This is a genomic window from Paenibacillus sp. MER 99-2 (assembly GCF_023714095.1).
In the GTDB taxonomy this organism is placed as follows: domain Bacteria; phylum Bacillota; class Bacilli; order Paenibacillales; family Paenibacillaceae; genus Paenibacillus.
Genome location: NZ_JAMAUZ010000001.1, coordinates 2,306,859 through 2,364,529, shown reverse-complemented (window position 1 = coordinate 2,364,529; position 57,671 = coordinate 2,306,859). Strand labels below are relative to the sequence as shown.

The window sequence follows — 57,671 nt, the reverse complement described above, 5'->3', positions numbered from 1 at the left end:
CCGCTTGTATCTCTGTCAGATGACGAGAAACAACATGCCCATCCTTCTACATCCGAAGGGGACATCCATTACTGGGGCGTATGGCATAGTGTTGAACCTTTTGAAAACTACAACGTTCACGTTGGTCGCTTCATGAGTGAATACGGATTCCAATCCTTCCCAGAATATAAATCAGTGCGTACCTATGCCGAGGAAGAGGATCTGGCTCTTGAATCCGAAGTGATGCTGGCTCACCAGAAGAACGGTGCAGGCAATCGTCTGATTAAACAATACATGGATATGTACATGCATGAACCGAAGGATTTCCCATCCTTCCTGTATATGAGTCAAGTTCTTCAGGCAGAAGCGATGAAGACAGCTATTGAAGCGCATCGTCGCCGCAAACCGTACTGCATGGGTACGCTCTACTGGCAAATGAATGATTGTTGGCCTGTAGCTTCATGGGCAGGTATGGATTATCTCGGTCGTTGGAAAGCATTGCAGTACTACGCGAAACGCAGCTTCAGTGATGTCCTGATTTCAGTCGATGGTACCAAGGAAGCTACAACGGATATTTATCTCATCTCTGATCAACTGGAGGCTGTGAAAGGAACATTGCAACTACGGCTTATCGGATTTGATGGAACTGTACATCGTGAAGAAGAGCATCAGGTAACGCTTGGATCGAACTCCGGCCAACAAGTGCTATCCCTCAATCAGGCAGAGTGGTTACAAGAGCTTAGTCCAGCGACAACGTTACTACGACTTGATTTGAAGCAAGAAGGACAGGCGGATATTGTGCAAGAGCACTATTTTGCTCCATCGAAGGATATCGGCTTGAAGCAGGCTCAGATTCAGGTAAAAGAAGTTAAGGAGAACGATACGGTGTATCTCGAACTTGAAAGTGATGTTCTTGCAAAACAAGTATGGATTTCTTCTGAAGCAGAAGGCGTATTTTCGGATAATTTCTTCGATCTCATTCCAGGTATCCCGGTTAAGGTGAAGTTTACGTCGAGAGCCGGACTGCAAGATTCAAGTGCAGCATCGTCCGCGGGCTCCATTCAGGTTCGTTCGATGGCTGATTTTATTAAGCTATAATTCAACATATTCTGAGTTGAGAAATGGTCTGATGATTACAAGGCTGTTGACTCTCCCTTAGTGGGGGAGCAACGGCCTTTTTGGCTACTATATTATCGAAGGAGTAGCGTGTTCTTCAACTTGTACTTCAATTTGTGATGCAAATTCGTTATCATTGATAATTATTATCATTTGAACAAGGCTGTTATAGGGTTGGGTGAAGGTGATTTACATAAAGCTGGGAGAAAGGAAAACAACATGAGTATGCAAGATCATATTCAATTATGGGATCAGGTTCAGGTGCGTGTCTTAGATGTACGTTTCATGAGTTTCCAGAAGAGCGAGCAGATGCGACGATATGTTCTACCTACAAGTACGTTTGTTTTTATAAGCGGTCGGGGACAATTGTGGTTGAACCACGAGGTGTGGTCATCAAGCCGATTCCTACTATTGCATGGAGGTAAAGGCCGATATTTGACGATTGAGGCTACAGAGCCCATTGAAGTTTATTTTATATTTTATAAAGCTACGTTACCATCTAATGTACTTCGAGAGTACCATATGATGCTGCTTAACAGTAATCCTTTTGAGCAGAACTGGGCAGAGGAACCCGTACATCCACTGGAGCTGCGTGAGCTCTCTCAACATATTCATCGCTGCTGGAATGAACAGGATCATCTGGGCAAACTGCAAATCAAAGGCTACTTTTTTCATTTGGTTCAACTTGTGACCCGGCAGCGTTCAGAGAGACAGGGTGGCGAGCAGCTTCCTTCACTAACCGAACAGGTTTTGCGTTATATCTCGGGGCATTTTCGGGAACAGCTCTCGCTGGATACGTTGGCAGAGTCATTGAATTATAGCCCGCAATATCTATCCAGGAAGTTCAAAGAACAGACAGGGGTTACACCGACAGAATACATCATTCAGATGAGAATGAACGAAGCGCAGAATTTACTTGTCTCAACGGAAGCAACTTTAAATGAGATTGCTACCTATGTGGGGTACCCCGATCCCTTTTATTTCAACAGAGCTTTCAAGAAGGAAATGGGAACAACACCTGGTAAGTTTCGTATAGAGCATCGCAAACGAATGAATAGGGTTTCGAAAAATACAATAAATGAAACAAATGAGTCCATTGTAAGCAAGGAGACGGAACGTTATCCTTTAGTTGATGATGATAATCATTATCAATTTAATGGAGATGAGGAAACGGAAATGTTTAACAATCTTAAAGCAGCACTGATGTCACTTGTGCTGATCTTCACATTGAGTGCTTGTGGCACAGCCACGCAGAGTGCCGTATCGACTGATGCAGCGGCTGAAGAAGCCGAACAGCCTGCTGTTGTAGAGATGAAAACCGTGAAAACGGCATTTGGGGATGTAGAAATTCCTGCCCACCCGCAGCGAGTTGCCGCTATAGATTATCTGGGAACAGTACTTGCTCTTGGTGTTAAGCCCGTTGGTGGAGGGCAATTTCTGATGAACAGTCCATACTTAGAAGGTCACTTGGATGGTATTGAAGTCATTGGAGATTCCGTTGAGCAATTAATGGAGCTGCAGCCAGATTTCATTATCACATTGAATCCCGACAAAGCAGCTTATGAAAAATACAGTCAGATTGCACCAACCGTCTCGATTGCATCGATTACGTTCCCAGCGCTTAAGGATGAGGTGAGTTATTTCGGCGAGGTGCTCGGGAAAGAGGCAGAAGCACAGGAGTGGCTTGCTAACTTTGATCAAGAGATTGCTCAAATTAAGCAAAAGGTCAATGATGTTGTTCCAGCTGATACAACGTTTTCGGTCATGCAGGAATATGATCGTCAGGTCTTTATATTTGGTAATCAATCGGGGCGTGGAGGACGTAACATTTATGAGTTGCTTGGCCTACAAGCACCTGAAGTAATACCTGCCGAGTTAATGGAGGGTGCATATCATGAATTCTCCATTGAATTGCTCTCTAAATACGCAGGGGATTATCTCATTTTGACTAGCAAAGCACAGCTTAAGGAGCTTCAAGCAGATCCGGTGTGGGGCTCATTGCCTGCTGTTCAGAATGGACGTGTGTATTTATGGACTGAGGAAGAGTCTTGGTTCCGTGATCCGATTGCTCTGCTGAAGCAGACACAAGATCTGGCTGAATGGATCATTGATCTCAATTCAAAATAGTAAAATCACATGAAAATAAATCATTCAGCTTCAGTATTCAATGTTAAAACGTGCTGCTTCGTTTTTACCGGAGCAGCACGTTTTCTTATATGTAAGACTCATCGTGTGGGGGAGAGAAAGTATCATCTGTGAAAAAGAACAGTGGGAGGTTAAGAGAATACAAGCACGTGAGGTTATTTACTCTGTTCTTCACTTTGAATTTGGTTCAGTTGATCAAGGCTTAATGTAAGGTCATTTTCGGGATTCGCACTAACAATCACCGGAGATGAGGCCTGCTCTGTCGACTGGCTGGATTTGCTCGCCGGTTTGATCACATACAGACTTTGAATGGAGTTGAGGAGACTGGCGGGTGTGTCTTCGTAGGTTTCAAGGAAGAGCACATAATCCTTCGTAGGAATAAGCGAGACGTGGTCATCATTGATAATCTCTGTGTTATTCAGTTGTCCTCCCAGTTGTTTAACTTCAAGCGTATCCCCTGCTACGAATGCACCTTTGTAGGATTCAGCAACTTGAATCGTATGAATGGTGTAGATTTTGTCAAAAGCAAGCCCTTCATTACCCGTATTTAACTCAGCATTTTGAGCAATTCCCTGATCAGTTTCGGAAGCTTGTACCCTGTCATTTAATGCTTCTACACGAGTTTGGAGCACATTGCCTTTGATGATGGTATCCGCTCGATCCGAAAGGTCGTTGATGCTTGAATAGCTGGGAAAGTCTTCTGAAGCAATCACAGTGATCGGAGCCTGAGAAGTTGATGCCGTTTGTGTATTGACCGAAGAACAACCTAGTGCAAACAGAATGAAGATCGAAGAGGCAAACAGGGTTAATATTTGAATTTTTCTCATGAATATAATTCCTCCTTGAATGGGTTTAGTAGAGAGAGGTTTTAGAACGAGGCCTTAATATCTGGATCTAACATTGTTGATATCAAAGGTCTGCGGTTTGGTCATCGAATTACGGTTGCGGGTGTAGGACATGATGGAGGGGCTGGACGTGGTTGGGTTATCTCCAAGCCAAACGGAGTGGCCTAGTTCGTGCACGAATACGCTCTGAATGAAGTTGGATAAGTTGGTTGCGTCTGCTGATATGGTAGAAGCGTTGAGCTCGATGCGGAAGCTTACCACTTGACTGCCTGATACAGAAGCATAGTTGACGCCATAGGCAGTGTTATTGAAGTTTCCGGCGGTGATGGTATTAGGGGAGTTGTTTGATTTGGTGAACTGTACCTTGGCACCTGCGTTGTTCCAGTTGGCAATCGAGGCGTCCATCGGGGTTTGCCATGTAGAAGTGTAATTATAAGGACGAATAGGAATGGTGGAGCTGGGATAACCGTAATTCAAGAAGGTTGCGGCGTAGATTGTACTGCCAAACATTGCGAGGGCTGAGAATAACATGATGCTCATAATAATTTTCCTTTTCATACTTAAAACCTCCAATAAATGTATTATTTTACTCTATTAGAGTAACAGGGAATTGATCTATTGAAATGAGTCTGAAGTCATTGTTTTAAAGGATTAATCTCTCTTTTTTTCATAAAAATTAAGCATATTTCGTCTAAACAACTGGATTGCTGTCGAATCAAAACGGCTTAGGAACATGTCCAGGGACATGGGCTCCGTCATTATTAACAATGGATGTAAGCTAGAGTGCTAGAAGAAGCTTGTGAATAAGACAAGTATTTTTGTACCGTTCCACATGCATAATTTCCCTCCGAATACAAACAATACAAACAACTTAGAGAGGGAAAGGAAGTGCCTTAAGCATGTGCAACCGATTTTCATTGGCGGCAGATTTAGATGAGGTTAGAGATCATTTCAAGATACAGCGAGTGATGTATTATTACAAAAACCGTTATAATATCAGTCCCACCCAGCATACGCCAATCATTCTTCATCAGGATGGGGAGCGTGTATTGGATGAGTTTCGTTGGGGGTTCATTCCTTTCTGGGGACGTGATGCGGTGAATGCGAACCTGATGACCGTGCATGATAATCCTTCGTATTACAAATTGGTGGAAACCAAGCGGTGCATTATTCCATGTAATGGTCTCTTTTACTGGCGTCAAGAAGGTAAAAAAAGCTTTGCTGTTCGTGTCGTTATGCCTGATCGTGGTTTGTTCGGCATTGCCGGATTGTATGAGATTTGGAAAGACACACGGAAACAACCGCTTCGTACTTGCACGATGTTGATGACAGGCGCCAACATGGTTACCCGGGAGTTTGGTAGTAAGATGCCTGCGATTTTGTCGGAAACGGAGATTGATACGTGGCTTGACCCTGCTAATACTCGTGTAACGCAGCTTCTACCACTCTTGAAATCCTACAATAGTTCAGACATGCATCTGTACCCGGTGACACCAATGGTGGGGAATGATGAACATGATTGTTATGAATGCGTAGAAGAGGTAGAACAGAAGCTAGCGTATGTGCGCAGTTACTAAATCAGGTCAACCGATATAGATTCCAATGAAGGCGGAAAGTCTTAAGGCTTTCCGTCTTTTGTTGAGGTTTGAGAGGCTGAATTTCCGTTTAATGGAGAGGGTGCTCATGCTGCTGAGAAAAGAAAAGTTGAAATGTAATCGAATAGTAACTATAATAATTACAGTAAAAAGAAATACGTATTCATATATCTATTAAAAGAGATATTTAGTTTTAGGAGGGAAACCCTTAATGAATCCAAAATTCAACAAAATGTTTGAACAAGTCTCTCTACCCAACGGCATCGCTCTCAAAAACCGGATCGTACTGGCGCCAATGACACATATGTCTTCCAACGCTGATGGCACCGTATCCGACGCGGAGCTTGAATATTATGCACGTCGTACCGGCGGTGCGGGCATGTCTGTAACAGCTGTAACCTATGTAACGCCGAACGGTATCGGCTTCCCTGCACAATTTGCAGCTTATGATGATAGCTTCATTCCTGGATTGAAACGTCTGGCAGATACAATCAAACAACAGGGCTCCAAAGCTGTATTGCAAATCTTCCACGCAGGTCGATTGACTCCTGAACAAGCTGTTCCAGCAGGTCAAGTGGTGGCACCGAGTGCAGTTGCCAGTGAGCGTCCAGGCTCTCCATTGCCAAGAGAACTATCCGACGAAGAGATTACGTCAATCGTTAGGGATTTTGGTGAAGCGACACGTCGTGCCATTGAAGCTGGATTCGACGGTGTTGAGATCCACGGTGCGAACGGATACCTGATTCAGCAATTCTTCTCTCCGCATTCGAATCGTCGTGACGATCGCTGGGGTGGTAGTGTTGAAAAACGCCTGACGTTCCCAATTGCGGTGGTTGATGAGGTGCAAGAAGTGGTGGCGAAACATACTAAACTACCATTTATCGTTGGTTATCGTTTCTCACCAGAAGAACCGGAAACACCGGGTCTTACGATGGAAGAGACCTATGCGCTGATCGATGCATTGAAAGAGAAAAACTTGGATTATTTGCACGTATCCCTGAATGAATTCTGGTCTAAGCCAAGACGTGGTGAAGCTGATACACGCTCTAGAATGGAGTTTATCCTTGATCGTGTAGGCGGTAAATTGCCAGTCATCGGTGTAGGTTCAATCCATACAGCCGATCAAGCAGCTGAAGCGCTCGAGAGTGGTGTACCTTTGCTTGCCATTGGACGCGAGCTGATTATTGAACCGGATTGGGTTGAGAAGATTGAAAGTGGTCGGGAAGAAGATATTGAGACTATTCTCACGAAATCGGATCAGGAGCGTCTAGTTATTCCGGATGGTTTGTGGAACGCGATTGTCAACACACCAGGTTGGTTCCCAATGGCCGAAGACAAATAATAACTGATTTCAGTTGAATCATTCATGGCTAATTCTGATCAAGTAAGCAGGATACATGAAGGTTAGGGGGAGCAGAGGCTCCCTCTTTTTTGCCATGCTTTCGAAATTCTACTTCGGAGAGCACTGTGGTATGATGGATGAACAGAAATGTCTTGGATAATCAACGGTTTGGAGTGAAGGAATATGCTCGTTGCGGAACGGTATGAGAAAATAGTGGAATGGGTGGACGCACAAGGAAGCATGCGTGTTACAGAGTTAAGTGAACGCTGCGGTGTGACCGAAGAGACGATACGGCGAGATCTGGACAAGCTGGAGCAGGCGGGTAGACTCAGGCGGTCACATGGTGGAGCGGTCACGATTAAATATAAGGATGAGGGACAGCCGGAGATTCCGTATCCGGAGCGGGCTGTAACGCATGCGGATGAGAAACGTAGAATTGCGGATGAAGCAGTCAAACTGGTCGAGTCTGGCGATCGAATTGCCCTCGATGCGAGTACGACAGCTTGGTATATGGCGGCAGGATTACCGAATATCCCACTTACAGTTCTGACGAATTCGATTAAAGTGGCGGCAGAACTTAGCAATAAGGAACAGATTCGCGTGATCGCGACAGGCGGTCAATTGGCCTCAAAGTCACTGTCCTTTGTAGGGCCGCTGGCTGAGCGTTCTTTGGATGCGTATCATGTGGACAAGGTGTTTCTATCATGTAAAGGTGTGCATCTAACCAAGGGCATCAGCGAATCGAATGAACTGCAAGCCTTGGTGAAGCAAAAGATGATCAGTATTGCCGATGAGGTTATTTTGCTGGCAGATTCGAGCAAGTTCAATATACAGGCGTTCACGCGGGTCGCAGAGATCGAGAGTGTGTCTAAAGTGATCACGGATCATGGCCTGGATGAAGAGCAGGTTAGTATGCTTGAAGAACAAATGATTGAATTTACACGGGTCTAATCGTCGAATATAGATAATGTAATACGAAAGGAATGACTATATAATGAAGCATCCTTTTCACCTGAAAGCTGTATGGAATGGTGGACGCAATAGTGAGGGTCATATTGATGCTGGAGGACTGAAATCCGTCATCTCGATTCCACAGGAAATGGGCGGCCCGGGAACAGGCACGAATCCAGATGAAATGTTGCTCGGAGCAGCCGCTACCTGTTACGTCATTACGCTGGCAGCCATGTTAGAGCGTTCTGATATTACACCTTATGAATTGACGCTGGAATCAGAGGCAACGGTGGATGTAACGAATAACATTTTTACGTATGAGCGGATCGTGCATCGACCTAAAATAGTACTACAAGCAGATGCCACGGAGTCGGATGAAGTGAAGGCAGAGCGACTGGCTTACAAGGCAGAGGAATCTTGTATGATCTCGAGAGCTGTAGCAGGCAATGTAATCATTGAAACAGAGCCTGTAATTGTTAAGGCAAGTGTTGGCCCGATGTGACCAGCAGAAGTATAGACGGTAATAGCCGTCATTTTGGGTAAGATGAAGGGAAGTTCAGTATGAGCAATCAGAAAAGTAAAACCACCCGATTTGCACGTTTGCGACGTGCCATGAAGCTGAATTTCCTCAAATTGTTACGTGCTCCAGGTGGTGCTCACAAAGTATCGACGGGGTTCGCCATAGGCTTTGGACTGGAACTGATCGTTATTTCTACCGCATCGCTAATTTATCTGGTGTTCTACCCGATTGTTCGGCTATCAGGTGGGTCTTTGCCAGCCGCAATTGTAGGGAATGTTGTTGGCAAGCTTACATTCTTACCGATCATTCTGATGCCGCTTGCGAAGCAGATTGGTTCTTGGATTTTACCGGCACATAGCATGGGGAATGGGATTGTACATGAGAGTGCATGGATGGAGTTGTTCCGTGGGAATTGGTCAGCTCTGAGCGAGCTGTTGTTAGGTGGACTTGATATTCTGGCAGGCATGTCGATTTTTGGGGCAACGCTGGGGTTAATTTCTTATTTTGTCGTCAAATTCTTCTATGTAAGGGCGCTAAAGCGTCGGTATGAACGCCGATTGGAGAAACGCCATCAAGCGGCGTCATCTCCATCGACTGCTATGCTAATTAGGAAACCATCACAATCATAATAGGTAGTATGCCCATAGATGCAACGGTTGTCCACAAAATGCAGCGCGATACAAACTGAGGCGAGGCATTGAATTGTTCGGCAAGTATCACTGCATTTACTGCGGTTGGCATGGATGACAGGATCAGCAGAACACTGAATAACGTTCCCTCAACTTGAAGCGTGCGAAGGATCAAGTAGGAGAGTACTGGTGCTGCGGCTAGGCGCACGACAAGTCCTGTCCAAAAAGCGCGGTGAACATTTGGCAGCCATGGCTCCGTTGACCCACGTGGACGCAGCATCTGTGCTCCAAGAATGGCAAGTACAACGGGAGCATATCCTGTTGCAATCATCGAGATCCCTCCATCTAACGCTTCAGGCAAATGAAGATCGGATGAACGAAGGAGTATGGCGATGGTCGCTGCATAGATTGAAGGCATACGTAAGACGGACAACATGGCCTTTTGAACTGTGAATTCAGATCGCGCTGCAAAAAAGATACCGACCGTATTTACAATAATCATCTGTCCAATCACATAAACCGAAGCCTTATCTAGTCCAAGCTGGCCAAAGGCTAATAGTACAAGCGGGAGCCCGTAATTCACACAGTTCGTAAACGTGGAGACGAGGGTAAGTCCCGCTTTTTCGCTTGCTCCTAGCTTAAAGACTCGGCTTAGCAATTCGGCAAGTACCCAGAGGGCGACAAGATTAATAATCGAAAACCAGAGCGTACTTGTGACGTCTGTCCATGTAATTTCGGCGTGGAGCAATGTATCAAAGATAAGGGCTGGGCTCAAAATATAGAGGGAAAAAGTTGAAAGCGGCTTGGTATCCCAATTTTTGAATCTTTTGAGCAGAAGACCTGCAATGACAGGAAGTGAAATAGGGAGAAATACGTGATATAGCGTCAACATAAATGAGTGCAACAACGTTGTTCAGTCCTTTCTAGATGTCAAACCTCTCTCATCATATCAGAAATGCATCTTAGGATGAATAAATTGGCTATAATCCTGTGAATGTGGGTGCTGTAATACGGCTTGTCGGCAGCGTTTGGAGCGAGGGTGGATTGCTATTTTGATATGACAGATTTATTATAGAAGAGGTGCAACAAGATTACATACACATAGAGGAGGAAACTATAATGAGTGAAACTAAACGCTTGATCGTACTGACTGGCTCTTATGCCGAAGCTGAGAATGAGGGCATTTATGCATATGAATTGAATGAGGATACAGGAAGTCTGGCGAAGCTGGATGGCATCGCTGGGGTGAAAAACCCAACGTTTGTCAACGTTGATGCAGAAGGCAACAAGCTGTATGCGATTGGTGAAGCAACTTCTGCTGAAGGCAACAAGATGTCAGAAGCGGTAGCTCTGAGCATCGATCCTGCGACAGGCAAGTTGTCCTTGCTGAACCGCAAAAACTCCATTTCCGCTCCTCCTTGTCATATCCAGCGTGACCCATCCGGACGTTACTTGATTCTGTCGAGTTACCATGGTGGATTGGTTGGTCTGCAAGCTGTTACGGATAACGGTGAAATCGGTGAGCTATTGGATGAGAAGAAACATGAAGGTCAAGGCGCACATCCTGAACGTCAAGACAAACCACATGTACACTCCGCATTCTTCAGCCCTGATGGCAAATATATGATGGTACAAGATCTCGGTGCAGATAAAATTGCAATCTATTCCATTGATGCAGACAAGAATGAATTGGTACTGCACAGTGAAACGAAAACTCACGCGGGTGCAGGCCCACGTCACTTGGCGTTTCATCCAAACGGTCAATTCGCTTATGTAATCAATGAAGTGGATTCTTCAATTACTTCTTTCCGTTATGATGCGGCTGCGGGTACGTTGACAGAAGTATCTACGGTGTCTACATTGCCAGATGGATATGAAGGTAAGGAGAATACAACAGCTGAAATTACGGTTTCTAACGATGGACGTTTCGTTTATGGTTCCAACCGTGGTCATGACAGCATCGTTGTGTTTGCTGTGGATGCTGATGCAGGACATCTGAAACTGGTGGAGCATGTATCGGCAGAGGGTGAACATCCACGTCATTTCGCGTTGACTCCAAACGGCAAATTGCTAATTGCAGCTAACCGTGACACAAACAATATCGTAACGTTCACTGTAGATCAAGAGAGCGGACGTTTGAAATACACAGGACACAGCACAGGTGTATCCAAGCCAGTATGTGTGAAGCCTGTATATCTGTAAGTTTCCTGTAAGCTGATGATCCGAATTGAGGCATTGATGTGACTTATCATTTCGCATGCGTTGCTTTGTCATATCACAGGGTTGTCCAAGAGATCACTTCCTTTCAATAGAAAGGGGTGATCTTTTTGTGTTTTTTGACCCGACAGGTGAGTAGGAATATCCATTATAGTTCTTATAACAACATAAATGTATCAATAGTTTCGTGCAAGTAACTACCTCACTTCAAAGTGCGTACTTCCAGAATAGATAGTCAGGGTCTACAATAAACGAGTAGCCACAACCAAACATTGCATGCATTGAAGCAGATGGAATGGTGCAAGTTAAACATTTAGAGTCGATTTACAGGAAGTACGCCATACTCATATTTGAACAACAAAGGAGAAATAAATTATGAAATTACAACTCGCACTCGATCTCGTTAATATCCCTGATGGTATCGCACTGGTTAAAGAAGTTGAACAATATATTGATATCGTTGAAATTGGTACACCAATTGTAATCAACGAAGGATTACATGCTGTTAAAGCAATGAAAGAAGCTTTCCCTAACCTGCAAGTTCTGGCTGACCTGAAAATTATGGACGCAGGTGGTTACGAAATTATGAAAGCTGCTGAAGCGGGTGCAGATCTGGTAACTGTTCTTGGTGCAACCAACGACATGACGATCAAAGGCGCTGTTGAAGAAGCTAAAAAACAAAACAAACAAGTTCTGGTTGATATGATCAACGTACCTGACCTTGAAAAACGTGCTCGTGAAATTGATGCTCTTGGCGTTGACTACATCTGTGTACACACAGGTTATGACCAACAAGCAGCAGGACAAAGTCCATTTGAAGATCTGCAAACGATCAAACGTGCTGTAAAAAATGCAAAAACAGCTGTAGCGGGTGGAATCAAGCTCGACACGCTTCCAGAAGTAATCAAAGCACAACCGGATCTCGTAATCGTTGGTGGCGGAATTACAGGTCAGGATAACAAAGCAGCAGTTGCAGCTGAGATGCAACGTCTTGTTCGCCAAGGCTAAGCCTATGAGCACAAATCAATACGCAGCAGATATCCTGAAGGAGCTGGAGCGTACACTGAGCCAGATCGACGATGCAGAAATGCAGGTGATGGCTGAGCATATTCTGGCCGCTGAACAGATTTTTGTCGCAGGAGCAGGCAGATCAGGCCTGATGGGTAAAGCTTTTGCCATGAGATTGATGCAGATGGGTCTTCGGGTCTATGTGGTAGGCGAAACCGTTACACCGGGTATTAGTCCAAAAGATTTCCTGCTGTTATGCTCAGGCTCAGGGGAGACAGGCAGTCTAGCAGCGATGGCTCACAAGGCTAACAAAGCTGGAGCACCTGTCGGTCTGATCACCATTAAACCAGAGTCTACCATTGGACAAATCGCAGATTCGGTAGTACGCATCCCGGCTTCAGCCAAAGAGGATACCGCCACTGCTGGAGCGTCAGTCACGATTCAGCCAATGGGTTCCTTGTTCGAACAGGGATTGTTACTAGGCATGGATGCACTGGTTCTTACGTTGATGGAAATGAAGAGTATGACCGGAGCAGACATGTTTGGGCGCCACGCCAACCTAGAATAGAAGATTTGTTATTGTTCGATGAAATGTAATAATAGATCGATGGAAGACCGGAAACCTTTGATTGCAAAGGCTCCGGTCTTTTTCCATGGAAGTGACCAGCGGTCTGATTTTTCGTCTTACTTTGCATCTTGTCTCTGCTGTAGTAGAATTAATAACAAGCTTTGCTTATATAGGTTGTTCAAAACTCGGTACTGAAAACCACTTAATTGAACACTTATTTTATAGTATGTACTTATTATGATGTATGAAACGACGAGCGTACTCGTGTGCATTGTGCATGCGATAGGTGTTTGTTCGCGATATACGATTTGGAGATAGGGGGCTCGGTGAATGGCATCCGAAGTCAAGGAACGGATTAATCTGAAAGAGATTAACTGTGAGAAGGAACTAACGCTAGCTGTGATTGGCGGCAAATGGAAATTGATCATTCTGTGGCACTTAGGTTTGGAAGGTACCAAACGATTCAGTGAATTGAAACGACTCATCCCTCATATTACGCAGAAAATGCTGACGAACCAGCTGCGCGAACTAGAGGAAGATCAATTAATTGAGCGTAAGGTGTATGCTGAAGTACCTCCGCGTGTAGAATACACCCTGACAGACCACGGACAGAGTCTGATGCCAGTGCTACATGCGATGTATAACTGGGGTAAGAATTATGGTGAGAATGTCATCTGGAAGGCATAACTGCCTCCGTAAGCAATATCATCTGGGATCGCTCAATACTTACGTCGAATATATTTATGTTAGAAAATAGTATAGAAATTACTACAATCGCAGGTTATGGAGCACGTCCATAACCTGCGATTTTTTAACGTTCTGAACAAAATTTGAATCAAAAGTCTCAATTTAGGAGATGTCAGGTATACTCGCTCTTAATATGATAGGATGAGAGATATTGTAAATGTTAGGAGGATGAACAAGAACGATGGAAAAAATACGTACACGCGCTGAAGTCGCGGAGGAAACAACCTGGAATTTGCAAGATTTATTTGCCACCGATGCAGAATGGGAAGCAGAGCTTAGATCTCTCCCTGAAGCGGCTGCACATGTCGAAGCATTCAAAGGTCGCTTAGGTGAAGGTGCGGAACAGTTATTGGCTTGTCTCGATGCCTTAGAAGCACTTCAGGAACGGATCGTAAAGACCGCTTCGTATGCTCGACTGAAGCAGTCAGAAGACAGTACCAATCCTGTGAATATTGAAAATTCTGCGAAAGCAGGGGACATCCTCTCTCATTTGTCATCTTCGTTGTCCTTTGTTCATTCTGAGATTACAGATCTTCCTGAAGGTACAGTGGAACGATATATAGAGGAGCTTCCAGGGCTCCAGAATTATGCTCGCAGTTTGAAACGATTAATTAAAGACAAACAACATCGCTTATCCCCCGAGACCGAGAAGGTACTTGCTTCACTTGGAGAGGTCTTGGATTCACCGTACCGGATCTATCTGCGAGGTAAACTAGCGGATATGAAGTTTGATGATGCGCTCGATGAGGATGACAACAATCGTCCATTGTCTTGGTCTTTTTATGAGAATAATTATGAAATGTCTTCGGATACGAAGCTACGTCGCTCAGCCTATGCGGCATTCAGTGCCAAGCTGAACGATTACAAAAATACGTTTGCTGAAGGTTATGCCGCAGAAGTGAAGAAACAGGTCGTGATGTCCCGGTTAAGGGGTTATGACGATGTGACGGACATGCTCCTTAATTCACAACAAGTGAGCAAAGAAATGTACAATAACGTGCTGGATATTATCCAGAAGGAACTTGCACCACATATGCGAAGACTTGCTGCGCTTAAGAAAAGAGAACTCGGCTTGGATAAGTTAATGTTCTGTGATCTGAAGGCTCCTCTTGATCCAGAATTCAGTCCAGCGATAACCTATGAAGAAGCATGTAAGTTAATTCAAGAAGCACTTGCTGTGCTTGGACCAGAATATGGTGAGATTGTAGAGCGGGCATTCAATGATCGCTGGGTGGACTATGCGGATAATGCAGGTAAATCTACTGGAGCGTTCTGTTCCTCGATCTACGGTGCACACTCTTATATTCTCATCTCTTGGGCAAATAACATGCGCGGAGCATTTACACTTGCTCATGAAGTGGGACATGCTGGACATTTCATGCTTGCTGGGCGCTACCAGAGTCTGACCAATACCAGACCCTCGTTATATTTCATAGAAGCGCCTTCGACAATGAATGAAATGTTGCTCGCAGACCATCTACTTCAAAAATCCGATAATCCGAGAATGCGCCGCTGGGTTATTTTACAGCTTCTCAATACGTATTATCATAACTTTGTTACGCATCTATTAGAAGGTGAACTGCAGCGTCGTGTCTACGCTCTGGCAACCAAGGATCAACCGATTACAGCCCAAACCTTGAGCCAGCTCAAAGGTGATATCCTCTCCGAGTTCTGGGGGCCGGATCTGGTCATTGACGAAGGTGCGAAGCTGACCTGGATGAGACAACCACATTATTACATGGGATTATATCCATACACATATGCAGCAGGCCTGACTGCATCCACTGCCGCCGCTGTACATATACGTGAAGAAGGTCAGCCTGCTGTGGATCGCTGGCTCGAAGCACTTAAGTCAGGTGGAAGCCTTGATCCGCAGGAATTGATGAAGCTTGCTGGTGTGGATATGTCCGGACCAGAGCCTATTCGCTCTGCTGTAGCATATGTTGGCAGTCTGGTAGATGAACTCGAACGTCTGTATTCCTAATTAGGTTCATATAGTATATGGACGGACAAGGTAAGTAGGTTAATTACATGCACCGTCTCCTGGATTATGGAGGCGGTGTATCTCATTTCTAGCGAAAGGAAAGATGATGAATGGGTTTACGACGCAAATGTTCATCTCGGGTGCATTAAATATGGACGGGTTCGGTGTCTTTGACGACATGAACGGTGTACCAGGATTTGAGGGCAGTCAAGGCGGTTTCTTTACAGGATTCGGTTCATTTGAAATGTTAAACGCATGGATACCGATATTGTTTGGTGTGGTGTTTGTGGGGATTGCGGGAATCATCGCTTATGTGATCATTTCAAACTTACGCACTTGGTCTGCCAACAATGCTGCTACACTGCTCACATTACATTCCACAATCGTGACGAAGCGGACCCAAGTAAGAGGAGGAGGAAATAGCAGAGCTTCAACCTATTATTACGTGACCTTTGAACTGGATAACGGAGAACGTATTGAACTGATGGTTGGAGGCAGTGAGTATGGAGCCTTGGTCGAAAGAGATCAGGGAATGCTTACCTATCAGGGAACGAGATTTAAGCATTTTGAACGAGATCTACAGCAGCAGTCCGGGATAAGTACTGGACGTTTCTACACGTAAATAAGCGAATGGTGGCTCCTTCTATGCGTAAGGAGTCTTTTTGTATTCAGCAAAAAGAAAGAAACACAGGGTATTCAAACGCTTACAACAATGATATACTCGTAAAATAAAGCTAAACAGTATAAAACAAAAATAAACAAACAACAAAACACATATCAAAGTACAGAAGAATGAAGTGAACAATTCACAGGGAAACGTCAGACAAGAAATTTCTCATTATATATGTTGTAGAAAGGTAGGTGTATAGCCGTGAGTGTACTGGCGTATGATCTGGGCGCAAGCAGTGGCAGGGCGCTTCTTGGGCATCTGAATGATCGAGGCATCGAGACGCTCGAAATCCATCGATTCAAGAATGAACCGGTGAAGGTTGGAGAGCGAATGCATTGGGATATCCTGCGGTTACATCATGAGTTATTGGCAGGATTGAATCTAATAAAGCAGTCGGGAGAGCAGCCGGAGAGCTTGGCTATTGATTCTTGGGCTGTGGATTTTGGGTTGCTTGGTAGCAATGGTGAACTATTAGGTAATCCGTATCATTACCGTGATGCACAGTTTAACGGCATGATGGAGCAGGTGAGAGAAGAATTCACCTCGGAGGCAATATTTGAACGTACAGGAATTCAATTTCTCAGTTTTAATACGATATATCAGTTAGCTACACTTCGTCGCCATCATTCGCCATTACTTAATGAGGCAGAACGCTTCCTGATGATTCCTGATCTGCTTCGTTACTTTTTGACAGGGGAAGCTGTGAATGAATTTACGAACGCAACAACAACTCAGCTATATAACCCAACCAAGGGTCAATGGGATCGCGAGCTGTTAGCGCATATTGGCATTTCCGATAAGTTATTCGGTGAGGCCGTGATGCCGGGAACGCGTATAGGTCAGGTTCGAAACAGCATTTGTGGTGATCTGGGTATCTCCGCCATTCCGGTAATTGCGGTTGCAGAGCATGATACAGGTTCAGCTGTTGTAGCAGTACCTGCTACGGAGCGTTCATTTGCTTATCTTAGTTGTGGAACGTGGTCATTAATGGGCACGGAGATTGATCAACCGGCCATCAGCGCGGAGAGCTTGGCGTTGAACTTCACGAATGAAGGCGGGGCAGGAGGCACGTTCCGGCTACTCAAGAACATTATGGGCCTTTGGATATTACAGGAGTGCATGCGTGAGTGGGAGCGTCAAGGACAAGCGATTAGTTATGCTGAATTGTTAGCGAAGGCAGAACGCTCGACGCCATTTGCGAGTCTTTTTGACCCGGATGATGATCTGTTCCTTGCTGCTGGAGATATGACCTCACGCATACAACAATATTGCCGGGAAACAGGGCAGACGCTGCCTCAAGACCAAGGGGCAATTGCTCGTTCGATTTTGGAGAGTCTTGCACTGAAATATCGAAGAGTTCTGGGATGGACTGAACAGCTCTCCAAACAATCTTTCAACGGATTGCATATGGTGGGGGGCGGTATTCAGAATCGTCTATTATGTCAATGGACAGCGAATTCAATTGGCAAACCGGTATGGGCTGGTCCCGCAGAGGGAAGTGCAATCGGAAATATGGCGGTGCAGTGGATGACAAGTGGAGCCTTTAAAGACATTTGGGAAGCTCGTAGAGCCATTCGGGATTCATTCCCGATTACAACGTATGAACCACAAGACAGGACAACTTGGGAAGAGGCGTACGGTAGATTCATACGTATCACTGATTCATTCGGGGCACAAGCTGAGAGCGAGGTGTAATATGCTAGCAGCAGAGCGGTATGACCGGATTGTAGAGTTGGTTAATGCAACCGGCAGTATGCGTGTATCGGAGCTGAGTGAACGTTGTCGAGTGACAGAAGAAACCATTCGTCGCGATCTGGATCGATTAGAGCAAGCCGGAAGGTTGAAACGATCTCATGGCGGGGCGGTTAGCATCAAGGAGGATCAACCAGAGATTCCGTATCGGGTGAGAGAAACGACGCATGTGGAAGAAAAGAAACGCATTGCCTTGGCAGCGGTATCCATGATCCGCCCCGGTGATCGCATTCTGCTAGATGCCAGTACAACGGCAGGTTACATGGCCGCTAATATGCCAGATATCCCGCTTACAGTGTTAACTAACTCAATTCAAGTAGCTACAGAGCTGAGTAGCAAGGATCGAATCGAAGTGATCTCTACGGGAGGACAGTTGGCTGGACGTTCGTTGTCTTTTGTAGGGCCGCTTGCGGAACGTTCCTTGGAGACATATCATGTCGATAAATTATTCTTGTCATGCAAAGGTGTTCATCTAGAAAGCGGGGGTATTAGCGAGTCTAATGAGCTTCAGGCTAGATTGAAGCAGAAGATGGTTGCCATATCGGATCAAGTTATTCTACTTGCAGACACAAGCAAGTTCGGTGTCCGTGCCTTTGCTCGAGTAACTGAGCTTAGTGCTGTTCACGCAATCATTACGAATCAGCCGTTAGCCGACGATCTCATGGATCGGATGAGTGGATATAACATAGAATTAACGATTGTTTAAGAGATGGAGGGCGTAATCATGAAAGTCTCCTTGTTTATTACCTGTCTAAGTGATGCCATCTATCCTCGTGTTGGAGAAGCGATGGTTAGATTACTTGCCGCTCATGGCGTTCGATTGCACTTCCCACCTGTACAGACGTGTTGCGGTCAGCCTTCCTATAATAGTGGCTATTGGGATGAGACACGGGTGGCAGCCAAAACGATTTTGGAAGCGTTTGATGACAGTGATTTTGTTGTGTGTCCTTCAGGCTCATGTACGTATATGATTCATCATTATCCTGAGCTTTTTGCGGATGAACCGGAATGGCTGGAGAAGGCGAAGAGACTGGAAGCGAAGGCGTATGAATTTACACAGTTCCTGGTGCAAGTGTTAGGGATTACGGATGTCGGAGCACGTTTTCCACATAAGGTAACGTATCATCCATCCTGTCACGGTAGCCGTCTGCTCGGGGTAAAAGATGAACCGATGGCGCTGTTATCCGCGGTAAAAGGATTGGAGTTTGTTCCGCTCCCGTTCAGTGAAGATTGTTGCGGGTTCGGGGGGACGTTTGCGATTAAAATGTCTGATATCTCAGGAGCGATGGTCACAGAGAAAGTGGATCATATCAAAGAAACGGATGCTGAGGTATTAGTTGGACTTGATATGGCATGTCTAATGAACATCGCAGGCAATCTGCGATATCGCAACGAACCGGTGCGTGTGATGCATTTGGCCGAATTGCTATATGAGGGGGTGCAGACCGGATGAGCCAGCCAGGTGTAATGGATGTTACGGTAAAGGAACGTGCAGAACTTGCGTTGAACGATGACTTTTTACGCAAAGCCGTAAGGTTCACAACAGAACGTTTACGTAATGGAAAGAAGTCCGCATCTGAGGAGCATGGAAACTGGGATGAATGGCGCGAGCGTGGACGTCAGATTCGTCTGCATACGATCGCTCATTTGGATTATTATCTGAATGAGTTTGTAAATAATGCACGAGCAAACGGGGTTCATATTCATTTTGCAGAATCCTCTGCACAGGCGGCTGCAATTGCTCTTGATATTGCTGCTCATAATGATGCTGCGTCTGTCGTAAAGTCGAAGTCGATGGTCTCCGAAGAAGTTCATTTGAATCATGCCTTGGAATCGGCAGGGATCGAGGCAATTGAGACGGATCTGGGGGAGTACATCATCCAGTTGGCTGGTGAAGCCCCATCTCATATCGTTATTCCCGCCATTCATAAGAACCGATACCAGATTGCTGATCTTTTGTCCAAAGAAGCAGGCGAAATTCTAGAGCCGGACACGACCGTGCTTGCTGGCTTTGTTCGCAAAAAGCTGCGTGAGAAGTTCCTTGAGGCTGAGATCGGCATGACAGGCTGTAATTTTGCCATCGCAGAGACAGGATCCATGGTGCTATTCGAAAATGAAGGTAATGCTCGGATGGTATCCACGGTACCCAAAACACAAATAACACTGATGGGAATGGAACGGATTATCCCTTCGTGGACAGACCTGGAAGTGATGGCTACGCTATTGCCACGTTCGGCAACAGGTCAGAAGCTTACAATGTATATGTCGGGTATAACCGGTCCTCGTCGTAGTGAAGATGCGGATGGCCCAGATGAAATGCATATTATTATTGTAAACAACGGTCGTTCCCTCCAGCTCGGTGATCCAGAATTTCAGGAATTGCTGAACTGTATTCGCTGCGGTGCTTGTCTTAATGCTTGCCCGGTCTATCGTCATATCGGTGGTCACGCCTATGGGGGGACATATAGTGGGCCAATCGGTGCTGTGCTGACACCTGCATTGAATGGCAACATTGATGAATGGAATGATATTGCAAGTGCTTCAAGTTTGTGCGGAGCATGTTATGAGGCTTGTCCAGTCAAAATTCCACTCCATGATATGCTGGTGTATTTGCGTAGACGCAAGGTGGAAGAAGGTCATGGCAACAAGCTTGAAAGTGCAGGTATGAAAGGGTTCGCCGCGGTTGTATCTAATTCCAAACGATTCAGCGCAGCGATACGTCTCGGACAGTTAGGTCAGAAGGCCGTTGTACGTGACAACGGTATCTCACTTAAGCTCGGCCCGCTAAAAGGATGGAATAGTTACCGGGTTGCACCGAGTCTAGCTAAACGTTCCTTCCGGCAACAATGGAACAAGTTGGATCAGGAATTGAATCTGGAGCCAACGAAAATGGATGCATCTGTCCAGAATCGCATGGAGCAGATTCTGCGTGAACGTAAGGAAGGAGGCGGCAAGCATGAGTAGTGAACACCAGCAGTGGTTGGATCAATTAGAGAAGAAGTCTCGTGAGCAGCAAGAGCATTTCATGAATGACATTGCTTCCAAACTGAGAAGACCCAGACAGAGACATGCTCCAACGCAACCATTCCGTGGTGCGCCTTCTTTCTGGAATGAGCTGGAGTGGGATGAGGAGAAGCGTATCCAGGCATTTACTGAAAACTTTGTGAGTGTGGGAGCGCATATCGCTCGTGTTCAGAATTTAGAGGAAGCCTCTCAGTTTATTACAACAAAAGCAAATGAGCTTGGTGCCAAATACCTCATTAGACAAAATGAGCAAGCGATGACTGACTTGGGACTCGAACAAACCCTTCCCGATGTGCAAATTTCCGTCTGGAATACGAAACTGGATGAGAACTGGCGAGCACGTGCGGCCGAAGCGGATATCGGCGTAGTTATGGCAGATTATGCGACGGCTTATACAGGCTCTGTTACCGTGCTATCCTCACCTGAAAAAGGAAGGTCGGTTAGTTTGCTTCCTACGGTTCTAATCATTATTATTCCGGTGGAACGTCTGTATACAAGACTAGGTGAAACGCTGAATCGATTCGATGATGTTGGACGAGAAAACCTTCCCGCGGGTATTCATTTTATTTCAGGCCCAAGCCGTTCCTCGGATATTGAAAATGATCTGACCATCGGTGTACACGGACCGGGTATTGTCTATGGACTTATTATGGGCTAACTACCTTTATCACAGTATATCTAGCTGTATAATGTTATTCAGAACTGCCTGGAAGCGGCTAATCGTCTGCTGAGGGCAGTTTTTGTTGTTCTATAGTCCTATGACTTTGAGACTGTTGAAGATTAGCGCTTGAAATGTTAGGGTAAATGAGAGAAGGAAAGGGCGTTTATCGAATCGGTTCATAAATTCCCTGAGTTGCGACTCATTTTTTTTACTTCAAAATGACCATTATACGAATTCGGTCAGTCAGTCTAAAAGTTGTTTTTCGGTAATTTGGATTAAATGTGAATATTTGCAGAGAATGAAGTTATGCAGTTAAACCTAATGTATGAATCGTGAGTTAGGTATGTCTAATGAAGTCATTATTTTTTGTAGTACTCATTACTTGGAAAGAGGAGTGAGCATGATGTCATCCATTTCAGTACCACAACCCAAAACCTTTGGTCCACTGGGGAATCTGCCGCAATTAAATTTTGACGAGCCAGTACAATCATTAGTCAAAATAGCAGAGGAGTACGGCCCGATCTTCCGAATGGATTATCCTGGGCGAAGCGAACTGTATATTTCAGGGCATAAGCTCGTAGCTGAGGTAACCGATGAATCTAAATTTGATAAAAGAGTGTGGGCGCCACTCGCGAAGGTACGTGCCTTTGCAGGAGATGGCTTATTCACGAGCTGGACGGAGGAGCCAAATTGGAAAAAGGCTCATAATGTGTTGCTTCCAAGCTTCAGCCAACGTGCAATGCAAGGGTATCACAACAAAATGATTGATCTAGCAGTGCAGTTAGTTCAGAAATGGTCACGTCTGAATCCGGATGAGACGGTGAATGTTCCTGATGATATGACACGCTTGACGCTGGACACGATTGGATTGTGCGGCTTCAACTATCGATTTAATAGCTTTTACCGGGAAGAGCCTCATCCGTTCATTACAAGTATGGTGCGCGCGCTGGATGAATCTATGAGTTCACTTCAGCGTCTACGTCTGCAAGACAAATTGATGATTACGAAGAAAAAGCAGTTCGAGCAGGATATACGCTCCATGTTCTCACTGGTGGATCATATCATTGCCGAGCGCAAAGAACAGCCACAAGAAGGGGCTGACGATCTATTGTCTCATATGCTCAGTGGCAAAGATCCCGAGACTGGAGAGACGCTGGACGATGAGAATATTCGGTATCAGATTATCACGTTCCTGATCGCGGGTCATGAGACAACCAGTGGTTTGTTATCCTTTGCAATCTACTATCTGATGAAGAATCCGGATAAGCTGGCCAAGGCTCAAGCGGAAGCCGATCAAATATTGAAAGATCCGGTTCCAACATACAATCAGGTTCGTAATCTGAAGTATGTACGGATGGTGTTGAACGAAGCGCTGCGATTGTGGCCAACGGCTCCAGCGTTCTCCTTGTATGCGAAGGAAGATACTGTCCTAGATGGGCAATACCCGTTACAAAAAGGGGATAGTGTGAGTGTTCTGATTCCGAAGCTGCATCGGGATGTGGAAGCGTGGGGAGAAGACGTCGAGGAGTTCCGACCAGAGCGTTTCGAAGATCCAAGTAAGGTACCACATGATGCGTACAAACCATTTGGGAATGGTCAACGTGCGTGTATCGGCCAGCAGTTTGCGCTGCAAGAAGCAACGTTAGTGCTGGGCATGGTACTGAAACATTTTGAACTGATCGATCATACAGACTACCAATTGAAAGTAAAAGAGACGCTAACACTTAAGCCGGATAACTTCACAATTCGTGTTCGTGCACGCGGAGGACAACCGGTGATGGCTGTGCCAGGCGTGGTTATGGAAGAAACGACGATTCAAGCGAAGAAAAAAGAGCCGGACGCTGTTAATGCTCATCACACACCTATGCTTGTGCTATATGGTTCTAATCTGGGAACTGCTGAAGGTGTTGCTCGCGAGATTGCAGATAACGCTAGATATCAGGGTTTCCGAAGTGAGGTTGCTGCACTGGATGATCGAGTAGGCAAGCTGCCTAAGGAAGGCGTCGTTGTTATCATTAGTGCATCCTATAATGGACAGCCGCCAAGCAATGCCAAAGCCTTCATTGATTGGATTGAGCATGCTGATGTAGGTGAATTCCAAGGTGTGAAGTTCACTGTACTTGGTTGCGGAGACCATAACTGGGCCAGCACATATCAACGGATCCCTCGTTTAATCGACGAACAACTATCTTCAAAAGGGGCGGAGCGTTTATCCCCACTTGGCGAAAGTGATGCGAGCGGTGATTTCGAGAAACAGGTTGGTGATTGGACTGAACAGTTGTGGCCTGATCTTGCCCGCACGATGGATCTTAAGCTAAACACAAGCTCGAATAGCGAACGTAGCTCGTTATCTGTGCAGTTCGTCAGCAAACTTGCTGTTACGCCACTTGCGGAAACATATGATGCTCATGTTGCTCAGGTGTTAGAGAATCGGGAGCTCCACGATGCTGTAAGCGAGCGGAGTACACGCCATTTGGAGATTAAGCTGCCAGAAGGAATCACTTATCAAGAAGGCGATCATCTGGGTATTCTGCCGCAGAATCCTCCAGAGCTCGTTGAACGAGTTCTTCAGCGATACGGATTCACAGGGACAGAGCATCTGGTTCTAGATGCATCAGGTCGGAGTGCAGCACATCTTCCATTACATCAGCCAGTCAATTTATACGATCTATTGAGCCACAGTGTTGAGCTTCAGGAAGCAGCAACGCGAGCACAATTACGAGAATTGGCCGCATATACGGTGTGTCCTCCTCATAAGAAGGAGCTTGAGGCACTATTGGATGAGTCCGTATACATGACAGAAGTACGGAATAAACGGATTTCTATGCTGGATTATTTGTTAAAATATGAAGCTTGTGAATTACCGTTTGAACGATTCCTGGAGCTATTACCTTCCTTGAAAGCCAGATATTACTCCATATCCAGTTCACCACGTGTGCAGCCTGAACAAGCAAGCATTACGGTTAGTGTGGTACGTGCGCCAGCGTGGAGTGGACAAGGAGAATACAAAGGTATTGCTTCGAACTATCTTGCAAACCTCAAGCCAGGCGAAGAGGTTGTGATGTTCGTTAGAACACCTGAGTCAGGATTCAGATTGCCAGAGCGTGCGGAGGTTCCTGTAATCATGGTTGGGCCAGGTACCGGAGTTGCACCATTCCGCGGCTTCCTTCAAGCACGTCATGTGCTGAAGCAGCAAGGGCAGCAAGTTGGGGAGGGGCATCTGTATTTTGGATGTCGGAACCCAGATCATGATTACTTGTATAAAAACGAACTTGAAACCGCGGAACAGGAACAATTGGTTAAGCTTCATACTGCCTTTTCCCGTTTGGATGGGCAAGAGAAATGTTATGTGCAGCATTTAATGCGTGATGATGCCCATCAGTTGATCCCTCTGTTGGAACAAGGAGGACACTTGTACATTTGTGGTGATGGCAGTAAAATGGCGCCGGATGTAGAAGATACGCTGAAAAAGGCGTATGCTGAGGTGGGTGGTCATACAGCAGAGGAAGCTGATGCATGGCTCGATCGCTTACAACAAGAGGGGCGCTATGCGAAGGACGTATGGACAGGAATTTAAGGATCCCTAAGCACGAAGTAGTGCCAGAACTACGAAGTAAGACCAGGCTGGATTTGTAGTCGTGCAGGTGGTGTAATCTATGTACAGGCGGTGGGTCAGAGTGTGCTCTGTTCCTCACCGCTTTTTTATGGCATGTGTACAAAGTAATAACCTCATAAGTGGGGTCAGATTTCAGAGTTGATTATCTGTGCCGTTCTATTAGTTTTGATTCAACATCATCCTGTAGAGCTGCTGGCGTTATTTTTTTCTGTGTGTTGTTGACCGATAGATAGACTCTACTTGGCTCAGGGGAAACAGAATGCGGGAAGGGTATCTTCCTTTGCCCTGTAGTTCCAGGTAATCTCTGCCTATGCTGACTAGACGGATATTGTTGAATTCATTTCCTGACGGAAAGACTGTCCGAATTCCTACACGTACACCTCGACAAGCTGGAGGAATATCAAATACACGAATGGAATAAAGACTAAGTGGCACGAATAACTGCCGATTGACTTTAATAAAATGTCGTGTGTATACACGGGAGATTCGACCCGGCTCTAGACCTGACAGAGGAGCATTAAGCTCCGCGAGCTTTCCTTGAAGCTCAGACAATCGTTGCTGAAGGCTTTTACCCGTATGAAGCGGTTTCCTGTTCATAAGTAGTCCTCCGTTCTCCATTTATACCTAATATATGAATGGATGGGGGCAAGGGGTGAGTGGTGGTTCGCCCATGTTCATTAACGACTTGAAGCAGATCAGACATAAGGAGTGATTGAAATGATCGTGGAAATGTACAAAGATCTCATTCGAGATGAACGCGGAAATTATTATATTGCTATACAGATTGAACAGAATGTACTCACACTGGTGAATGCCTTTGTAGAGGCATCCTTCACACCCGAACTGATCTACAATGAAGAATTCCGTACCAAGTACAAGGAGCTTGATGGTGGTTTTGTTGGTAAAATTGCGATGGATCTCCTTCGACATGATGTCGTGATGGGCATGAAGGAAATCGACCGTAAATTGCTGGATCTCGCGAAGGTTGAAGAAGAATATACGGTGAATTTTATTGATACCATTGAATTTTATCGTCATCCGGCATGGGAACGCAAAGCGTAAGGTGCTGTTCTCCAATTGCATCTGAGAAGAGTTAAAGTGAACCGCGTGTACGGTACTTCAAGTCTGAGAACGTAGTTCGAGATCATACGAACCAGTTCAATAATGACCTCTAATGGAGGTCAGAATGAGTTGACCACTGCAATAACAACGTTTGTGATCTTATCAAGGCGTATCTTGTCTCAGACGCTCGAGCTCTCCAATAATAATCATTGTTTGACTACTCAGGTGTCTGAGTTCCTGCAAGGAACAATCCGCATAATTTAGAGGAAGCGATTGTATAAAGAATTTGAACAAGGAATGCTGCTCTAGGTACTGTTCTTTATAAGTGCCGTCAATCAGATTAATCGTTACACCATAAGTAGAGAAGATGTTTTTGATATTGTTTTCGAGAATGTAGAGATTCGTATCGTTAGTGGAGTCATGACTATGAATGTAATGTTCTAGTTCTTGATGATAAGCAATCATAGTTAGGATGATGTTATGGTATGAAAGGGTAGCAGATCTTTCGATATGTTTACGAAGCTCATGATAATCATAGACATAGCTTGCCAGAATAATTAGGCCCAGTGCCGAGAATAGCACGATCATATATTTTGATGATTTTATCTTATGCATCGTAAAATCCCTTTTATTTATGTATTCTCATAGATGGATAGAGTTATTGATCATAACATAAGAAGCTTGTCAGAGATAATGGATAAAAGAGGAAAGGCCTAAACGCTCCTGTAGTCAGGTTCGTTTAGGCTTTTGTCGATGTTTATACTGAGCTGTGTCGCAGCTCATTTTCTGGCCGCAAACGAATGTTTAATTCCTCGTCTCTTGGGCATATCAGTTTACCATCAACGACATCTAGCCTGGCAGCTTGAATCGAGGATCTACGAGCCGGCTCACTAGCATGGTCGACACCTTCAACACGGTCAGGATGCGTAAAATAGAAAATATAGGCTTCGTTATCCTGTACAACCACATCAGCATGCAGCCCAATTACACCATCATCGACTCGAACTCCGGGTTGATCCAGAATCCGATTGTTCCACTCCCACTGCTCTAGATCATCCGAGCGATATACGGCCTGTCCCCGCCACTCATCCACAATCATCCAATACGAATCCCGGAAACGAAAAACATTAGGCCCTTCATGAGCTGAACCTGTTATTACAGGGCCAATGACTTCCCAGTGATAGAGATCAGAGCTGTCTGCTGCATACGTATGAGCACCGTTGGCTTCGTCCTTATACCACATACGAAAGCGTCCATCAGGAAGCGGGTAGATACAAGCGTCAATGACACGATCAGAGCTAAGCTTTAATGTGCCGTGGAATGTCCAAGTCAATAGATCCGGGCTAGTGTAATGCAAGAGGTGACGAGAATGACCTGGCCAATCATGAGGTACGCCTTGAATGTAGCTGACATACATATGATACATTCCATCATGCCAAAAAATTTCTGGTGCCCAGAACGTATTATGACCCCACTCATGTTCCAGCCCCGTTAAAGTACCTCGATATGTCCAGGATTGTCCTCCATCCAATGAAGAAGCTACGCCTAGATCTGTACCGTGAACCCAAGCGAATTTGGGGCCACCTGCTGTAGCTCTTCGATTTGTGTAGATCATCCACCATGCTTGTTCAACATGATTCCATACAACAACGGGGTCAGCAGCACCGTCATAAATGGGATCTCGAAATAAGGGTGCACTCATCATTACGCCTCCTATCGAATAAATGCAGAATAATTTCATTCAACTTAGACTGTCTTCAATCTATCGTATTAGAAAAACAATGGAATTACAATATAGATATTTCAATTGAAAAGGATTAATATTTTCATTAATCTAATATCATAATGAAATTTTAGATTCTGTAGTAGTAATACTGACCTTATTTTAGTAAAACATCGTGTACGATGAATAGGCAGAATATGCTAATATTTATCTTAGTTAGGAATGATTAGAGCTTGTCTACCATTACGATGTTATAGGAGAGATGAGAATGATTCAGACGAGATTGGATGAATTAGGTATTGTTTTGCCAGAGGCAAGTGCACCTGCAGCCAAGTATGCAAACGCAGTCATTGTGAATGGCATCATGTATGTATCAGGCAAAGGGCCAAACACGGAAGAACGTGGCAAGTTGGGAGCAGATTTTACAACAGAACAAGGGTATGATTTTGCTCGAAATGCAGGCATTGAAGTCCTTGCGGTTGTTCAGGATGTGCTCGGTTCACTTGATCGCGTTAAGCGTGTCATCAAGGTGCAAGGTTTTATTAACGCAACGGCTTCTTATCAGGAACATCACAAAGTGCTGAATGGCTTCTCGGATCTTATGATGGATGTATTTGAAGATCGCGGGGTTCATGCTCGTTCTGTGTTCGGAGCCGTGTCAGTCAGAGATAACCTGCCATTGATTATTGATTCTATTTTTGAGGTAGAGCAATAAACGTTATCAAAGGCAAACGAATCATGTTGGCATCCCAAAAATTTAGTCTTAGGATTTAATGTAAACGGTTCATAACACGGTTCGTTGGGGAGAGACACTCATGAGATTGTTAGGTCAAGGTAACACCGCTGATGTATATGAATATTCGCCTACGCAGATTATGAAGCTGTACAAAATGGGTTATCCACTGGATGCGGTTCAGAGAGAGCTGCGTATTACAAAGTTAGTTCGTGAAAAGGGGTTAAATGTACCTCAGGTTGGGGCGCTGGTGAAGAAAGAAGGACGTCACGGTATCGTATTCGAGCGTATTGAGGGCAGCACGATGTTGTTACTGATGATTCAGCAGCCTGACTTAATGGATGAGCTTTCAACACGTTTGGCACGATGTCATTATGATCTACATGCTCTGGATGATCATGAGAGAACGCTCCCCGTACAGAAAGAGATATTAGTGGGTGCTATACAGCGTGCTCCATTGTTGTCAGACCAAGATAAAGAACGGATTATACAATACTTAGCGAACCTTCCTGTGCGCCAGCAGATTTGTCATGGTGACTTTCATCATGATAATGTCATGTTTAGTGAAGCAAAAGATCAGCTATGGTTGATTGACTGGATGACAGGTATGTCGGGAGATCCAGCGGGTGATGTTGCCCGGAGCTGGGTAATATTAATGAGCGGTTCGTTACCTGAGGATGTCGATCCTACGATGAAGTTAGGGTTTGAGACATCCCGTAATACGTTGGTAGACCGGTATATCCAGCAGTATTTATTAATCTCTGGCTTAAGTTGGGAGGATGTAGATACTTGGATCTTACCTGTTGCTGCCGCTCGACTGGATGAGCAGTTATCGGAACGAGAGGCTGAGCGAGTGATGACATTTATACACGATCGTCTTCTTCTGCTTAACTGATTCATTGACATTACATAACGAGGTGAACGTTGTATGCTGCAATCATTAGAAGCCATTCAATTATTCAGATCAGAACACATCTTAGAGGCAGAGCAGCAGCCCTGGCTGAAACTGCTTGTCGAAGCAGAGCAAGTGAACATTAATCTTGAACGCATTCATTCTATAGCCGAACTTGAAGAGACGAATCTCGTTTTGGACTATGTGGAACGCACGCTTCAGGTGCTGGATCGACTTGAAGTGTCGTTTTGGGTGCGTGATATTGTGGAGGAAGTGCTGGCTTGGTCAGAGATTGCCAAAGCGGGCTCGATGAACCAACGCCGTGCGTGGCAGAGAGCGGGAATCAATCTATTCGTGCATAACATCGGTTCTGCACAATTGTATGATCTGTACCACCGCCAGGGTCACGACACCAATCATCACACCACACGATATGAGATTATTCGAACGTTAATTGCAACTCACGGACTCGTAGGTCAGTATATTCGTGGGGAAATTCCTTTTGCAGAGAACACACCGCTTCATACCTTTATTTCAAAAGGATGGCTGACAGAGAATGAACTGCATACCATTCTTATGACATTAAACGAATGCATTATTGCTGGCGTTAACTCTGAGCTGTGGCAACAAGTGCAAAGCGAAGCGCAGGAAATTATAGGCTGGATCGTGACGGAGTCAGATCATCGGGATTGGACGATGCAGGAACGTTTGTCTCGTTTGAGAAGTGCCTCAATCCGCCGGGGCGAGGATGTAAATTCCGCTTATCAAGCGATACAAGATCAGTGGGATATTGATCTGGCATTATCTCCATTAGAACACCGAACCTTGTGGTATGTAGAGTCGGCGTTGCAGGATTTCTCATTGCAGGAGATGATCAAGGTTCTGTTGCTGACCATACATCGAGCTCCGATCCAATCGCTAGCGTCCAACGTTACGAAGCCTGATGATGAACGTCCTGTTTCGCAGGTTCAACACATTAGCTTCGAACCCTTGATGAACAGCATGTATTACGATTACAAAGGTGTTAAGAAACTGAATGTGTATAAGAAAAGAATGATTGAAAAGTATCTGGAGCAGTGGTCATGGGCACAGATTGAATCAGATCATGAGATCGTATACCCTCATCTGGCTCATCGGGTAGAACGCCACCCTGAATTACCGGATACCGTATTTGTCAATTTTGAATTCTCGCCGGCTGCTGAGAAGTTAATTGCCTTCTGTATTGAAGCTGAGAAATCACCATTATATGACAAGGCTGTGCTGCTGTTATTTGATCTGTTTGGATTACGGCGTGATGCTTATGACCGGTTTCATAATGAAGAAACGTATCTTGCAGATATGAATAGCTCCGGTGATTACAAAAAAGTACTACTCGACTATATGGTAGGTAAACGAGTGTTAGATATCGGCCCAGGTGGTGGGGTATTACTGGACTTGATCGAACAGGAGAAGCCTGAGCTGGAGCCGATCGGAATTGATATCTCGACAAATGTAATTGAAGCGTTAGAGCGGAAGAAGCAGCTGGAAGGCCATCGCTGGCAGGTCATGAAGGGGGATGCACTTCAGTTGCATCAATACGTTCAGCCTGGAACGGTGGATACGGTTATTTTCTCATCCATTCTGCATGAATTGTATTCCTATATTGAACGCGATGGTCAAAAATTCAATCAGGATACGGTGATTGCTGCTCTTCAAAGCTCGTTCAATGTGTTATCTCCTGGTGGACGAATTCTTATCCGTGACGGCATCATGACAGAACCTGTAGGTCAGAAGCGTCGCATTCGGTTTCTTGAGCCTGAAGGGATGCGCTGGTTGGAACGATATACGCAGGACTTCCAAGGGCGGACGATAACCTATGAAGTTTTGTCTGAGAATGAGGTGCTGCTTCCGATCAATGATGCGATGGAATTCCTGTACACATACACTTGGGGTGAGGAAGCCTATGTACACGAGATTCAGGAGCAATTTGGCATATTTACGCCATCTGCCTATGAGCAATGTATTCATGAAGCATTGGGTGATGAGGCACAGATCATCACTCTGCAGCATTTTCTACAACAGGGATACACAGAGGCGCTTAGCGGACGGATTGAATTCATGGATGAAGAAGGGCGTGAGACTTCACTACCAGATAGCACCTGCCTGATTGTGATTGAGAAGAGAAGGGATTGAACCATGCATGAGCAGCGAGGTCTTAACGACATTGTATTTTGTAAGGCACGCGGAATCCGAGTATGTGGAAGGACTAGAGCGTGAACGTGGTTTGACAGAACAAGGTAAGCATGATGCCGAGATGGTTTCATGCTTACTTCGTCATGAGAGCATTAATCTATTCTATTCAAGTCCCTATAAGCGTGCGCTGGATACCGTGCAAGGGCTGGCAGACGAAATGGGAGTTGAGATCATAACCATAGAAGATTTGCGTGAGCGTGCATTATCTAGTTCCAATGTGCGGCATACCAACTTTCGAGCAGCCAAGCGCAAGCTGTATGAAGAGCGTTCATTTGCCTTTCCGGGTGGTGAATCCAGCATTCAAGCACAGCAGCGTGCAGTTCAAGCTATATCAGACATCTTAGAACGGCATTCAGGGCAAAAGATTGTGATTGGCACACATGGGGATGTCATGACTCTGATCTTCAATTATTATGATGCATCCTATGACTATGAGTTCTGGGGAAGTACCTCGATGCCAGATATTTATAAACTGGAGTTTAATGAAGATCATAAACTCATGCAAGTAAGCCGTTTATGGAAGCCCTAATACTTCGAAGTAGAGAGGAGATAGGAATGAAAACTACATTTCATAATGATACATATACCATCGAGGAGCTACACGTTTCACCTTTACAGGAGCAAACCTATTGTATATTCGATCTCGAAGGTACAGGCATCTTACCCGATCAAGAAAGTGTGACACAGTTTGGAGCGATGTTATACAACAATCGTGACCAACTCCATGAGACTTTCTCGACGTTATCACGAGCCGATAAACCGATTCCGCAAGCCGTTGCACAATTAACGGGCATTACCAATGAAGATATGATTACGGCGCCCTCATTTATGGAAGCCTTTCGTGCTTTTACCGATTTCATCGGAGATCGTGTGCTTGTTACCCAAGCGGGGTATGAGTATGATTTGCCGATATTAAGACGTCATTGTGAGCTGTATGGACTGCCGATGTTTAACAATGATGTGCTGGATACCAAAGCTATGTTTACATACATCCATCCTGAGATAAACGAAGTGATCTCCACGGATTTTCTGATTCAGTATTATGGCTTGCATACAGAGTGCATTCAGAGACATGATGCACTCGCAGATTGTAGTATGATCGCACTTATATTCGAACGGATTCTTGAAGAATACCGGGCGCTTGGTCTGGATCAATTCACAGCCGATCCTGCTCGATCGATGAAACGGTTCGTGATACCAGAGATGTATCTGAATGATAATTGATAAATGATAAATAGGGGACGAGCTGAAGTGAAGAACCAACTGACGATGAGAAGTGCGGGATGGATCTTTTTTGTGTCCTATGTTATGGGCATCTGGTTCACGGCGTGGATCAGTTCGGAAGGCAATCCACATCATGATAATCTAATGTTATTCCTCGCATATGTAGCCATTGGTCAAATCGTACTCAATGTGATGCCAGCCGTAATCTGGTGTCGATACCGAAATATATCTCTTCGAACAGCATTTAAGCTACATAAAGTATCTTTGAGGAATATCATCCTGTCTATGTTGATATTTGCTCTAAGTCAGATAATCTTACTGTTTTTCCACCAGCTTACCGAAGTTGTTTCTCAATGGTTAGGGGCTTCTTATGGAACATCATATTATCCGATTGCGGACTCCCTGTTTTCCTTAGGCATTCTCTTGTTAAGCATCGGGGTCATTCCTCCGATCTGTGAGGAGCTCCTGTTTCGGGGCGTCTTGCTGAGCGGGTATGCCAAACGGGGGCTGTGGTTCGCCGCGATTGTTAGTTCTTTTCTGTTCGCCTTGTTCCATGACAACCCCTACCGATTAATTGAATTATTCGGAGCGGCTCTCGTTTCAGCTATCATTGTCATTCGATCAGGCTCCATCATTCCAGGCATTATCGTTCATTTGATCACGAACTCTACGTATGTTATTAGCTCATATATTCAGGGAGGAGACATGCTGGAGGGGATGACAACCCCAGAGGGACCTAATCTACTCATCCTACTGATGACGGGTTTTGCCTCACTGATTACTTTGATGATCTGCAGATGGTTATATACTCGGTTTGATCATCCTGAGACTGAAGTAATAGCGAAGAAGGCTGGTTGTTCTGCTGGACTTCGTGCGTTGGCGTGGATGATCCCGATCATGCTATCTATCGTTGTGTTTGTTATCAAATTTTGGATAGGAAAATTCGCTTTATAAGAGTGACATTTCTCGCATAACTCCTCTTGCTTACGACACGGTCGATAAAAGCAGGAGGAAGGTGATAAGGAACAAAATTTACTTTTTCAACGATCAATTATGCCTTCGCTGAGAATGTTTAAATTGTTTCCTTTTTGCGGCAGACATAAACGAAAGCAGGTGGGATGTTGAGCGGCACGACGTGGATTTTTTCGATAATGAAATGCTCAGAAAGTGTTTTTCTCATCTGCAGAGAATATTGAAAGGCAATAAACAATCCACCAGGTTTAAGTGACTTTACAATTTGATCCACTAAGGTGTCTCGCAATCCAGGTTCGAAGTTGAAAAAGGGTAATCCACTAAACACCACGTCCAACTGTTGAACATTGGCTTGTGTCATAGTTTCTACTAACTTAGTCGCATTGGGATAACAGGTGAACGCAGGAAATGTACTTTGCAATTGATGTCTCATCGTCTGATCCATCTCAAATAATAAAACTTTGGTTGATTGCTGAACCTCGTTATAGATGTAACGTGTAATTGCTCCAGTACCTGATCCAAGCTCGGCTACTGCTTTGGCTTCAAGCCAAGGTGCCTGACTTACCATTTTGCTCGCGAGAAAATGAGAACTGGGAATGATGCTGCCTACATTTTTGGGACTGCGAAAAAAGCTTTTCAGAAAAAGAAGAGATTCTTTGAAATTCAATGTCGGTTCCTCCAAGGTGTTATTTGATAAAACGAATGAGATTCGGTATTTAATAAAGTAGGCTAAGAATGGGACGCCCCAGGTAAGTGCCGGCTGTAAAATAGAATATGGTTCAGAGCACAGCACTGGAATACGAAATAAAGATAAATTTTAAAAAGGTAAGTCGCTTAGGCCAATGAATATGGTCAGAACATAACGTACAAGTGGAATGAAAATATCTATATATAGCGATGAGCGGCCGTTTTTACTCGAAATCGTAAGGATAATTCTGAAGAAAAACTAAAGATTTCGTAGGTGGAAAATAAATCTGTGCACGTAAAAACGCTCGTCAACGTAATGTTGGCGAGCGTTTTAGTAGTTGCTTGGATAGTCGAATGAAATATCACCGTGTAGAACGACGAATAGGCTACCGGGAAGATCTCGATAGCCTTATACAAGTACATATGTTGCTCACCACAAATATGAATACATGTTAGCCTAAAAGAAGTGATTAATTCATCAGCCCGCCAAGTTAGTCCTCATTACAAGCGTAATGCAGCAGCATGTCCACCAATTGCCCCGTCATCTGCTCATTCGGTGGGTAGAGATCGACTGAACGACGTGTGACCATCTTCTGAAGTGCACCCATCATCACCGTGAATATAAACTGAGCAAGTTGAAGTGGGGAAGAAGTATTCTTGATGCTGCCATCTGTGATCCCTGCATTCAGTACATCCAGCAGAAAGTGATTTTCTTTGCCAATCTGATTGAACCGATCATACGTCTCTCTTAATTCAGGAGTAAAATCATAAACCTCATAGTTGATGTCGAACAGTTGAATGAATCGGATATGATCCGGATGGTTCCGGGCAAAGCTGATCCAGGCATGAAGCATGGCTTCGAGCTGTTCACGACCGTTTAGCCCCGTATTCCCCGACAGACTAACATGATCCGTTAAATTCACCACCAGTTGCATTTGAATCGTAAGAAGCAGCTCATCGAGTGACTGAAAATGCTTGTAGAAGGTTACTCGGCTTAGTTCTGCTTTGGAGCAAACGTCCTTGATCTTCACCTGGAGCAGTCCATGCTTCAAAAAAAGTTCCTTACCTGCTGCGATCAGGTCATCGCGATGTTTATTTCTAATCTGCTGATGATAATTTTCATTCACGAGTCGTTTGTAATCCTTTCTTGGACCGACGTGCCTTGAGCGTTAGCGATAGTGCAGCAAGAAGCATAATTGCCCCAAAAATATACGGGAAGTTCAAGTTTTTGTCAAACAGCAGCCCTGCAACAAGTGGCCCAAATACAGTACCCAAACTGGAATACGTCGTATTTAGACCCGAAGCGTATCCCTGTCGATCACCGGCGTTTTTGGAAATGAGTGTACTAACGGACGGCCGTAAAAATGCATTAAAAGCGAAAAATAAAGCAGAAGCGAACAACAGATACACTAGGTTGACTTTAATTAACATAAGTAATAGTGCAATCGGCGCCATGATGAGAGAGAGGCGAATAAGCTTAATTTCACCGATTCTTCGCACTGACCAATCCAGTAGCCAGATCTGGACTATGATCCCAATGATGGCCCCCATCGTAATAATGATGGAGATCGTTGCGGCATCGAAGCCGTATTTTTGCTCTGCAAAAAGAGAGAATACGGTCTCATAGCTCATTAGACCAAAGGTCATTACGAGAATCAGAAGTAAATAGTTGAAGTAAGGAACCTGGAATGAGCTCCAAATTACCTTACCCAGATGATTACCTTTCTCCCTAGCTTTAGGAAGCACTCGTTTCTCAGGAGGTAAAGTCTCCGGCAGAAGTAGCGTAAGTATACCTGCGAGAAGTCCCAGACCAGCCGCGAAGAAATAAGGCATACGGATGCCCATCTCAGCGATTAAGCCGCCAAGACCTGGTCCGAGAACCATACCCAGATTCATGGCTGCGCCGAAATAGCCCATTCCCTTGGCACGTGTCTCTGGCGTAGTAATATCGGCGACATATGCGAGATTCGCAGGAACCATCAGGCCTAGGCTGATTCCACCGATAAAACGTGCGATGTAGAGAAGCGGCAATGACGTTGATATGGCAAATATGATATCCGAAACAACGGAGAGGAACATACCAGCAATAATTAATTTTTTGCGACCAAAGCGATCAGCCCATTGTCCGCCGAGCGGTGAAAATAAAAATTGAGCCGCCCCAAAGGCAGCTACCAAAAATCCAGCGACGGTACCTCCGGCATGAAATAACTTCAAATACTCTGGCAATATAGGGATAAGCATGCCTTGCCCTAATAAAGCGATAAACAGATTTAACATTAGAATCAAAAGTGGAAAACGGACAGATTTTGGCAATGTACCCATGAACGTATATTTCTCCTTTATTTACACATTGTTAACCTTTACGATATGTAAACCATGATAATGCAGTATAATTGATTTTGTAAATCATTTTTTTGGGGAAGGATGAGCCTTATTGATCGACCATAACAATCTTGAAGAGTACCGCGATCCGATGAATTATGACCTTGAGTTCGGCGGTGAGATGCACAAACATGATTTTTATCTAGACATGGCAAGATCTAATCCTGGGAAAGTGCTGGATCTCGCTTGTGGTACGGGAATGACCACGATTCATCTGGCTCGTGCAGGGATTGATATTACTGGAGTGGATATAGCTGCTTCGATGCTGGCATATGCACGTGTAAAGGCTGAGGGGCTGCCGGTGGAGTTTATCGAGGCGGATGCTCGCACTTTCGAATCTGATCAGCGTTATACAATGATCTATTTGACCGGAAACGCCTTTCAGGCATTCTTGAGCGATGAAGATCAGTTGGCATTACTCCACACTGTTCATGAACATCTGGAGCCGGGTGGCCTGTTTGTGTTTGAGACACGTAACCCCGAAGGCAACGATCTAAGTGATGAAGGGGAAGAGGACTGGGGAACATTCGTCGATATCGATGGGATAACGGTTAAGGTATCTGGGACACAAACGTATGATGCAGACAACCAGATCATGCACTGGGTCACAATTCGAGATTGGGGCTACAGGCATACGACTTCACGCATCGCTTGTCGTTTTACGGATAATGCTACACTTCATCGCCTGCTGACGAGTCACAATTTCACGATAGAAGATCAATATGCGGACTGGAATAAAACGCCTTTTACCCCGCTGGCCTCATCCATCGTTAGTGTTTGTCGTAAAAATTAGATTGACGGAGTCGCCGCTGGGCGGCTTTGTTTAGTTTGTGCGAACGACAGTTTGTTATGTTACACGGTATGCCGATGCAAACGTACATAAAGTAGAAAAAGCTGAACCAGATGTCCTTGATTACAGGATTGCAACATATCTTAAAGTGAAGGGCGATTCGCAAGGGTCGAGTGCCTTCAAGCACAGCCATATCATGGCAGATGGGAGAGCTGTAATGACGAAACGGGTAGTTCTGTTGGAGGATGGTACGGCAGAGATGAAGGGACTTATAGGCAGTCAAGGAGTCAGTCTTTCCGAGTTACTTCGTGCTGGCTGGCCTGTTCCGGCCGGGTTCGCTGTAACAACGGAATGCTGTCGCGAGTTCAATACCCGTCTTGGACATGGTTCTACTGATGCAGCTCAGGAGGTGGAACGTGCGATCCATCATTTGGAACAGCGCACGGGTACGATCTTCGGTGATGCCAAGACACCACTTTTACTTTCCGTTAAGCCAAGTGAAGTTCATTCCAATACGAATGAACGTGCGTCGTTCCTTTATGTTGGCCTTAACGATGTGACGGTGGAAGGGCTCGCTGAGCAAACAGAAGATCGCTGCTATGCACTTTATTGTTATCGAAGCTTATTGCAGGACTTTGGTTACTTGGTACATGGAATCCCATATGAATTGTTTGGTGAATCCGCAGGTGAGCCTGAGATACAGGACGAACTTGAATTAGAACGCATCATCACCGAACACAAAATAATAATTGAAGTTCATGGTAGGACACCATTTCCTCAAGATGTGAAGTCTCAACTCAGTGAAGCACTGGGAGCCTCCTTCTCTCATACACATTGCAGTCCAGTTCTAGTACAGGTAATGGTGAACGGGGAATATGGCGAGCATATGAGTTCAGAATCAGCATGCAAGATGGTTGTGGATATGGTGAGTGAAGGTTTGATCACAAAAGAAGAAGCCTTATTGCGAATCGACCCATTACAAGTGACGGAAATGCTCATTCAATCATCAGATTTGACAAACTCGTTGCATGCTGGAAGTATAGTTTCTCTCACAGATCGGGAAGAGAAGAATGAATGCGTTATTAGAGGACAGCATTCTCCGCAAGTGTTAGCCGTGCAACAGTTGCTTGAATGGGCTGATGAGGTGAAATCTCTATCCGTGCTGGTTAATGTTAATCATCCAAGGGATGCGATCCTCGCTAGAGCTTTGGGAGCAGAAGGAATAGGCCAATGTCAGATCGAGGCTATGCTGCTATCACCATCTCGGCTACCTTTTGTCCAGAAGATGATCACAGCTGACAACGATTACGAACGTAGACGTGGGGTAGAACGGTTGCTTCCGATGCTGCAAGCGGACTTTGAACAATTTTTCGAAGTGATGGATGGTTGTCCGGTAACGATTAAACTGCTGGACTCGGCATGGGACGAACGCTTGCTTGATGTCGAAGCGGATATGCTGGATATGCAGATTGAGGCGATTTTTCGCGCTGCCTTAAAAAGCATTCATCAGGGACTTTGGGTACGACCCGAAATTTTGATTCCGCCTGTAAGCGATTCCAGCGAATTGCAACGATTGAGGGAGCTGGTGGATCATATAGCGGATCAGATTTTAGGTGAAGAAAAAAGGCATTGTCTATATAAAGTAGGTACGACCATAGAAATTTCTAGAGCGGGTACGATTGCAACTCAAATGGCTCGCCACGCCGACTTTTTCTCATTTGGAACATTGGATATTCGAGAAAATAAAAATCTCGTAGAAATGAGCGTTGTACAGGGTAAAGCCCGCAAACCGTATCTAAGGTCAGGGGTTTGTATAGAACAAGCTGCGAATGCAGATACGATTGCGTTCTGCCATCGCATAGGAGTAGATTATGTGAGCTGTAGCCCAGAGCAGGTTCCGTTTGCACGAATTGCGGCTGCCCAGGCGGCGATTAGAGAACGCAAGCGGGACAGGAACGAACAGAATCATGACATTTCAACGACAGCGTAAATATTCAATCTGAAGGATCAAGGGGTATGCGAAACACTGCATGATATAATGTAGCTGTTTCCGCATATCTCTTTTATTATCGGAGAGATGAATCAAGCTGTACTTGTAATCTATACATAAGAGGGGAGAACAGTAATATGAACACTCCGCACATAAGAAACTTTCCAACACAAGCCGTGTTTATAGACCGTGATGGCACGATTGGAGGTTCAGACCAGATCGAATATCCTGGCGAGATGCAATTGTTTGATGGTGTCGCAGAATCAATCAGCACTCTGTCACAGCATGGGTTCGAGTTATTTGGTTTCACAAATCAGCCTGGTATAACAGCAGGGCATTCCACGGTCGAAGCTTTTCAACAAGAAATGAAGCTCTTCGGCATCGAGCATACGTATGTGTGCCCTCATCCGGCTCACGCACAGTGTGAATGTCGCAAACCGAGACCGGATATGTTAATCCAAGCAGCAGAAGATCATCATCTGAATCTCGAACAATGTATTGTCATTGGCGACCGTTGGTCAGACATGGTTGCTGCACGTGCTGCAGGGTGTCTATGCGTCCTCGTTAGAACTGGTGCAGGTATGCGTGCGTTGCAGGAAGATCGGTCTCGATGGGAGACAATGGAAGCGGACTATGTAGCCACTGATTTTAACGATGCGGTGAAATGGATTGTCCAGAGAAGGGTTCAACCACCTCAAGATATAGTTATTCGTCAAGTTGCTTCCGAAGATGCGGCAGCTCTTTTAGAGCTGCACCGGGCTTTGGATCGTGAGAGTATGTATATGCTCTATAATCCGGGAGAGCGTAAGTCAACCATTCAAGCACAGGCGCGTTTCATAGACCAACTAAATGAATCACCGAACAGTACGACCTGGCTTGCAGAACATCAGGGCAGAGTCATTGGTCATCTTACTGTCATTGGAGGTGGCGCCGAACGGATTCGTCATCAAGCGAGTATCGTTATTGATGTGCGTAAAGCTTATGCTGGACGAGGCATTGGTACGCGTCTTATGGCAGCATTGGAGATGTGGAGATCAAGTGCAGGTATAACTCGACTTGAATTGACAGTCATGAGCCATAATCACACAGCGATCGGATTGTATCACAAGATTGGTTTTGTACAAGAAGGAAAGAAAGTGAAATCTCTTCTGGTCGAGGGTGCGTATGTTGACGAATATATGATGAGCAAGCTGTATGAGCGTGATGCAGATTAATTTAACTTAACTTCATTGGACTAGAGGACTGCCGCTCACCTTTGTACACATCGTCGTAATTTCTATTGACATGGACAGCCCTATCCGCAGTTTTGCGTCCGCACCTCCATGGAATACCTATCGCAAAACTGTTATACTGAAATATGCGTTTTGTAAACAGAACGTAAAATTTCGGATAAGGGTTGAAAACGACCATGTATAATTCTAAACACGAACGGATAACATCACGCACATTATTTGTCGTGTTATTTATCCTCTTGCTACTGAAGCTCACGCTTTTGCGGTATTTCTTTTTCCAAGGCCTCTCTGGCATTGGTTTTCTCACAGATACGCTGGGTGCTCTAACGGTGGTCTGTGTGCTTGATTTAATTGTACCCAAGAGCTGGAAACGCATCGTATACGGGGGCTTTAACCTGAGTTTCTCTCTCGTGCTGTTTGCCGCAACGTTATATAACGTGCATTTTAGCTCAGTACCCACGTACACTGCACTCAGCGAATTAGGGCAGGTGGCTCAAGTACGAGGTAGTATCGGCCCACTCATTCGACCTGTGCACTTTACATTTTTTGCGGATATCGTGCTTGCGTTGCCACTATGGTTTATCCTGCGCTCCAGACGTAATTCCCGTAGTCATGGAAGTTACAGCAACAGCGGGCTGAGCTTTGGAAGAAGCCGTAGAAGATATTGGGGTAAGGTGGGCGTTGCTCTTACGGCTGCGTTTAGTATCGTTCTGTCAGGCAGCTTTATTGTCAAAGGAGAGACGATTGATAATGAACTGGTTCGAGCAGAAAATCTTGGTTTTCTTAACTACCAGGTGTCCTCTGCCATTCTGACGAGCAAAGAAAACGAAGCCATTGCCAATGGCAATATTAATGAGACCATTGCCAAGATCAATCAATTAGTAAGTCAATATCCATATCAAGATAAAACAAGTCAGGGCTCTGCAGTTAAAGCGAAGTATTTTGGTCAAGCTAAAGGCAGTAATTTGATTGTGCTGCAACTGGAATCTTTTCAAAATTTTCCGATTCACGCTTCACTGGATAGTCAAGTGTTAACGCCAGTGCTCAATGAATTAGCAAGTGAAAGCTATTATTTCCCTCATTTCTTCCAACAAATTGGTCAAGGTAATACATCGGACGCTGAGTTTATGTCGAACACATCGATCTATCCTACTGGCGTGGTTCCCATGTCTGCCGGATATAGTGACCGCGATCTACCTAGCTTACCGAAATTGCTTCGCGAGCGTGGGTATCAGTCGGAGACGTTTCATGGTAATGATGTGACGTTCTGGAACCGGAACAAGATGTACCCTGCGATTGGATTCGATCGGTATTTCGACAAGCCAAGCTTCAAGAATGATCGATTTAATGATTTTGGCCCATCGGATGAAGAGTTGTATCGTGTTGGTGTAGAGAAAATGACTGCACACCAAGCTGCGAACGAACCGTTCTACGCGCAGTTTATTACAGCATCCAGCCACTCACCTTTTAAAGTCCCAGCTGATCGGGCACGAATTACTGTCCCTGAGACAATTACGAACACATTGCTACATGATTATTTGCAAGCTATCAATTATACCGATTATGCGGTTGGGCAGCTCATTAATGAATTAAAGGCAAGTGGACTGTGGGACAATACAACGTTAGTCATTTATGGTGATCACTTCGGTCTGCCAGCAAATGATGAGATCACGAAGCAGATTCAAGACAATCTTCATGTGCCGTATGATGGAAATGTGAGTCGTTTCAACATCCCACTAATCATCCACACACCTCAGCAGTCTAAAGGGCAAGTGGTTGAACAGCCTGGAGGTCAGTTGGACATCATGCCAACGGTGCTGAATTTGATGGGCGTATCGTTGCAGGAAGAGCAGTTTACAGCTTTTGGTCACGATCTGCTGAATATGGACCATAATGCATTTGGCATTCGCTATTATTTGCCGACTGGCTCATTTGTTAATAATGAAATCATGTTTATACCTGGTGCTGGCTTCGATGATGGGAAGGCATATTCAATTAAAACGTATGAACCCGTCACCGATCTGGAGCCATATCGCGCCGACTATGAGCATGTGCTGAGCTTAATGAAGCTGTCGGATGAGTATGTGAAGCTATTGCCTAAACGGGCACCCTAATCTGAAGTGTTCTCTATCATATAGAAACGTCACCAGCATTTAGTCTGGTGACGTTTTTATTATTTTCATTGACCTAAATAACGGATAAGAACGAGCTTTATTTTGAAACTGTAATTATTAATGTTACAATGGTAAGAGCATTGATTTGGTGATACTTGGTTTAGATCTAATTAGAGACCTATATTAGACACAATGAGAGGAATGAATAGATATGAAATTAAGTGTGCTTGAACATGGACATATCAACGAAGGACGTACGGTGCAGGATACGCTTCAAGAGACAGTTACGCTTGCGAAGCATGCGGATGAACTTGGCTTTTCGCGTTTCTGGATGTCAGAACACCATGGTGGCGGTGCGCTCTCCTTTTCAAGTCCTGAAGTCATGATTGCACATGTCGCTGCTCATACCGAGCGGATTCGGGTAGGATCAGGTGGTGTAATGCTCCCACATTATAGTGCATACAAGGTTGCAGAGAACTTCCGTTTATTAGAGGCATTGCATCCTGGTCGTATTGATCTCGGGATTGGTAGAGCACCTGGAGGCATGCCGATTGCAAGTCGAGCTCTCAATGAGGGGAAGTCCTCTAACGTGCAATTTTTCCCACAACAGATCGCAGATCTGGGAGGTTACTTTCATGAGCAATTATCAGAGGATCATCGCTTCGCTTCCCTAGTGGCTGCTCCATCTGTGCCGACAGTGCCAGAGGTATGGTTGCTTGGTTCTAGCTCTGAAGGGGCAAGAATTGCAGCCGCGCAAGGAACGGCGTATGCGTTTGCTCAATTCTTTGGCACACCAGGTGGGGAAGAAGCAATGAAGCATTATCGTCGACATTTCAAACCGTCGATCCTTAATGATCGACCTCATTCTATGATTGCTGTCTCTGCGTTCTGTGCGGAGACTGAAGAGGAAGCGGCTGAGCTTGCTCGAAGCAATGAGCTTTTCTTCTTGCGATTAGGTCGTGGGCTGGAACAGAGCTCATTCCCATCATTAGAGACGGTTCACAACTATCCTTATACTGCAATGGAAATGGAGCAGATTCGCCAGCGTCGTTCATTCTCAATCGTAGGTACACCGGATCAGGTGAAAGAGAAAATTACAGCAATGGCTGAGCGGCATGAAGCCGATGAAGTGATCATCGCCTCAGCCATTCATTCATTTGACGCACGTCTTCGCTCATTCGGCTTGATTGCAGAAGCCTTCGGCTTAAAGAAGGATTAAGCGAATTCGTCGGGAATGTAATAGTAGTTGAGAATAGATAGGGAAGTATGTGTTCTGAAAATTCGTTCATTAGAATTAAGGAGATGGGGTAAGGCTAGATAATTTCGGTTGAATCCCATCTCTGATTATGAGATATCGTCAGGTGTTCAGCTTAATCCTAATGGGGCTCTGGTAGTAACCTCGATAAGAGAGGAAGGATTCACATTCGTAGATGCGTTATAAGTGATATTCATGGCTGTTACGACGAATTCAATGCTCTGCTTCACCATGTGAGCTATGATTCGGTTCAGGATGAATTAATTTTGCTTGGAGACTATGTGGATCGAGGGCTCAAGAGCAGACAGGTCGTTGATCAGATCATAGAGCTACAGCAACGTCATTCTATCATTGCGCTGAAGGGAAATCATGATGCGATGATGGTTAAAGCGTTGACCAATGATAACAAGGAATACGATAGCCACTGGATTCGCAATGGTGGTTTACAGACACTTGGTAGTTATGTAAACTATGCAACAGCATGGGACGAAAATGAATTTGACTGGAATGCCTATGATGAAGCCAAAGTGTGGGTACGCAACCACTATAGCCATCATCTTCAGTTTCTGGATCAACTTCCGTTGGTGTATGAAATTCCGGGTTATGTGTTTGTACATGCAGGGATTAATCCAGACGTAACGGATTGGCGTAAGCAGCCAGAGAGTGACTTTATGTGGATTCGGGAACCGTTCTATTCCAGACCTACGGCAATTGAGGAAACGGTGGTCTTCGGGCATACGCCTGTGAAATATTTGCATGATGAGATGGGCATTTGGTTCTCCTCAACGGGTGATAAGATTGGCATCGACGGTGGATGCGCCTATGGTGCTCAACTGAACATGCTCACAATTAGTGAGGATGGCAGTCTACAGACGTTCTTTGTGAAAAATAGAGAGAATGCAGAGGACGTGGAACTTTAACGTATGAGCATTGCTTATCTAGGTTTCATATGCTAATTTATAAGTTTATGTTATGTCACTATACATACGATAACAAAGCTGAGGGGAATGAACTACATTTTGGCTATTTATAATCTGGATCAATTGCAGCATCATATTTTACTCTGTAACGGTGGTACCTGTATGCGTAACGAGGGGGAGGAAGTTACCCAGGCTGTGCGAGATGAGATCAAGAACCAAGGGGCAAGTGAATTTATTCATACGACACGAACACGTTGCAATGGACGCTGTGATGATGCATGTGTGACGATTGTGTACCCACAAGGGGATTGGTATGGCAAAATGACACCGGATTCAGGAAGAGCTCTCGTTCAGGCACTCTGTGAAGGTGAGCGTTTGGAAAGCCATCTCATTGCTAACGTGGCGACAACAACGGCAAAATAAAATACAGGCCTATGGTCTATAGCGTTAGGGCTAGAAAGATTGTCCTGAGAATCATTTGCAATGAATTCGCTGTAAGGGGATTGGAATTAAGCCCTTTTAACGCTATAATCAGTAAGGGTATGAATTATAAACGACATTTATTATTCTAAATCAGAATTGACGGAGGGCTATCAATATGGAAAAAGCGTTAATCTTCGGACACAAAAATCCTGACACAGACACGATCTGTTCAGCAATTGCTTATGCAGATCTCAAAGCAAAATTAGGTCATGAGGTTGAAGCGGTTCGTCTTGGAGACGTGAACGGTGAAACTCAGTTTGCACTGGATCATTTCAAGGTGGAAGCACCACGTTTGATCAAAACGGCAGCAAATGAAGTAAACAAAGTCATCCTGGTTGACCACAACGAGCGTCAGCAAAGTGTTAGTGATATCGAAGAAGTAACAGTGGTAGAAGTTATTGACCATCACCGTATTGCGAACTTTGAAACAAGCCAGCCACTGTATTTCCGCGCAGAGCCTGTGGGCTGTACTGCAACGATTTTAAATAAAATGTACAAAGAGAACGGTGTAGAGATCAGCGCGCCAATCGCTGGACTTATGCTGTCTGCTATTATCTCTGACTCCCTGTTGTTCAAATCGCCAACTTGCACAGAGCAAGATGTAGCGGCTGCACGTGAACTGGCTGCTATTGCGGGTGTAGATGCAGACAGCTACGGATTGGACATGCTCAAAGCAGGTGCTGATCTGAGTCAAAAAACGATTGCTGAATTGATCTCTTTGGATGCCAAAGAATTCGTAATGGGTCAAGCAAAAGTTGAAATCGCACAAGTCAACGCTGTTGACGTTAACGATGTTCTTGTGAAAAAAGCCGAATTGCAAGCTGCAATCGACGCAATCATCTCCAGTAAAGGTCTTGACCTCTTCGTATTCGTTGTAACAGATATCCTCAACAACGACTCTGTTGCTCTGGCATACGGAGCTTCTACTAATGCAGTGGAAAAAGCGTACAATGTAACGTTGGCTGATAGCCAGGCTCTTCTGAAGGGTGTAGTATCTCGTAAATCACAGATTGTTCCGGTTCTGACAGAAGCATTCAACAGTCTGTAATAACCGTCTGGTATAGGGTACATGATGATCATGTACATCAATCAAGCCTGTTCTGATCTGTCATAGGTCAGAACAGGCTTTTATTATGAAGGAGGTCATAAATGTGATTAAAAATGAAAAGATCAAAGCATCGGAAGTCCATGTAACTGGGATAAACGGTGAGGATCTCGGAATCATGTCTACGCGTGAGGCGCTTGCCTTGGCGAAACAGTACAAGGTGGATCTGGTCTGCACCTCTCTCATGACCAGTCCACCACCGTGCAAACTAATTGGGGCTGGAGCAGCCAAAGCAGAGGCGCAGCAGGAGAAGAAGAAATCAAGCAAATCTCCGGATAAACGTAAGGTGAAGGAGATCCGTTTAACTCTGCAAATGGAAGATCATGATCGGGATACCAAGCAAGCACAGGCAGAGCGTATCTTGAAAAAAGGGGATTCCGTGAAGCTGGTCATTCAGGTTCACGGAAGCAAAGAGGGCGCGGCTGGCAAGGAATGGGCTGAGCAGCTAAGCCAAGCCTTGGCCGAATTCGGCAGCAAAACAACAGGGGTACAAGTGAGCGGGAAACAAGTTGTAGTTCAGTTGGATCCAAAGTAATAACTCCCCAATAAGTGTATGCCGACTAGTCGATGATTCACGTTCAGGATGACGAAAGGGTAGCAAGACGTGGCATATCGTTAACTCAGTGAAACTACAATACTATTTTGTGGATTCACTGAGTTTTTGGTTTTGTTTTATTATATAGACGCAGGAGTCAACCACATGAAAAGCATCAGGTTCTCAAATAACGACTACCACCTACACGTACGTATAACTGTCCCGGTAACACAGGCGTCGATGCAGAACCTGAATTCACATTATTGCTATTTGCAAACCGTGACAGATAATAAAAATCAGGATAAATGACCGTATCCATCAGATACGCAGAGGTGCGGCTACCTGGAACGCGGAATTGATTCAAAGTGCGTATAATTTGTTCCCCGCGAGCAATACCAATACCGTGACCATAATACCAATCCTCCCGAAGTTTAATCGTATTCTCCCCTTGCCACTCAGGCGTTTCGGGAGACACATCCGGATTTTTGAAATAGAGTACATCCCCAGGGAGAGCGTCGTCACTGCCGTTTTTCTCTGTTAAACGCAGATCGCTATCGTAATGCCAGTCGAAGAGGAGCAGGTTGCGGAATAGTGAATTGAAGGCATCTTCACGGATGCTTCCAAGCACACCACCATATAATACGATGACGGTTGCAGTTGCACATTCGAAGGCGTACAAGGATCCGTTTCTCCAAATGTCGCGAATTCCCTCTGCGGGTGTAACGTTAGGTCTTAATTCAAATCCACCTTGGGCATTCAGATTCCAGTAAACGGGATTACATCTGGATTGTTCGAACGAGGCGAAGCTAACACCACTGGCATTAAGCCCCTCTGCCGCTTCGACAAGCGAAGAACGCAGTTTCCATTCAAATTGAAGATGCTCCATGGACTGATACGTATACACTTTCGAACTGTTTAGAAGTTGTTGGAGCCAGTGCCATTCAAAGGGAGTCCAGTGTGCGCGATTTAATTGAACAGGTTGATTTGCAACAATAATCATAATCGATACCTCCATATCATTCGGATGTACAGGCTTTATTTAGATGAAAACTCGTAAAAATACATGAGAATGTGATGTAGCCTATAGGCGGGTAGTTAGCGGTTCAGTTGCTTGATGGGGCTAGAACATTAAAGATGTCGATACATGCCAAAATTTCGTACGTAAAATCGTTAACAATGATAGAATTTGGGGTAACACTCTATAGATGAAGTTATGTATTGAAATAAGCTTTCATTACGAATTGGTTGGATAATTGAAAAGGAGGATAAGCGGTGTCGAATCCAATTACACAGAACCGTTTGCTGTTCGAACAACTATATACTCATGCGCCGATCGGCATTGCTGTTGCTTCACATGTGAATGGTCGTTGGCTCCAGCTCAATCCCGCCTTTTGTGAGATGTTGGGATACCCTGAAGACGAGTTAATTGATACACCAATCATACATATGATTTATGAGCCTGATCTGGATATGGATAGCTTCCGGTCTGAATTCTACGATATGACCAATGGCGTCACCATGATGTATGAAACGGAGTTCCGCCTCAAACGCAAAAATAATACACTTCTATGGGCATGCGTAAGGGCATGTATCGTCAAGGATGAGATAACGGATGAACCATTGTATTTGCTCGTACAAGCAGCTGATATTTCGAAGCAAAAAGAAGCGGAGGAGCGCTTGATCATCCAGCGCCAAAAGTTGGAGGAAAGTAGCCAAATCTCTCGCATGCTCACAGAATCAACCTTGGATATGATCGCCATTCATCATGCCGATGTTGAGCGTACTTTCAAATATATATCGCCCGCCTGCGAAAGCATGCTCGGTTATACACCGGAGGAGTTAATAGGTCAATCCGGCTTATCTGTGATCTATCCAGAGGATATTCCTCTAGTCAAGGCATATGTGTCGGGACAAGTGCAAGGTCTTGCTCCAGATCGAATCAGTTATCGTCTCCGGCATAAGGATGGATCGCCAGTGTGGGCGGATACGTTAACACAGTATGTATATGATAAGCAGGGTAATCTTCAGGAGATGATTGCCGTAACTAGAGATATGACTGCCAGCAAGCAAGAGGAGCTTCGTCAGCAGGAGTATCAGTCACTATTCGACTTTAATCCATTGGGGGTAACGTCACTTGCTCCAGATGGGAAGTTGCTTAAAGCGAATTCGGGACAGGAGCAGCTTACTGGACATACCAAAGAGGAGCTGCTAGGTGGCTCGTTTGAACATCTCATTGATCCGGTGGACCTGGATAAAACCCGTTACTCTTTTGAAGAGAGTGTGAAGGGGAAAGCTCAGAGCTATGAGATTGGACTAATTCACAAAGACGGTCAGCGCATTGAAACGAGTGTAATTAATGTTCCGATTATTCTTGAAGGACAAGTCGTAGGTGTATTTGGAATTACGAGTGATATTACGGAATCTAAACGATATGTTGAGGAAATTGAAAATTTAAGTTATGAACGTGCACTCATATTAAATGCAATGTCCGAAGGTGTCATTGGGCTTGATCGGGAGGGACATATCATCTTCGCAAACCCGGCTGCAACAGAGATGATGGACTTCTGCCCAAGTGCTACCAATGGCATGCCGTTTGAGGAGATTATATTGCAAATGCAAAGCGAAGGTATCCCTTATCCAACAAACGAAACGCCAATTGTGAAAGCTGTTCGTGAAGGACGGAGCCTGCCAAGGTCAGAGTCCGTTTTCTGGAGACAAGATGGTTCAAGCTTCCTTGCAGAATTTCAACTTAAGCCTATTATGGATCAGGGGAAAACGCGAGGAGCGGTTCTGGTCTTTCGCGATATGACAAGTGTAAATGAGATTATTCGGGCGAAGGAAGTGGCTGAGCATGCGGACAAAGCCAAGTCGGAATTCCTTGCGATTATGAGTCATGAGCTGCGCACACCACTGAATGGCATTATGGGAATGGCACATTTATTAAAGGAAACAGAACTCGATGAGGAACAACATGGATTTGCCGAGATCATCATTGATAGCGGAGAATCTTTGTTGCATATCCTCAATGAGATTCTGGATTTTAGCAAAATTGAAGCTGGCAAAATGGATCTTGCGCATGAGGCGGTCGATCTGAGAGAGATGACGGCGGGTGTAATGGAACTGTTTGCACTGCGTGCATCCGAGAAAAATATTGAATTATATTGTGAAATATCGGATCAGGTTCCTGAGCGAATAAGAGGGGACGAGACACGTATTCGCCAAGTGCTCATCAACCTCGTTGGTAATGCGGTCAAATTCACGGATAAGGGCAACATTCAAATCCATATGAATGTGAATCCAGCAGAATGTGAGAATGAGGATCGGCTTACACTGGCATTTACGGTGAAAGATACAGGAATTGGTATACCGCTTGAGAAGCAGCATCAACTATTCCAATCGTTCTCGCAGCTTGATCCTTCCATTAATCGCAAATATGGAGGCACAGGTCTGGGGTTGGCGATCAGCAAGAAGCTGGTGGAGCTTATGGGCGGTGCGATTGGCGTACAGAGTGATGCGGGTGAGGGAGCAGAATTCTATTTCACTTTGTCGCTAGAGCGCTGGAATGACGAATCTGGAGAGCTTATAGAGCAATCCGATGAAGTGAGTGAACAAACCGATCAGTCACGTCAGGCTGCGGGGATTAAAATTTTAGTGGCAGAGGATCAACAACTGAACAGTCACCTTATGGAGGAGATGCTGCGTAAGCACGGCGGTGTATGTGACATTGTAGAGAATGGTGAAGAGGCTGTGAAGGCTCTGGAACGTGAGCATTATGATCTTATCTTTATGGATATCAAAATGCCAATCATGGATGGCATCGAGGCAACCTGCAAAATTAGGCAAACCCATCCGGAAATTCCGGTCATTGCTGCCATCACTGCATTTGTTGGTGCTACAGATCGTGAAGCATGTTTGAAGTGTGGCATGCAGGATTTTATTAGCAAGCCGTTCAGTTCTCAGGAGATACGTCGTGTCATGAATACATGGGTTCCCTTTATTCGAGCTCATCAAAAAATGTTAGATAACCAATGACGAAGCAACCTAGTTAAGTAACCTATGAATTGAAACAACCTGCCCCTTAGCTTAGAGGCAGGTTGCTTTTCATTTTTTGTAGTGGAGAACTATCCATCTGAGAGGGGCTTAAAAAAACTTAAGACCATCCTCCGATTAACCCAGAGAGGGTTACACACTCATCATCTTCCAATTCTGCAATTAGCGTCAGTTCCTCTTGGTCAGTTGGGTCAACTGAGAACAATTCACGGCGTCCATCTTCATGCACAATAATAACCAGTTGGTTGCCGCTTTTTGTATCAAACTGGTACTTAACTCCGATACCAGGTAAAGGACATTCCCGGATATTCATGTAATACTGTCACCTCTTTAGCTTTTCCGTAATAAGTTTAACCGTTCACACAGTACGGATGTATTCTACTATCCCTCACAACGTTTGGCAAGTCACGATTCAAATTAACCGCATTTTATTATCCTTACGCTATATATTTTAGCCATTTCGGCGCTGTCTGACACGTCTACGACGCAATAATAACCAGATCAGCAATACAGCGATTAAAATAAGGCCAATAACAGCTGCGATAATAATATTTCGAATGTTCGGAATCTGTACAGTCAAATCCAGTGTATTCCGATTGAGTGGGGAAACGTGCCACGTTAGTGTTTTACCGCCATCTTCCACAACATCTGCGTTGGAATCCTTCGCTTTGATGGGGAGAGTTAGCTTGAAGTCGAAATTAACATCCTTTAATAACAAGTTTTTAAGAAAGCTCGGTACTTTGTTAATCTGATCTTTGATGGTTCCATCTGGCATAGATTCCATGACATCCGCTTCTGCAGTAAGGTGAAGTGTTGATGAGAACAAACCAGGTGTTGTGGATTGCTCCACCTTAATGCCTTCAGGTAAGCTTGACATATCAAAGTCAGTTGTACTGCTTTTCTCATAGTGAGTGGTGGCAGTAAGCTGCTGCGTGTCTCCCTGCTTGGTCACCTCTGCTTGGAAATTGTTCTTTTTTAACGTGTCTGCAAGCAGACCCATAAGGTTATCCTGTCCAATTTTGCCCAGTGCAGCATCGGTTACACTTAGATTCAGATCGAGATCGGATGACCCATCCAGATTGACGGTTACATGGGCTTCTCCGTTTGCGCAAGCAGTTAATACGGTTAACATTAATGTTAGTAAGATGGCAATAAATAAGTGACGTAAAGGCATACGAATCGACATCTGGTTCAACCTTTCAATGTAAAATCTTATTTCTATTTCATAGATTTATAGTATACACCGGATGTATAACAGATGAAACGTTGGGCATGGATTGCATTTTGTGATATGGTATGATTTGATCTGCATGCAAGGGGTGTCATTAAATCATTACATAAGGTTCAGCGTCGTGGGTGAGATGTGGATGCAGATACCTAGAACGTGGAATAATGAATAACATATCATCCTGAATATAGATCCATTGATTAAAATTAAAGATTTCGTATTTTTGTCAATGTTCGGTCAATTCAAAAGGCGTTTCACCGTGTAAACTGGTAGTAGTGTGTAGAATATTCGGAAGCAGGGGGGTTACATTCATGACTTACATCATTATTTTGGTTGCAATTATGGTCGTGGGAATGGTCGGAATGGGCTGGTTTTATATGGTTGTGGACAAAGACAAAAATTAGTCTGAATTATTGAATAGCATATGTAAGTAAGACAAGCTTATAAGCTGGCTTCGCGATAATGCGGGGCGGGCTTATTTGCGTTAGGTCATGTATCCATGATTACCTTACACGGTTGTGTAACAAACGTGACCTTACATGTTCTTCAATTTGACCAATGGATAAATATTTTTCGTAAAGATGGGATTTTTAGGCTGCTCTTTTGTATAATAAGGTTAGTTTAACACGGGAATCTCCCGAATTTACCGAATAGGAAAGGGTGTACATAATGAAATTTAGTGAATATTCGTATACACGTCCCGATCTGGAACACATCAAAACATCATTTCAACAATTGTTGAGTCAGTTCGAAGCTTCAGCAACAGTTGAAGAGCAAAGTGGATATATGGATCAGATTAATGCTTTGCGCAGCGATTTTGAGACACAAGCACAGCTCGTGTACATTCGTCATTCTATTGATACAAACGATAGTTTCTACAAGGCAGAGCAGGAGTTCCTTGATGAGAGCTACCCTGTCATTCAAGAATATATTACAGATTATTACCGCGCGCTGGTGAATTCCAAATTCCGTGCTGAATTAGAGCAAAAATGGGGAGCACAGCTGTTCCAGCTTGCAGAACTCTCCTTGAAAACATTCAGTCCTGAAATTATTGGCGATCTGCAGAAAGAGAACCGACTTTCTACAGAATATAATCAACTGATTGCTTCAGCCAAAATTCCGTTTGAAGGTGAAGAGCGCACATTGCCACAGCTTCATCCATTCGAGCTGTCTACAGACCGCTCCATGCGTGAGCGTGCTTCAGAAGCCAGATATACATTCATGGCTGAGCATGAAGCTGAATTTGACCGAATTTACGATGAATTGGTGAAAGTGCGTACTCAAATTGCGAAAAAGCTGGGATATCCAACGTATGTTGAGCTTGGTTACGATCGCATGAACCGTACGGATTATAATGCGGAGATGGTGGCTAATTTCCGTGCTCAAGTTCGCGATTATATCGTGCCAGTAGCATCTAAACTTAGAGAGCGCCAGCGTAGCCGGATTGATGTGGATACGTTCTATTACTACGATCAAGGCTTTAGCTTCAAGACAGGTAACCCAACGCCTAAGGGCGATGCGGACTGGATTATTGAGAACGGCAAAAAAATGTACGCTGAACTGTCCCCTGAGACAGATGCGTTCTTCCAGATGATGACTGAGAACGAGCTCATGGATCTGGTTAGCAAAAAAGGCAAGCAGGGCGGAGGCTATTGCACCTACTTGAACGATTACAAAGTACCGTTTATTTTCTCTAACTTCAACGGAACATCAGGTGACATTGATGTCTTGACTCACGAAGCAGGTCATGCGTTCCAGGTGTATGAGAGCCGTCACTTTGAGGTGCCGGAATACAACTGGCCTACCTATGAATCCGCAGAGATTCATTCCATGAGCATGGAGTTCTTCACTTGGCCGTGGATGGAGCTGTTCTTCAAGGAAGATACGGATAAATACAAGTTCGATCACCTTTCTTCCGGACTGCTCTTTATCCCTTATGGCGTAGCAGTTGATGAGTTCCAACACTTTGTCTATGCTAATCCTGAAGCAACTCCGACAGAACGCAAGCAAGCTTGGCGCAACATTGAGAAGACATATTTGCCGCATATTAATTACAAAGATAATGCGTATTTGGAGCAGGGCGGATTCTGGCATAAACAGGGTCATATTTTCTCGTCACCGTTCTATTACATTGACTATACGTTGGCTCAAATCTGTGCATTCCAGTTCTGGAAACGCAGTAATCAGGATATGAAGTCTGCCTGGGCTGATTATTTGACGCTGTGCAAAGCGGGAGGAAGCCTGTCCTTTACTGGCTTGGTCGAGCTTGCGGGTCTTAATTCTCCGTTTGAAGACGGCTGTGTCTCTTCTGTAATTGGGGATATTGAAGCTTGGCTGGATGGCGTAGACGACAAAGCTCTCTAAGAAAATCCGAAGAGTAGGTTAAATGAGGTGAAATGGTACGAAGATTAATCCACACTTGATCGGTATCGCATTCTGAGGCTAGAGCTAGAAGGGCAGGTTGGGATGTCTGTAGCTCACGAATACTCTTAGAATGCGAGGGTTATATCATGTTGTACTTAGTTCATGATCCAACGGTATTAAAACGTGTTAAGGATCTTGTAGGTGAACGGCAGGGGCATGTCGTCATGGGTGGAGTGCTTGATGGGCTTCAAGCCGGACGTGTCTATGTCGATCATCCAGATATCCTAAACAGCGTGTTTATCTGGGCGAGACATGAAATGTTTTATTGGATGGGTGATTCGAACGACTTCTTATTTCATAGACATGTGAAACAGCTGTTATCGGAGGAGCTTCTACCCGAAGCCCTGAGGGTTGGTGAAGAGATGTTGAATCTTGAAGTGCTTCCGACTCATGGAGGCAGTTGGGATTTGATCTTACAGGTGACCTTTGCAGGGAAATTAGGCGAGGGTTATCGAGTTCCGTTCACCTTTAATCAGATGAAATTTCATCATTGGTTGCAGCAACAGACTTGTTTTAATATTCCTCCGCAATATCAAGTTAGCGTGATCGATGCTACGTTGCTGGAAGAGGACACGAGTGGTGTGATCCAAAAAGAGATTTTGAAATTCTGGTACACGGTTGAGGACTTTATCCGATATGGGCTAGGAACCTGTGTCATGCTGGAAGGAGAAGTCGTAGGTACGTGTTTGTCAGTATTTGTGAGTGACGAGCATCATGAGATTGGCATTCATACGTACGACGTAGTGCATCGTGGTCAAGGTCTGGCAACAGCGCTGGCGACTTCTTATATACAGTTATGTCTTGATCGTGGTTGTATACCTCATTGGACAACCGAAGATTTTCGTAAGGATTCGATTGCGATTGCTCACAAGCTGGGCTTTGAGCAGGGAGAGGCATACCGTGTGTACTACGCACCCATTCAAGATCTGTTGAGAACCTGAACTGAATTATCAGAATTGGAGTAAAGACTAAGAATTAAAAACGATAACTAAGAAAGAGTTAACCCTTGGTGGTTAGCTCTTTTTTTATAACTTTATTGTGGATAATCCTCTAATGTAACATTTGTTAGTCTTATTGTGATTAATTTCACTATATCTGAAAACGGATTCAGTTACAATGAAGTTAGTTACAAATCAGGGTAACAGGAGGCTGGTTCAAATGGCAACACATGCTTATTATGTTCCGCCCGTGAACTTGATGGGGAGAGGCTGCATACAAGAAGCAAGTAAAATAATTCAAGACATGGGGATTCGCAAAGTACTGGTCGTCAGTGACCGTCCGTTAATTGCTTCAGGCGTTACGGAACAGGTGCTGTCTATATTAAGAAAATCTGGGCTAGACTATATCGTATATGATGATGTTCAGCCTAATCCGACATGTCAGAACGTACATGATGGTCTTCAGGTGTATCAAGAACATGGATGTGATGCAATTATTTCGATTGGCGGTGGTTCACCACAGGATGCAGCGAAGGCTATTGGCATTGTAGCTACGAATGGTGGTCATATCCGTGATTATGAAGGGCTTCATCAATCGCAGCATAAGTCAGTACCACTCGTCGCGTTTAACACAACGGCTGGTACGTCAAGTGAGGTGACAATTAACTACGTGATTACAGATGAGGAACGTAAAGTGAAAATGGTGATGGTGGACAAAAACAGTCTCGTTTCCCTGTCGGTGAATGATCCGGAACTGATGTTAAGCAAGCCTTCTAGCCTGACTGCGGCAACCGGGATGGATGCATTGACCCATGCTGTGGAAGCGATGGTTACACCAGGAGGATTTACGGTCACAAGTGCGACAGCAGCGGCGGCCGTAGAATTGATCTTCGAATATTTGCCGAGAGCTGTAAGAGACGGCGGTGACCTGGAAGCGCGGGAACATATGACGTATGCATGTTTTCTTGGCGGGATCGCCTTTAACAATGCTGGATTAGGGTACGTCCACGCGATGGCGCATCAATTAGGTGGCGTATACGATCTTCCGCACGGTGTGTGTAACGCGATGTTACTCCCATATGTGGAAGAGATGAATGCCAAACATGTGCCAGGCAAATTCCGTCATATCGCCAAAGCGATTGGCATGGATGTGAAAGGTAAGAGTGATGAGCAGTGCTCTGAATATGTCATTGAGGCGATTCGCCAGCTGTCCAAAGAGGTCGGTATTCCAGAAAAGCTGTCCGAATTAGGTGTTGAAGATTTGGATATCGAACTGCTCGCTGATAACGCGATGAAGGACGCCTGTGCACCTGGGAACCCCTATCAACCTT

51 protein-coding genes (2 of these 51 cut by a window edge) are annotated in these 57,671 nt (G+C 44.8%); 39 read left to right on the top strand and 12 right to left on the bottom strand.

From position 1 onward, the window contains the following. Positions 1-1,077 carry the 3' end of a beta-mannosidase gene (locus M3636_RS10450; protein ID WP_251382417.1) on the top strand. It extends 1,470 nt beyond the left edge of the window, so 1,077 of the gene's 2,547 nt are visible here — the last part of the coding sequence; the start codon falls outside the window, past its left edge; the stop codon is at positions 1,075-1,077. 237 nt (positions 1,078-1,314) lie between these two features. Next, entirely contained in the window at positions 1,315-3,222 is a 1,908-nt protein-coding gene (locus M3636_RS10445; RefSeq protein WP_251382416.1) for an AraC family transcriptional regulator, read from the top strand. A gap of 173 nt (positions 3,223-3,395) precedes the next feature. Here M3636_RS10445 and M3636_RS10440 read toward each other — a convergent pair whose 3' ends face one another. Both M3636_RS10440 and M3636_RS10435 read right to left on the bottom strand, forming a co-directional pair. Then, on the bottom strand, positions 3,396-4,067 hold the full coding sequence (locus M3636_RS10440; RefSeq protein WP_251382415.1) for a hypothetical protein: 672 nt from the start codon (positions 4,065-4,067) through the stop codon (positions 3,396-3,398). Positions 4,068-4,121: 54 nt separating this feature from the next. After that, positions 4,122-4,643 carry a M57 family metalloprotease gene (locus M3636_RS10435; RefSeq protein WP_251382414.1) on the bottom strand — a complete coding sequence of 174 codons (522 nt, stop codon included), beginning with the start codon at positions 4,641-4,643 and terminating at the stop codon, positions 4,122-4,124. 341 nt (positions 4,644-4,984) lie between these two features. Here M3636_RS10435 and M3636_RS10430 point away from each other — a divergent pair, with 341 nt between their 5' ends. The 5 genes from M3636_RS10430 (at position 4,985) to M3636_RS10410 (ending at position 9,122) form a co-directional block, all read left to right on the top strand. After that, a complete protein-coding gene (locus M3636_RS10430) occupies positions 4,985-5,662 on the top strand; it encodes an SOS response-associated peptidase (protein ID WP_251382413.1) in 678 nt (225 codons plus the stop codon). Between the two features lie 229 nt (positions 5,663-5,891). Continuing rightward, a complete protein-coding gene (locus M3636_RS10425) occupies positions 5,892-7,022 on the top strand; it encodes an NADH-dependent flavin oxidoreductase (protein WP_128101582.1) in 1,131 nt (376 codons plus the stop codon). A 183-nt stretch (positions 7,023-7,205) separates the two neighbouring features. Continuing rightward, complete coding sequence (locus M3636_RS10420; RefSeq protein ID WP_128101583.1) at positions 7,206-7,973, top strand: DeoR/GlpR family DNA-binding transcription regulator; 768 nt, start codon at positions 7,206-7,208, stop codon at positions 7,971-7,973. A gap of 43 nt (positions 7,974-8,016) precedes the next feature. Then, entirely contained in the window at positions 8,017-8,475 is a 459-nt protein-coding gene (locus tag M3636_RS10415) for an OsmC family protein (RefSeq protein WP_251382412.1), read from the top strand. A 59-nt stretch (positions 8,476-8,534) separates the two neighbouring features. Further along, positions 8,535-9,122, top strand: coding sequence for a DUF2062 domain-containing protein (locus M3636_RS10410; RefSeq protein ID WP_251382411.1), 588 nt, complete (start codon positions 8,535-8,537; stop codon positions 9,120-9,122). Here M3636_RS10410 and M3636_RS10405 read toward each other — a convergent pair. Next, complete coding sequence (locus tag M3636_RS10405; protein WP_251382410.1) at positions 9,100-10,029, bottom strand: AEC family transporter; 930 nt, start codon at positions 10,027-10,029, stop codon at positions 9,100-9,102. The two genes, M3636_RS10410 and M3636_RS10405, sit on opposite strands and share 23 nt — an antisense overlap. Positions 10,030-10,241: 212 nt before the next feature. Between M3636_RS10405 and M3636_RS10400 the strand changes: the two genes are divergently transcribed. The 12 genes from M3636_RS10400 (at position 10,242) to M3636_RS10345 (ending at position 25,330) form a co-directional block, all read left to right on the top strand. After that, positions 10,242-11,324 carry a lactonase family protein gene (locus M3636_RS10400; protein WP_128101587.1) on the top strand — a complete coding sequence of 361 codons (1,083 nt, stop codon included), beginning with the start codon at positions 10,242-10,244 and terminating at the stop codon, positions 11,322-11,324. 390 nt (positions 11,325-11,714) lie between these two features. After that, a complete protein-coding gene (hxlA, locus tag M3636_RS10395; RefSeq protein WP_251382409.1) occupies positions 11,715-12,347 on the top strand; it encodes a 3-hexulose-6-phosphate synthase in 633 nt (210 codons plus the stop codon). 4 nt (positions 12,348-12,351) lie between these two features. After that, entirely contained in the window at positions 12,352-12,915 is a 564-nt protein-coding gene (gene hxlB / locus M3636_RS10390) for a 6-phospho-3-hexuloisomerase (RefSeq protein ID WP_251382408.1), read from the top strand. A gap of 330 nt (positions 12,916-13,245) precedes the next feature. Then, positions 13,246-13,602, top strand: a complete 357-nt coding sequence (locus M3636_RS10385; RefSeq protein WP_056701025.1) for a winged helix-turn-helix transcriptional regulator — start codon at positions 13,246-13,248, stop codon at positions 13,600-13,602. 241 nt (positions 13,603-13,843) lie between these two features. Beyond that, positions 13,844-15,646: an oligoendopeptidase F gene (gene pepF, locus M3636_RS10380; protein WP_251382407.1), complete on the top strand. Its 1,803-nt coding sequence runs from the start codon at positions 13,844-13,846 to the stop codon at positions 15,644-15,646. A 103-nt stretch (positions 15,647-15,749) separates the two neighbouring features. Continuing rightward, positions 15,750-16,268 carry a DUF2500 domain-containing protein gene (locus tag M3636_RS10375; protein ID WP_251382406.1) on the top strand — a complete coding sequence of 173 codons (519 nt, stop codon included), beginning with the start codon at positions 15,750-15,752 and terminating at the stop codon, positions 16,266-16,268. A gap of 249 nt (positions 16,269-16,517) precedes the next feature. Continuing rightward, positions 16,518-18,011, top strand: coding sequence for a rhamnulokinase (locus tag M3636_RS10370; RefSeq protein ID WP_251382405.1), 1,494 nt, complete (start codon positions 16,518-16,520; stop codon positions 18,009-18,011). 1 nt (position 18,012) lies between these two features. Further along, positions 18,013-18,774: a DeoR/GlpR family DNA-binding transcription regulator gene (locus M3636_RS10365; protein WP_174715341.1), complete on the top strand. Its 762-nt coding sequence runs from the start codon at positions 18,013-18,015 to the stop codon at positions 18,772-18,774. Positions 18,775-18,792: 18 nt separating this feature from the next. Next, on the top strand, positions 18,793-19,521 hold the full coding sequence (locus M3636_RS10360) for a (Fe-S)-binding protein (RefSeq protein ID WP_145409541.1): 729 nt from the start codon (positions 18,793-18,795) through the stop codon (positions 19,519-19,521). Beyond that, the gene (locus M3636_RS10355; RefSeq protein ID WP_251382404.1) at positions 19,518-21,032 is read left to right on the top strand and encodes a LutB/LldF family L-lactate oxidation iron-sulfur protein; all 1,515 of its coding nucleotides are present in this window, start codon (positions 19,518-19,520) and stop codon (positions 21,030-21,032) included. The genes M3636_RS10360 and M3636_RS10355 overlap by 4 nt, the downstream gene beginning before the upstream one ends. After that, positions 21,025-21,750 (top strand): LutC/YkgG family protein, encoded by a 726-nt coding sequence (locus M3636_RS10350; RefSeq protein ID WP_251382403.1) that lies wholly within the window; start codon positions 21,025-21,027, stop codon positions 21,748-21,750. The genes M3636_RS10355 and M3636_RS10350 overlap by 8 nt, the downstream gene beginning before the upstream one ends. 403 nt (positions 21,751-22,153) lie before the next feature. Then, on the top strand, positions 22,154-25,330 hold the full coding sequence (locus M3636_RS10345) for a bifunctional cytochrome P450/NADPH--P450 reductase (RefSeq protein WP_251382402.1): 3,177 nt from the start codon (positions 22,154-22,156) through the stop codon (positions 25,328-25,330). 237 nt (positions 25,331-25,567) lie between these two features. Here M3636_RS10345 and M3636_RS10340 read toward each other — a convergent pair whose 3' ends face one another. Beyond that, positions 25,568-25,966, bottom strand: a complete 399-nt coding sequence (locus M3636_RS10340) for a hypothetical protein (RefSeq protein WP_251382401.1) — start codon at positions 25,964-25,966, stop codon at positions 25,568-25,570. Positions 25,967-26,086: 120 nt separating this feature from the next. Between M3636_RS10340 and M3636_RS10335 the strand changes: the two genes are divergently transcribed. Further along, complete coding sequence (locus M3636_RS10335; RefSeq protein ID WP_251382400.1) at positions 26,087-26,431, top strand: hypothetical protein; 345 nt, start codon at positions 26,087-26,089, stop codon at positions 26,429-26,431. A gap of 162 nt (positions 26,432-26,593) precedes the next feature. Here M3636_RS10335 and M3636_RS10330 read toward each other — a convergent pair whose 3' ends face one another. Further along, positions 26,594-27,046 carry a hypothetical protein gene (locus tag M3636_RS10330; RefSeq protein WP_251382399.1) on the bottom strand — a complete coding sequence of 151 codons (453 nt, stop codon included), beginning with the start codon at positions 27,044-27,046 and terminating at the stop codon, positions 26,594-26,596. A 142-nt stretch (positions 27,047-27,188) separates the two neighbouring features. Continuing rightward, positions 27,189-28,133, bottom strand: coding sequence for a glycoside hydrolase family protein (locus M3636_RS10325; protein ID WP_251382398.1), 945 nt, complete (start codon positions 28,131-28,133; stop codon positions 27,189-27,191). A gap of 289 nt (positions 28,134-28,422) precedes the next feature. Here M3636_RS10325 and M3636_RS10320 point away from each other — a divergent pair, with 289 nt between their 5' ends. The 6 genes from M3636_RS10320 (at position 28,423) to M3636_RS10295 (ending at position 34,189) form a co-directional block, all read left to right on the top strand. Beyond that, positions 28,423-28,869 carry a RidA family protein gene (locus tag M3636_RS10320; protein WP_145409533.1) on the top strand — a complete coding sequence of 149 codons (447 nt, stop codon included), beginning with the start codon at positions 28,423-28,425 and terminating at the stop codon, positions 28,867-28,869. Positions 28,870-28,969: 100 nt separating this feature from the next. Beyond that, positions 28,970-29,782 carry a phosphotransferase family protein gene (locus M3636_RS10315; protein WP_251382397.1) on the top strand — a complete coding sequence of 271 codons (813 nt, stop codon included), beginning with the start codon at positions 28,970-28,972 and terminating at the stop codon, positions 29,780-29,782. Positions 29,783-29,815: 33 nt separating this feature from the next. Next, complete coding sequence (locus M3636_RS10310; RefSeq protein WP_128101598.1) at positions 29,816-31,951, top strand: class I SAM-dependent methyltransferase; 2,136 nt, start codon at positions 29,816-29,818, stop codon at positions 31,949-31,951. A gap of 7 nt (positions 31,952-31,958) precedes the next feature. Beyond that, positions 31,959-32,540, top strand: a complete 582-nt coding sequence (locus M3636_RS10305; RefSeq protein ID WP_251382396.1) for a histidine phosphatase family protein — start codon at positions 31,959-31,961, stop codon at positions 32,538-32,540. Positions 32,541-32,566: 26 nt separating this feature from the next. Then, on the top strand, positions 32,567-33,235 hold the full coding sequence (locus M3636_RS10300) for a 3'-5' exonuclease (RefSeq protein ID WP_251382395.1): 669 nt from the start codon (positions 32,567-32,569) through the stop codon (positions 33,233-33,235). Between the two features lie 27 nt (positions 33,236-33,262). Next, positions 33,263-34,189: a CPBP family glutamic-type intramembrane protease gene (locus M3636_RS10295; RefSeq protein WP_251382394.1), complete on the top strand. Its 927-nt coding sequence runs from the start codon at positions 33,263-33,265 to the stop codon at positions 34,187-34,189. A gap of 118 nt (positions 34,190-34,307) precedes the next feature. Here M3636_RS10295 and M3636_RS10290 read toward each other — a convergent pair whose 3' ends face one another. The 3 genes from M3636_RS10290 to M3636_RS10280 form a co-directional block, all read right to left on the bottom strand. After that, positions 34,308-34,874 (bottom strand): class I SAM-dependent methyltransferase, encoded by a 567-nt coding sequence (locus M3636_RS10290; RefSeq protein WP_251382393.1) that lies wholly within the window; start codon positions 34,872-34,874, stop codon positions 34,308-34,310. A 511-nt stretch (positions 34,875-35,385) separates the two neighbouring features. Continuing rightward, complete coding sequence (locus M3636_RS10285) at positions 35,386-36,021, bottom strand: TetR/AcrR family transcriptional regulator (RefSeq protein ID WP_251382392.1); 636 nt, start codon at positions 36,019-36,021, stop codon at positions 35,386-35,388. Beyond that, entirely contained in the window at positions 36,014-37,216 is a 1,203-nt protein-coding gene (locus M3636_RS10280) for an MFS transporter (RefSeq protein ID WP_251382391.1), read from the bottom strand. Before M3636_RS10280 ends, M3636_RS10285 begins: the two co-directional genes overlap by 8 nt. 112 nt (positions 37,217-37,328) lie before the next feature. On the opposite strand from M3636_RS10280, the gene M3636_RS10275 reads away from it, so the two are divergent. The 9 genes from M3636_RS10275 to infC all read left to right on the top strand — a co-directional run bounded on the left by M3636_RS10275 (position 37,329) and on the right by infC (position 47,700). Then, on the top strand, positions 37,329-38,069 hold the full coding sequence (locus M3636_RS10275) for a class I SAM-dependent methyltransferase (RefSeq protein ID WP_251382390.1): 741 nt from the start codon (positions 37,329-37,331) through the stop codon (positions 38,067-38,069). A 214-nt stretch (positions 38,070-38,283) separates the two neighbouring features. After that, positions 38,284-40,056, top strand: coding sequence for a putative PEP-binding protein (locus M3636_RS10270; RefSeq protein ID WP_251382389.1), 1,773 nt, complete (start codon positions 38,284-38,286; stop codon positions 40,054-40,056). Between the two features lie 137 nt (positions 40,057-40,193). Next, the gene (locus M3636_RS10265; RefSeq protein ID WP_251382388.1) at positions 40,194-41,270 is read left to right on the top strand and encodes an HAD-IIIA family hydrolase; all 1,077 of its coding nucleotides are present in this window, start codon (positions 40,194-40,196) and stop codon (positions 41,268-41,270) included. Between the two features lie 194 nt (positions 41,271-41,464). Continuing rightward, on the top strand, positions 41,465-43,402 hold the full coding sequence (locus M3636_RS10260) for an LTA synthase family protein (protein WP_251382387.1): 1,938 nt from the start codon (positions 41,465-41,467) through the stop codon (positions 43,400-43,402). 211 nt (positions 43,403-43,613) lie between these two features. Next, entirely contained in the window at positions 43,614-44,621 is a 1,008-nt protein-coding gene (locus M3636_RS10255) for an LLM class flavin-dependent oxidoreductase (protein ID WP_251382386.1), read from the top strand. Positions 44,622-44,818: 197 nt separating this feature from the next. Next, complete coding sequence (locus M3636_RS10250; protein ID WP_353056290.1) at positions 44,819-45,577, top strand: metallophosphoesterase family protein; 759 nt, start codon at positions 44,819-44,821, stop codon at positions 45,575-45,577. 99 nt (positions 45,578-45,676) lie between these two features. Further along, the gene (locus M3636_RS10245) at positions 45,677-46,000 is read left to right on the top strand and encodes a (2Fe-2S) ferredoxin domain-containing protein (protein WP_145409551.1); all 324 of its coding nucleotides are present in this window, start codon (positions 45,677-45,679) and stop codon (positions 45,998-46,000) included. A gap of 175 nt (positions 46,001-46,175) precedes the next feature. Next, positions 46,176-47,108: a manganese-dependent inorganic pyrophosphatase gene (locus tag M3636_RS10240; protein WP_128101609.1), complete on the top strand. Its 933-nt coding sequence runs from the start codon at positions 46,176-46,178 to the stop codon at positions 47,106-47,108. 103 nt (positions 47,109-47,211) lie between these two features. Continuing rightward, entirely contained in the window at positions 47,212-47,700 is a 489-nt protein-coding gene (infC, locus tag M3636_RS10235; RefSeq protein WP_128101610.1) for a translation initiation factor IF-3, read from the top strand. A 175-nt stretch (positions 47,701-47,875) separates the two neighbouring features. On the opposite strand, the gene M3636_RS10230 is transcribed toward infC, so the two are convergent. Beyond that, a complete protein-coding gene (locus tag M3636_RS10230) occupies positions 47,876-48,700 on the bottom strand; it encodes a protein-glutamine gamma-glutamyltransferase (RefSeq protein WP_251382385.1) in 825 nt (274 codons plus the stop codon). Between the two features lie 272 nt (positions 48,701-48,972). Here M3636_RS10230 and M3636_RS10225 point away from each other — a divergent pair, with 272 nt between their 5' ends. Continuing rightward, positions 48,973-51,732: a PAS domain-containing hybrid sensor histidine kinase/response regulator gene (locus tag M3636_RS10225; protein WP_251382384.1), complete on the top strand. Its 2,760-nt coding sequence runs from the start codon at positions 48,973-48,975 to the stop codon at positions 51,730-51,732. Positions 51,733-51,850: 118 nt separating this feature from the next. On the opposite strand, the gene M3636_RS10220 is transcribed toward M3636_RS10225, so the two are convergent. Then, on the bottom strand, positions 51,851-52,063 hold the full coding sequence (locus tag M3636_RS10220) for a cation:proton antiporter regulatory subunit (protein WP_056701081.1): 213 nt from the start codon (positions 52,061-52,063) through the stop codon (positions 51,851-51,853). A 138-nt stretch (positions 52,064-52,201) separates the two neighbouring features. Continuing rightward, positions 52,202-52,936, bottom strand: a complete 735-nt coding sequence (locus M3636_RS10215) for a hypothetical protein (RefSeq protein ID WP_251382383.1) — start codon at positions 52,934-52,936, stop codon at positions 52,202-52,204. A gap of 711 nt (positions 52,937-53,647) precedes the next feature. On the opposite strand from M3636_RS10215, the gene M3636_RS10210 reads away from it, so the two are divergent. The 3 genes from M3636_RS10210 to M3636_RS10200 all read left to right on the top strand — a co-directional run. After that, entirely contained in the window at positions 53,648-55,342 is a 1,695-nt protein-coding gene (locus M3636_RS10210; RefSeq protein WP_251382382.1) for a M3 family oligoendopeptidase, read from the top strand. A gap of 146 nt (positions 55,343-55,488) precedes the next feature. Continuing rightward, positions 55,489-56,343: a GNAT family N-acetyltransferase gene (locus tag M3636_RS10205; RefSeq protein ID WP_251382381.1), complete on the top strand. Its 855-nt coding sequence runs from the start codon at positions 55,489-55,491 to the stop codon at positions 56,341-56,343. A 217-nt stretch (positions 56,344-56,560) separates the two neighbouring features. Continuing rightward, positions 56,561-57,671, top strand: the 5' portion of a protein-coding gene (locus M3636_RS10200) for an iron-containing alcohol dehydrogenase (RefSeq protein WP_251382380.1). Its footprint extends 41 nt past the window's final position; the window shows 1,111 of its 1,152 coding nt (coding positions 1-1,111); it begins with the start codon at positions 56,561-56,563; its stop codon lies beyond the right edge, outside the window.

Bases quoted from the DNA above. Each gene is read 5' to 3' on its own strand.
- M3636_RS10445 (WP_251382416.1), top strand. From the start codon at position 1,315: ATGAGTATGCAAGATCATATTCAATTATGGGATCAGGTTCAGGTGCGT.
- M3636_RS10440 (WP_251382415.1), bottom strand. From the start codon at position 4,067: ATGAGAAAAATTCAAATATTAACCCTGTTTGCCTCTTCGATCTTCATT.
- M3636_RS10435 (WP_251382414.1), bottom strand. From the start codon at position 4,643: ATGAAAAGGAAAATTATTATGAGCATCATGTTATTCTCAGCCCTCGCA.
- M3636_RS10430 (WP_251382413.1), top strand. From the start codon at position 4,985: ATGTGCAACCGATTTTCATTGGCGGCAGATTTAGATGAGGTTAGAGAT.
- M3636_RS10425 (WP_128101582.1), top strand. From the start codon at position 5,892: ATGAATCCAAAATTCAACAAAATGTTTGAACAAGTCTCTCTACCCAAC.
- M3636_RS10420 (WP_128101583.1), top strand. From the start codon at position 7,206: ATGCTCGTTGCGGAACGGTATGAGAAAATAGTGGAATGGGTGGACGCA.
- M3636_RS10415 (WP_251382412.1), top strand. From the start codon at position 8,017: ATGAAGCATCCTTTTCACCTGAAAGCTGTATGGAATGGTGGACGCAAT.
- M3636_RS10410 (WP_251382411.1), top strand. From the start codon at position 8,535: ATGAGCAATCAGAAAAGTAAAACCACCCGATTTGCACGTTTGCGACGT.
- M3636_RS10400 (WP_128101587.1), top strand. From the start codon at position 10,242: ATGAGTGAAACTAAACGCTTGATCGTACTGACTGGCTCTTATGCCGAA.
- hxlA (WP_251382409.1), top strand. From the start codon at position 11,715: ATGAAATTACAACTCGCACTCGATCTCGTTAATATCCCTGATGGTATC.
- hxlB (WP_251382408.1), top strand. From the start codon at position 12,352: ATGAGCACAAATCAATACGCAGCAGATATCCTGAAGGAGCTGGAGCGT.
- M3636_RS10385 (WP_056701025.1), top strand. From the start codon at position 13,246: ATGGCATCCGAAGTCAAGGAACGGATTAATCTGAAAGAGATTAACTGT.
- pepF (WP_251382407.1), top strand. From the start codon at position 13,844: ATGGAAAAAATACGTACACGCGCTGAAGTCGCGGAGGAAACAACCTGG.
- M3636_RS10375 (WP_251382406.1), top strand. From the start codon at position 15,750: ATGATGAATGGGTTTACGACGCAAATGTTCATCTCGGGTGCATTAAAT.
- M3636_RS10365 (WP_174715341.1), top strand. From the start codon at position 18,013: ATGCTAGCAGCAGAGCGGTATGACCGGATTGTAGAGTTGGTTAATGCA.
- M3636_RS10360 (WP_145409541.1), top strand. From the start codon at position 18,793: ATGAAAGTCTCCTTGTTTATTACCTGTCTAAGTGATGCCATCTATCCT.
- M3636_RS10355 (WP_251382404.1), top strand. From the start codon at position 19,518: ATGAGCCAGCCAGGTGTAATGGATGTTACGGTAAAGGAACGTGCAGAA.
- M3636_RS10350 (WP_251382403.1), top strand. From the start codon at position 21,025: ATGAGTAGTGAACACCAGCAGTGGTTGGATCAATTAGAGAAGAAGTCT.
- M3636_RS10345 (WP_251382402.1), top strand. From the start codon at position 22,154: ATGATGTCATCCATTTCAGTACCACAACCCAAAACCTTTGGTCCACTG.
- M3636_RS10340 (WP_251382401.1), bottom strand. From the start codon at position 25,966: ATGAACAGGAAACCGCTTCATACGGGTAAAAGCCTTCAGCAACGATTG.
- M3636_RS10335 (WP_251382400.1), top strand. From the start codon at position 26,087: ATGATCGTGGAAATGTACAAAGATCTCATTCGAGATGAACGCGGAAAT.
- M3636_RS10330 (WP_251382399.1), bottom strand. From the start codon at position 27,046: ATGCATAAGATAAAATCATCAAAATATATGATCGTGCTATTCTCGGCA.
- M3636_RS10325 (WP_251382398.1), bottom strand. From the start codon at position 28,133: ATGAGTGCACCCTTATTTCGAGATCCCATTTATGACGGTGCTGCTGAC.
- M3636_RS10320 (WP_145409533.1), top strand. From the start codon at position 28,423: ATGATTCAGACGAGATTGGATGAATTAGGTATTGTTTTGCCAGAGGCA.
- M3636_RS10315 (WP_251382397.1), top strand. From the start codon at position 28,970: ATGAGATTGTTAGGTCAAGGTAACACCGCTGATGTATATGAATATTCG.
- M3636_RS10310 (WP_128101598.1), top strand. From the start codon at position 29,816: ATGCTGCAATCATTAGAAGCCATTCAATTATTCAGATCAGAACACATC.
- M3636_RS10305 (WP_251382396.1), top strand. From the start codon at position 31,959: ATGAGCAGCGAGGTCTTAACGACATTGTATTTTGTAAGGCACGCGGAA.
- M3636_RS10300 (WP_251382395.1), top strand. From the start codon at position 32,567: ATGAAAACTACATTTCATAATGATACATATACCATCGAGGAGCTACAC.
- M3636_RS10280 (WP_251382391.1), bottom strand. From the start codon at position 37,216: ATGGGTACATTGCCAAAATCTGTCCGTTTTCCACTTTTGATTCTAATG.
- M3636_RS10270 (WP_251382389.1), top strand. From the start codon at position 38,284: ATGACGAAACGGGTAGTTCTGTTGGAGGATGGTACGGCAGAGATGAAG.
- M3636_RS10265 (WP_251382388.1), top strand. From the start codon at position 40,194: ATGAACACTCCGCACATAAGAAACTTTCCAACACAAGCCGTGTTTATA.
- M3636_RS10260 (WP_251382387.1), top strand. From the start codon at position 41,465: ATGTATAATTCTAAACACGAACGGATAACATCACGCACATTATTTGTC.
- M3636_RS10255 (WP_251382386.1), top strand. From the start codon at position 43,614: ATGAAATTAAGTGTGCTTGAACATGGACATATCAACGAAGGACGTACG.
- M3636_RS10240 (WP_128101609.1), top strand. From the start codon at position 46,176: ATGGAAAAAGCGTTAATCTTCGGACACAAAAATCCTGACACAGACACG.
- M3636_RS10230 (WP_251382385.1), bottom strand. From the start codon at position 48,700: ATGATTATTGTTGCAAATCAACCTGTTCAATTAAATCGCGCACACTGG.
- M3636_RS10220 (WP_056701081.1), bottom strand. From the start codon at position 52,063: ATGAATATCCGGGAATGTCCTTTACCTGGTATCGGAGTTAAGTACCAG.
- M3636_RS10215 (WP_251382383.1), bottom strand. From the start codon at position 52,936: ATGTCGATTCGTATGCCTTTACGTCACTTATTTATTGCCATCTTACTA.
- M3636_RS10210 (WP_251382382.1), top strand. From the start codon at position 53,648: ATGAAATTTAGTGAATATTCGTATACACGTCCCGATCTGGAACACATC.
- M3636_RS10205 (WP_251382381.1), top strand. From the start codon at position 55,489: ATGTTGTACTTAGTTCATGATCCAACGGTATTAAAACGTGTTAAGGAT.